Source organism: Sphingomonas sp. P2_B6, from assembly GCF_056404755.1.
The window spans coordinates 1-56232 of sequence record NZ_JBFUDK010000006.1; the positions used below are offsets into that span (position 1 = coordinate 1).

The window sequence follows — 56232 nt, forward strand, 5'->3', positions numbered from 1 at the left end:
GTAGAGCGTTGTTCGGGTCGTAGAGCGTTGTTCGGGTCGACGTACCTTCCCTCCGTTCGACCTGAGCTTGTCGAAGGGCTGTTCTTTCTGCCGTGGAAGAGAAGAGCAGGGCTTCGACGAGCTCAGCCCGAAACGGGGTAGAGGGAAGGTCCTTGGCAAAAAGCCCGGGCGGTCGGGGGCGGACCGCCCGGGCTGGCTGGCACGGCCGGGGCTCAGTTCGGCGACATGCAGCCCCTCCCACAGGATCGCCGGTCGCGCGCTGTCGTCGATCGCCAGCGCCGCATCCTCGGCTGCCGCCAGCTTCTCCCCTCGCCGCGCCCGCTCATCGCCCAGCCGGCGTTCGGCCGCCGCCAGCAACAGCCTTTTGTCGCCATGCCGCGCGTCGGCGGCGACGGTGAAGCGGAAGCCGTCGAGCCGCCCGATCGCATGCTCCTCGACCATCACTTCGCCCTCGGGCCCGATCGTCACCGGCAGGGCGCCCTTGTCGGCACCGATCTGGCGCAGCAGCATCGTCGTGCGCTTGTCCACGAAGCGCTGAGTCAGGCTGAGATGCAGCGCGTCCGACAGCCGCTCCTCGACCGCGGCCGCGCGCGCCGCCCAGTGCGCCGGGTCGGCCAGCCAGTCGGGCCGGTTGGCGATATAGGCCCAGCTCCGCGCCGCCGCGATCCGCCCGGCCAGAGTCTCGACATCGCCCGCGACATTGTCGAGCCGCGCGATCTCCTCGGCGAACCAGGTGTGCGGGATATGGCCGCTGCCTTCGCTGAGATGCCCGAACACCCGCCCGGCGAAGCGGGCATGCGGGTCGACGCCAAGCTTGCGGAAATCGGGCAGGCCCGCCGCCGCCCAGAGCCTTTTGACCATCGCCGGCGAGCGCACCCGGTCGCGCACCCACGCCTCTTCGGCCAGGCGTTTGAGCACCGCGAGGTCGGTCGCCTGCGGCGCCGCGCGCAGCACGCGCTCGGCCGGACGCGCTTCCAGGCTGGCGATCAGCGCATCCACGCTTGCCATGTCGGGGGCGCCGTCGCGCCAGTAGAGGAAGTCGAGCCGCGGGAAGCGGTGCTCCTCGATCGCCAGCACTTCTTCGGGCGTGAACGCGCCCGGCCCTTCCTCGACCAGCGCGCCGAAGGTCCCGTCGCGCTGGTGCCGCCCGGCGCGCCCGGCGATCTGCGCCATCTCGGCCACGGTCAGCCGGCGCTGGCGATGCCCGTCGAACTTGTCGAGGCTGGCAAAGGCGACATGCGACACGTCCATGTTCAGCCCCATGCCGATCGCGTCGGTCGCGACGAGATAATCGACCTCGCCCGCCTGGAACATCGCGACCTGGGCATTGCGCGTGCGCGGGGAAAGCGCGCCCATCACCACGGCGGCGCCGCCGCGCAGCCGGCGCAGCATCTCGGCGACGGCGTAGACTTCCTCGGCCGAGAAGGCGACGATCGCGGAGCGCTTGGGCAGGCGCGAGATCTTGCGCGCGCCGGCATAACTCAAGGTCGAGAAACGCGGCCGGTTGAGGATCTCGATCCCCGGCACCAGCGCCTTGAGCATCGGCCGCAACGCCTCGGAACCAAGGATCATCGTCTCCTCGCGGCCGCGCGCGCGAAGGATACGGTCCGTGAAGACATGCCCGCGCTCGGGGTCGGCGCCCAGTTGCGCCTCGTCGATCCCGACAAAGGCCAGGTCCCGGTCGACCGGCATGCTCTCGACGGTGCAGAGGAACCAGCGCGCGTCCTTCGGGACGATCTTCTCCTCGCCGGTGATCAGCGCGACCTGGTTGGCGCCCTTGATCTTGACCACCCGGTCATAGACCTCGCGGGCGAGCAGCCGCAGCGGAAAGCCGATCATGCCGCTCGAATGGCCGCACAGCCGCTCGACCGCCAAATGGGTCTTGCCGGTATTGGTCGGGCCCAGCACCGCGGTGACCGGAATGTCGGTGTCACGCCTCATCGTGAAACCAACATCGCGTGCCGATCGCGCCGGCGCAACCTGCGACAATCGAAAACTGCCCTAACCATATCGAATGCTTGATGGATTCGGGATGCGCGACCCCTATGGCGAATCGTCGCAGGGCCGCCACGTTTCGCCGCGCCCGCCCTGCCTGGAAACGTTCCTTAATTTGACTTTAGGACAATGCCGCCACAGTCATGCGGCCTCGCGCCGGGGGGTTCAGTCATTTCAGTCGGCGCCGCGACCTTGGGGGCGGACAGCCTTTGTTCTTGCGCAGTGATCATGGCTCGGATCTGACGGGGGGCACCGCAACCCTGTCGTTCGGCCGGGCGATCGTCCCCGTGGCGGAACCACGGACGATCGATCGCCTGCGCGACGCGATCGGCCGGATCGACTGGACGCCCGATCTCGGATCGCGGATCGGCTCGCTCGACTGGTGGCGCGGCGCCGCGACCTGTGCCGCGCTCTGCGCCGCCACCTGGATGTTCGCGCCCGGCTTCGACAGGACGATTCCGGGTATCGCGCCGCCCGCGCTCGACGGCGCCGACTGGGACGAGGCGCGCGCCCAATCGATCGCGCCGCTCGCCTGGGGCGCCGATACCGGGCGGCACATGGCCGCGAACGATCTGGTCGCGCCGCTGTCCGAAACGCCCGAACGCCCGATCATCGACGTCACGACCCTGTTCGGCACCGGCGACAGTTTCACGCGCGTGCTGCGGCGCGCCGGCGTGTCCGAAGGCGAAGCGTCGACCACCGCGCAGCTCGTCTCGGGCGCGGTCGGCACCGCCGAGCTCAAGCCCGGCACGCCGATCGACATGACGCTCGGGCGCCGCCCGAACCGCACCGTCGCCCGCCCGCTCGAGCTCCTGTCCTTCCGCGCGCGCTTCGATCTCAATCTCAGCGTGTCGCGCGTGAACGGCGCGCTTGTCCTGACGCGCCACCCGATCGTGATCGATCACACCCCGGCCCGTTTCCAGGGGCTGGCCGGGCGCAGCCTCTATCGTTCGGCGCGCGCCGCCGGCGTGCCCGCCAAGATCGTCGAGGCCTATATCAAGGCGATGGCGACGCGCCTCTCGGTCGGCCGCGACGTCGGCGCCGGCGACACGTTCGACATCATCGTCGAACAGGCCCGCGCGGCGACCGGCGAAGTCCAGATCGGTGGCCTGATGTTCGCCGGGCTCGACCAGGCCCGCAAGAAGACGCGGCTGATCAAATGGAATGACGGCCAATGGTATGAGGCGTCGGGCCAGTATGAGCGGCGCGGCACCATGGGCATGCCCGTCGCGGGCCATGTCACCTCGACCTTCGGCCTGCGCCGCCATCCGCTGCTCGGCTTCACCCGCATGCACAAGGGGCTCGATATCGGCGCCCCCTATGGCGCGCCGATCCATGCGGCGATGGCCGGTATCGTCGCCTTTGCCGGACGCAATGCGGGATACGGCAATTTCGTGAAGCTGGCGCATGGCGGCGGCATCGGCACCGGATATGGCCATATGAGCCGGATCGCGGTCCGCGCCGGCACCCGCGTCGCCGCGGGGCAGGTGATCGGCTATATCGGCTCGACCGGCCTGTCGACCGGCCCGCACCTCCATTGGGAAGTCTGGAAGAACGGCATCGCGGTCAATCCGCGCTCCATGTCCTTCACCAGTATCGCGCAGCTCTCGGGCGATGCGCTGCGCGCGTTCAAGGCCCGCTATGCCAGCCTGATGGCAGTGAAGCCCGGCGCCCGCTGATACCCCTCCCTTGTCAGGGAGGGGGAGAATGTCAGCGCCCCTGTGAGCGCCAGCGCTTCAAGGTTCGGCCGATGATCAGGTCTTCGTTGCCGACTTCGCGCCACAGCTCGGAGAAGAGCGGGTCCTCGGAGGCCGGGCGCTTGCTCTCTTCCAGCCCGTCGAACGACACCCGGATCGGGATGGCGACGCCTTCGCCGCAGATGATGCATTCGCGGTTGCGCAGTGCCGGGATCGAATCGAGAAAACCGCGCGCGCCCTCCGGCATGGCCGCCCGGACGAATGCCTGGTCGCGATCATTGTTCAGGCGCATCGAGATGATCGTGCCGAGCTGCGACAGCACGCCTTCGGCAAGGTCCGACGGACGCTGGGTGATCAGGCCCAGCGACACGCCATATTTGCGCCCTTCCTTGGCGATCCGGCTCAGGATCCGGCCAACCGAGGAGCTGTCGGCATTGCGCTCGTTCGGGATATAGCGATGCGCTTCCTCGCACACGAGCAGGATCGGGCGTTGCGCCTCGCCGCGTGACCAGATCGCATAGTCGAACACCATGCGGCTCAGCACCGCGACCACGACGGACGTGATCTCCGACGGTACGCCCGACACGTCGATGATCGAGATCGGCTTGCCCCCGCCTGGCAGGCGGAAGATGCGTTCGATGAACCCGGCCATGGTATCGGCGACGAGCATGCCGGAGAACATGAAGCTGTAGCGCGGGTCGGCCTTGATCTCGTCGATCTTGGTCTTCAGCCGCAGATAGGGCGCGGTGTCGCCGGCGCGGTCCATCTTGCCCATTTCGAGCTGGATCAGATTGGTCAGGTCGCTCAGCAGATACGGTACCGGCGCGTCGACCGTCAGCTTGGTGATTTCCTGGCCCAGCCGGCCCTTGGCGCGGGCCATCAACAGGCATTTGGCGAGAATGTCCGCGTCGATCTGATGCTCGGAGCCGCTCGAGGTGACGAACACCTCGCAATGCTCCTCGAAATTCATCAGCCAATAGGGCATCTGCAGGTTGGACACGTCGAACAGCGCGCCATTGTCCTTGAACGCCGCGCTATATTCGCCGTGCGGGTCGACCATCACGATATGGCCCTGCGGCGCGAGATCGCAGATGCGGTGGAGGATCAATGCGGCGCTGGTCGATTTGCCCGTACCGGTCGATCCCAGCAGCGCGAAATGCTTGCCCAGCATCGCATCGACATAGAGCGCGGCGCGGATGTCGCTGGTCGGATAGACCGTGCCGATCTCGATATTGGCGCGGTCGTCCGCGGCGTAGATCTGCTTCAGGTCGGCGGTGGTCACCGGAAAGATACGGCAGCCCGGCGTGGGATAGCGCGTCACGCCGCGGCGGAACTTGTACAGCTTGCCGGTCAGCCTTTCCTCATCGCCCTCTCCCAGGAAATCGACCTGGGCGGCGATGCGGTCGCCCGCGCCATCGGCCAGCTTCAGCGAGCGGATATTGGCGATCAGCCAGGCGGTGCCGACCCGCATCTTGATCTGGCTGCCGACCTGGCCGGCACTGGCCGCAACGGGGTCGCTATGCCGCGCGGCCAGCTCGAGCGCGCGCGCATCCAGCATCACCTGGCTGCTCGATCCGGATATCTCGAACACGAACCCGATGGCGTCACCCGCTGCTTCGGGCAGCGCGACACCGGTACCGGCGGGCGCGGCATTCTCGAAAGCATGGCTGCCCAGTATCTCGGTCATTCCTCGGTTTCCCCCGGTGTCGTTCACCCGAGCTATGCCGAAGACTGGTAAATATTGAGTGTGCCGGCGGCGTGCCGCCGCGCTCCTAGAAGCGCCGGGCAACCCATCCGGCGGTCCAGCCGAACAGGATCGACAGGGCCACGGCCGTCAAGCCGTAGGTGAAGGACCAGCGATCGGCGGAGCGGGCGACGAAGCGCTCGAACCCCGATTTGCGGATGTCGATGTCGCGGGTCGCCGCCGCCAATACGCGGCCGTCGCGGATCAGGAATGTTTCCGCGGTGAAGCGCCCGACCGGCACGCGCGCCGGGATGGTCACGCGGGCGCGGTACAGCACCCCGTCGGTGATCTCGACCGCGCCCGGCGCCTCGAAATACAGGCCGGACCGGCGCTTCAGGTCGACCAGGCCGCGCGCGAACCGGTCCTGCTCGTCGGCCGGCGCGCTGCTTGCCGGGGAAAGCTGCAGGCTGTTCAGGCCAAGCTCGTAGATCGCCTGAGTCCGCTGATCGACCAGTTGGGCAACCGGCCGCGACGAAGCAATGGCGTAGAAGCTCGGCGCGGAGCGATAGCGCAGCCGGGCCGCATTGACCCAGATGCCGGCCACCTTCTCCTTCTCGCGCACCAGGATCGACTGGACCGGCCCCTTCACCACCACGACGATGTCGGTCGGCTTGTCGTCGTCCGGCAGCCGCCCGCCGGGATAGAGGATCGCCCCGAACAGCAGCAGTTCGGCGCCGGTGAAACTATAGGCGATCTCGATGTCGCGCTGCGAGACGTCGGGGACCAGCACTGGCTTGGATTGGCCCATCAGCAGCGGCACGAGCAGCAGGAGGAGCAACCGCTTCACGACAGCTCGACCGAATAGATCTCGTCCGGCCGCCAGCCCAGGCCGAGGCCGATGCGGAAGGCGACGAGTAGCACGATGATCGCGAGCGCGAGGCGGAGATATTCCGGCTTCACCTTGGTCGCGAAGCGCGCGCCGACCTGCGCCCCGGCGACCGATCCCAGCAGCAGCAGCGCGGCCAGCACGATATCGACGGCCTTGGTGGTGGTGGCATGGACCATCGTCGCCATCGCGGTGACGAACAGGGTCTGGAACAGCGAGGTACCGACCACGACCTGCGTGGTCATGCCGAGCAGATACAGCATCGCGGGCACCAGGATGAAGCCGCCGCCGATGCCGAGCAGCATGGTCAGGATGCCGACGAAAAAGCCGAGCAGCAACGGCGCGAGCGGCGAGATGTACAGGCCCGAACGGTAGAAGCGCGTCCTGAGCGGCAGCGCCGCGACCAGCGGATGGTGCCGGCGTTTGCGCGGGCGCGGTGGCGCGCCCGTGCGGCTGGCGCGAATCGCGGTCCAGCTCTCCTGCGCCATCAGCCCGCCGATCGAGCCGAGCATCAGCACATAGACGATGGCGATCACCGTATCGATCTGGCCGCTCGCCTGGAGCAGCTTGAACAGCCAGCCGCCGAACAGCGACCCGACCAGGCCGCCCGCGACCAGCACGCCGCCCATCTTGGTGTCGACCCCGCCGCGCCGGAAATGCGCGAACACGCCCGACACGCTGGCGCCCGTCACCTGGCTCGCGGCCGAGGCGGCGGCGACCGTGGGCGGGATGCCATAGACGATCAGCAGCGGCGTCGTCAGGAATCCGCCGCCGACCCCGAACATGCCCGACAGCAGCCCGACGCCCCCGCCGAGCAGGACGATGACGAGCGCGTTCACCGAGAGGTTGGCGATGGGCAGATAGATGTCCATTGCCCAAGGCGGATATCCTGTTCGGGGCGCCGCGGAAAGCGCGACGCGGAGAATATCGGCCGGCACGGTCGATCGAGGGGTGATCCCGGCAATCGGCGGCAGAATTGTCCGGATATTGCCGTCAGAAGACCGCTAGTTCCGGCTGGACTTGAAGCGGGATCGGGCCTTAGCGTGCGGGCGGCTTTCGGGAGAGTTCGATGAAGCTCGCACTGCGTCTGGCACTCCTCGGACTGGCGCTCGCGCCCATCACCGCGCTTGGCGACAACAGCCCCCAGGTCGTGATGGCGACGCCCGGCGTCGGCGATGGCGGCGCGATCCGGTCCTTCACCGCGCGCTTCAGCCAGCCGATGGTCCCGCTCGGCGATCCGCGCGCGCCGTCGCCATTCGGCGTCACCTGCGCCGTGGAGGGCGAGGGGCGCTGGGTCGATCCGCAAACCTATGTCTATGACTTCAGCAGCGGCCTGCCCGGCGGCACGAGCTGCAGTTTCGCGGTGAAGAGCGGGCTGAAAAGCGTCTCCGGCTATGCCGTGACCGGCCAGCAGGAATTCAAGGTCGATGCCGGCGGTCCGGTCGCGCGCGCCGTGCTGCCCGGACAATATGGCGGGGAGATCGAGGAGGATCAGGTGTTCCTGATCGCCGCCAATATGCCCGCCACCGTCTCCTCGGTCGGCGCCAATGCCTATTGCGCGGTCGACGGCATCGGCGAGAAGATTCCGGTCGACGTGCTCGCGGCAGACCTGCCCGGCAAGCTGCTCGGCGAGATGGGCACGGACAATTGGAATGTCCGCAGCTTCCTGGAAAGCGCCGGCCTGCCCGCGGCGGTGCCGGCCAACGCCGCCGATAGGCAAAGGGCCTATGCGAGCGTCACCGCGCTGAAGTGCCGCCGTCCGCTGCCGCCGGGGCGCGACATGGCGCTGGTCTGGGGCGCGAAGATCGCCGGCGCGGGCGGCAAGCTCGCCGGCACCGAGCAGCGCTTCGACTACACCGTGCGCAAACCCTTCACCGCGCGCTTCGAATGCTCGCGCGTCAATGCCCAGGCCGGGTGCAGCCCGGTGGAGGCAGCGCATGTCCGCTTCACCGCGCCGATCGCGATGAGCCTCGCCGAGCAGATCCGCATCACCACCGCCGACGGCAAGGCGATCGCGCCGGTGTTCGACAAGGACGAAAAGAAGAAGGCGACGATCAGCGACATCACTTTCTCGGCGCCGCTGCCGCCGGCGACCGTCGCGAAGCTGACCCTGCCCGCCGGGGTCAAGGACGAGAGCGGCCGGATATTGGCCAATGCCGAGCGCTTCCCGCTCGAGGTCCGTTTCGACGAGGCGCCGCCGCTGGTGAAGTTCGCCGCACCCTTCGGCATTCTCGAGGCGAAGGAACAGGGCGTTCTGCCCGTCACGGTCCGCAATGTGGAGCCCTCGCTCCGGGGGCTCAGCACCGCGATCGCCGGCACCTCGCTGCGCGTCGACGGCTCCGACGGCAAGGTCGCCGAATGGCTGCGCACCGTCGCGGATGCCGACGATTACGAGAGCCATCAGGAGAAGCGGGGCAAGGAATCGATCACGATCAACGATACCGGCTCGAAATCGATTCTCGCCGATGCCGGCGGGGCGCCGCTCCAGGTCGGCCTGCCCGGCAAGGGCAAGGATTTCGAGGTCGTCGGCATCCCGCTCGGCAAGCCCGGCTTCTACGTCGTCGAACTGGCCAGCCCGGTGCTCGGCCAGGCCCTGCTCGGCCGCAAGGCGCCGCGCTATGTCGCCTCCGCGGCGCTCGTCACCAACATGGCGGTGCATTTCAAATGGGGCCGCGAACGCAGCCTTGCCTGGGTGACGCATCTCGACACTGGCAAGCCGGTCGCGGGCGCCGCGGTGCGCATCACCGACAGCTGTACCGGCGAACTATTCGCGCGCGGTACCACCGATGCGAGCGGCGGCGTGTTCGTGCCGCAGGGCCTGCCCGAGCCGGAAACCTATGGCAGCTGCGAGAATGGCAGTTCGCATCCGCTGATGGTGTCGGCGCGCGAAGGCGATGATTTCAGTTTCACCCTCACCGCCTGGGGCGAGGGCATCCGGCCCTATGATTTCGACCTGCCTTACGGGTATCAGGCCAAGGGCGACATCCTCCACACCGTGTTCGATCGCGCGCTGCTCCGCCAGGGCGAGACGATCAACATGAAGCATATCCTGCGCACCTCGATCGGCGCGGGCTTCGGCATGGCGCCGGCGCTCGACGGGACGCTGCGTCTATCGCATCGCGGATCGGACACGCAGTTCGACCTGCCGCTCAAGATCGACGCCAACGGCATCGGCGAATCGAGCTGGACCGCGCCGCAGGGCGCACCAATGGGCGATTACGACCTGCAGGTGATCGTCGGCGACAAGACGATCTACACGTCGCAGTCGTTCAAGGTCGACGTCTACAAATTGCCGACCATGCGCGCGACGGTGACCGGGCCGAAGGACGCCGCGGTCAGGCCCAGGACGCTGCCGCTCGACCTGTTCGTCGGTTATCTCTCGGGGGGTGGGGCCTCCAACCTGCCGGTCGACCTGCGCGTCGGCTATTTCGGGCGAAGCTCCACGCCCGAGGGCTATGAGGGCTATAGCTTCGGCGGCAACGCCGTGCAGGAAGGGACCAAGCCGCTCGACGGCGACGGCGAGGAGGAGCAGACGCCGCTCCCGCCGACTCAGACCTTGCCCGCCACGCTTGGCGGCGACGGCACGACCAAATCGGTGATCGAGGTGCCGCAGGGCCTCGACGGCGCGACCGACATGCTGGTCGAGATGGATTATCAGGACGCGAACGGCGAAGTGCTGACCGCGTCGCGCCGCATCCCGATCTTCCCCTCCGCGGTGCAGATCGGCATCAAGACCGATGGCTGGCTGATGAAGCAGGACGATCTGCGCCTGCGCTTCGTCGCGCTCGACACCTCGGGCAAGCCGATCGCCAACCAGAAGATCTCGGTCGCGCTCTACAGCCGCAAGATCCTGACCGCGCGGCGCCGGCTGATCGGCGGCTTCTACGCCTATGACAACCAGATGAAGACCGAGAAGCTCGCCGGCACCTGCGCCGCGACGACCGATGCGCAGGGCCTGGCCCAGTGCAAGGCCGATCCCGGCGTCTCGGGCGAAGTCTATGCCGTCGCGACGACGACCGATGCCAATGGCAATGTGGCGCGCGCTACCCGTTCGGTCTGGCTTGCCGGCGACGATGACTGGTGGTTCGGCGGCGACAATGGCGACCGCATGGACGTCGTGCCCGAACAGACCAGCTACAAGGCCGGCGAGACCGCGCGCTTCCAGGTGCGCATGCCGTTCCGCGAGGCGACCGCCCTGGTCACCGTCGAGCGCGAGGGCGTGCTGTCCTCCTATGTGACGACCCTGTCGGGCACTGATCCGGTCGTCGAGGTGAAGATGCCGGGCTCGTACGCGCCCGACGTGTTCGTCTCGGTCATGGCGGTGCGCGGGCGCGTAGAGGGCGGCTTCTGGAGCTGGGTCCACGGCATCGCACAGAGCCTCGGCCTTGCCAGCGGCCCGCCCGCCGCGCCCGAGCCGACCGCGCTGGTCGATCTCGCCAAGCCCGCCTACCGCCTCGGCATGGCCAAGGTGAAGGTCGGCTGGGAAGCGCATCAGCTCCAGGTCGCGGTCAAGGCCGACAGGGAGAAATATGCCGCGCGCGACACCGCGCAGGTCGATGTGCAGGTGAAGACTCCCGACGGCAAGCCGGCGGCCACCGCCGATGTCGCCTTCGCCGCGGTCGACGAGGCGATCCTCCAGCTCGCGCCCAATGAAAGCTGGGACGTGCTGACCGCGATGATGGGCGAACGCTCGCTCTCGGTGCTCACCTCGACCGCGCAGATGCAGGTCGTCGGCAAGCGCCATTACGGCCGCAAGGCGGTCGAGGCGGGCGGCGGTGGCGGCAACGACATGTCGGGTCTCAACCGCGAGAATTTCCAGCCGGTGCTGCTGTGGAAGGGCCGCGTCGCGCTCGATGCCAACGGCCATGCCCGGATTCCGGTGGTGATGAGCGACGCGCTGTCCTCGTTCAAGCTGGTCGCGATCGCGACCGACGGCGCGCAACTCTTCGGCACCGGCATGGCGAGCGTCAGGACCGCGCAGGACCTGTCGATCTTCGCCGGCCTGCCGCCTTTGGTGCGCACCGGCGATTATTTCGCGGCGGGCTTCACGCTGCGGAACGGCTCGGACAAGCCGATGAAAGTCACCGCCACGATCGACGTCACCCCACGCGTCGCGCAGGGCAAACCGCTGACCGTCATCATCCCGGCGGGCGGCGCGACACCCGTTGCCTGGAACCTCACCGCGCCGGGCAATGTCGCCAATCTCCGCTGGCACGTCAGCGCCAGGGCGGAGAATGGCAAGGCGGCCGACCAGCTCACCGTCAACCAGGACGTCGTACCCGCGGTGCCGGTCGAAGTCTGGGCGGCGACGCTCGCCCGGGTCGGGACTGATACGATGATCCCCATCGCCCCGCCCGCCGGCGCGCTGCCGGGTCGCGGTTTGGTCGACATCAAGCTGGACGACACGCTCGCCCCGCCGCTCGCGGGGGTGCGCGCCTTCATGTCGGCCTATCCCTATGATTGTTTCGAACAGCGCCTGTCGCGCATCGTCGCTTTGGGCGATTCGGCGGGCTGGACCGCGCTGGCCGGCGCGATCCCGACCTATCAGGCGCCGGACGGGCTGCTGCGCTTCTGGCCGTCGGACTCGCTGGAAGGATCGGAGATCCTCACCGCCTATGTCCTGTCGCTGACGGCGGATGCCGGCCTGCCCATCCCCGAGGCATCGCGCACGCGCATGATCGAGGGGCTGAAGGCAGTGCTCGACGGCCGGCTGCGGCACGAGACCTATGGCGATGTCCGCCTGGAAAAGGTCGCTGCCTTCACCGCGCTGGCCCGGGCCGGCGCGGCGACGCCGGCGATGCTCGGCCAGATCAGCATCACGCCGAAAGAGATGCCGACCGCCAGCGTCGCGGATTATCTGATGGCGCTCGACAAGATCCCCGGCCTCGCCAACGGCACCGCGCTGAAGGCGGCTGCGGAAGGCGTGATCCGCTCGCGCATCGCCTATGAGGGCACAAGGCTCGATCTGACCGATGCGTCGAGCTCGGCCTGGTGGCTGATGTCGTCGAGCGACGAGGCCTCGATCAAGGCGCTGCTCGCCACGCTCGGCCGGCCCGGCTGGCAGGACGATGCGCCGAAGATGATGGTCGGCGTGTCGCTGCGCCAGATCCGCGGCCATTGGGACACGACCACCGCCAATGCCTGGGGCACCGTCGCCGCACGCAAGTTCGCGACGCTTTACCCGGCCGAGGCGATCGCCGGCACGACCTCGCTCATGTTGGGCAGCCGCACCGTCTCCAGGGCGTGGCCGCTCACGGTCGACCTGCGCCAGGCGAGCTTCCCGCTCCCCGCAACGCAGACCCCGCTCCGCCTCTCGCAATCGGGCGGGGCCGGGCCCTGGGCGAGCGTGTCGGTCTCGGCCGCGGTGCCGCTGACCAAGCCGCTCAACGCGGGCTACCGCCTGTCGCGCAAGGTCGATGTGGTGCAGGCGCGGACCAAGGGCGTGCTGACCCGCGGCGACGTCGTGAAGGTGACGATCACGGTCGAGGCGACGGCCGAACGCAACTGGGTGGTGATCGACGATCCGATCCCGGCGGGCGGCACGATCATCGGCGATCTCGGCGGCCAGTCGAAGATCCTCGCCGATCAGGGCAGCAATGGCGGCGGCGTCGACTTCGTCGCGCAGGACGGGGAAGGCAAGCTGTGGAATGTCGAGGTCGGCGCCCAGCTCGCTTATGTCGAGCGCGGCAATGATTCGTGGCGCGCCTTCTTCTCCTGGCTGCCCAAGGGCAAGCTGACGGTCAGCTATCTGGTCCGCCTCAACGGCGCGGGCCGGTTCAACCTGCCGCCGTCGCGGGTCGAGGCGATGTATTCGCCCGCGATCCGCGCCCAGCTGCCCAATGCGCCGATAACGGTGGCGCAGCGGTGAGATGCGCGCATATTTGACCAGCGCACTGGGACGGATCGAGCGGTTCTTTTCCGGCGAAGGCCAGAGCCCGGCTGCGCGACTGGAGGCGCTCGACCTGCGGATGCGCCATGGGGCGACAAGCTTCTGGGCGGCGTTGCGCACCAAGGCAGGCATGACCTTCGCCGGGATCGGCCTGGTCGCCCTGATCTATGCGGCGATCGATTACGCCACCCTGCCCCCACCCCTCCCCGGCTATGTCCAGGTCCGCACAGCCTGGCATCCGTCCGAAGCCTGGCTCTATGACCGCGACGGCAACCTCATCGACAGCGCGCGGGTCGATTTCGCCGCGCGCCGGCTCGGCTGGACGCCGCTCGACAAGGTCTCGACCGTCACCCGAGAAACACTGATCGCCGCCGAGGACCGGCGCTTCTTCGGCCATGGCGGCGTCGATCTGCTCGCGCTGGCGGGTGTCGCGCGCGACAGGGCCCAGGGTGAGCGCGCCCGCGGCGCCAGCACCATTACCATGCAGCTCGCGGGCTATCTCGCGCCCGGGCTCGCCGCGCCCGGCTCGCGCCGCTGGTGGGACAAGATTCGCCAGATGCGCGCCGCCTGGGCGCTGGAGGGCGCCTGGACCAAGGATCAGATCCTGGAGGCCTATCTCAACCTCGCAGGGTTCCGCGGCGAGGCGCAGGGCATCGGCGCGGCGGCGCTCGGCCTGTTCGGCAAGACGCCCGATGCGCTCGCCCGAGACGATGCGCTGCTACTGGCTGCGCTTCTCCCCGACCCCCAGGCCGATTCGACCCGGGTCGCGCGCCGCGCCTGCGCCCTGTCGCACGAAAAGGATTGCGCCCGCTTCGCCGGCGAGGCCGCCTCGATGCTCGGCCCGACGCGCAGCCTCGCGCTCGACCCCGGCCTCGCCCCGCATCTCGCCGACCGCCTGCTGCGTAAACCCGGCCTGCGCATCAAAACCACGCTCGACCGCCGCATCCAGTTATTCGCCATCACTGCGCTGAAGCGTCAGCTCCAGGGCCTTGGCGGCGCCCGCGCCCGCGACGGCGCGGTGGTGGTGCTCGACAATGCCAGCGGCGACGTGCTCGCTTATGTCGGCGGCATCGGTGGGGCCTCGACCGCGCCGTCGGTCGATGGCGCCAATGCCTATCGCCAGGCCGGATCGACCCTGAAACCCTTTCTCTACGCCCAGGCGATCGAGAAGGGATATCTCACCCCCGCCTCGATCCTCGACGATTCGCCGGTCCAGCTCGACACTGCCTCGGGCCTGTACGTGCCCCAGAATTACGACCGCGGCTTCAAGGGCCAGGTCTCGGCGCGTTCGGCGCTAGCCGGCTCGCTCAACGTGCCCGCAGTGCGCACCCTGCTGCTCGTCGGGGTCGATCCGTTCCGCGACCGGCTGTGGGATTCGGGCTATCGCGGCATGACCGAGGATGGCCAATATTACGGCTTCTCGCTCGCGCTCGGCTCAGCCGAGGTCACCCTGCTCGAACAGGCCGATGCCTATCGCAGCCTCGCCAATGGCGGCCGCTGGTCGCCGCTGCGCCTCACCGCCGATGCCCCGCATGAAGCGCCGCGCAAGGTCACCACGCCCCAGGCCGCCTGGATCGTCGCCGACATGATGGCCGATCCCAATGCCCGCGCCGCGACCTTCGGCCTCGATTCGGCGCTGCGCCTGCCTTTCTGGGCGGCGGTGAAGACAGGTACGTCCAAGGCGATGCGCGACAATTGGTGCATCGGCTTTTCGGACAAATACACCGTCGCGGTCTGGGTCGGGAATCTGGAGGGCGATCCGATGCGCGCCGTCTCGGGCACCAGCGGCGCCGCGCCGGTGTGGCGCGATCTGATGCTGGCGCTGAACGCCGATCGCAAGATGGTCGCGCCGCCGCGCCCCGCCGGCATCGAGCAGCGCGCGATCCGCTTCGCCAACCATGTCGAACAGCCGCGCCTCGAATATTTCCTGGCCGGCACCGCGCAGAGCGAGATCGCCGCCGCGCCCCAGGCCGCGCGCCGCCCGCGCATCGTCAATCCGGTCGCGGGCAGCGTCTATGCGATCGACCCCGACATTCCGCCCGACCGCCAGCGCCTTGCGGTCGGCGTCTCGGGCGACGTCACCGCGCACCGCCTGCTGCTCGACCGGCGCGATCTCGGCGCGGCCGATTCGCAGCCCCAGATCCTCGCCGCGCCCGGCCAGCACCGGCTGCGCCTGATCGATGCCAGCGGCCGGGTGGTGGACCAGACACTCTTCACCATCAGATAAAAGGCCGCGCCCACCCGAGGGCGGACGCGGCCATATCCGGGCGGCGATGCCGCCCGGGGGGTGACGAGGATCTTACCAGTAGAAGTTGCGGATCACGTCGATCACGATGCCGCGGCGGGTGTCGACCAGCAGCACGTCGTTATAGTGCCGCACCCAGCGCTGGTTGTAGCCGACCGGCGCGAGGCGATAGCGCCACGGATCGTTGATGAAATAGCGCGGGCCGTAATAGCTGGACCGGATGCGCACGCCCGGGCGGAACGCGTTGTACCCGAACGGCGCGCGCCAGTTGCCGCGCGAATAAAGCGCGCGATTCTGGTTGCGATAGCTGTTCCAGTCGTTGCGGCCCCAGCGGCGGTTGCGGTCGCGAACGTCCTCGCGCAGCTCCTGCCGGGCCTCGCGCACGTCGCGGCGCTGGTCGCGAATGTCGCCGCGGTCGCCACGACGATGGGCATCGTTCAGCTCGCGCTGTTCCTGGCGAAGGTCACGCCGGTCCTGGCGCACTTCGCGGTTCGACTGCGCCATTGCGGTCGTCGGCAACACCGTCGCCGCCATCAGCGTCAGCATGATGAATTTACGCATGATATTCTCCATTCTCTCCCGGAAACACCCGAAAAGGGGTGCCGCCGCGCGACCCTTCTGGTCGAGTCGCGCTGAACGGGGTGCGAACCACCCAGTCAGGCGATAGAAAGGATGAAGGCGCGTTGGGTTCCGCCCGGAATGGCTGTTTACGGCGTGTCGCGGCCGCCATTGTCGCCACCCGCCGGGCCCATGCCGGCGGCGCCGACGGTGCCGATATTGCCGAACAGCTCGTCGAAGATGCTGCGCTTGCGGCCGAGCGTCGGCGTCTTTTCGCCCGACGGGCTGATCTTTGCGATCTGCTCGGCGCCGGTCCGGGTCACGGCGGTCACATTGCCCTTGGCGTCGAAGCTGACGCGCAGGGTCGTCTGGCTGGTCACCTTGGGGTTGTTGTACGCGAAATTGCGCGTGTCGCGGGAGACATAATACCATTCGCCCTGGTTGAACTGGCTGGCGAAGCTCGGCTTGCCCAGCACCTGGAGCACCGACTGGCGATTGTCGACGCCCGGCTGCACCGAATTGACCAGGTCGGCGTCGACCACATAGCCCTGGTGCATGCGCAGCGGCGTGCAGCCACCGGCGGCGATCGTCGCGAGGCCCAGGGCGGCGCCCATCATCAAGCGGGCGGAAATCACACTCATCATACTCTCCAGGCACGCCGGCGCGGCAACGCGAGTGCATTGCATCATGCGCCGCCAGCCTCAATATGCGGATGAACGCGGCCAAACAAGGGCACGCGCGGGAGACCTTGAGACGTGCAATGGATCGCGAAGCTGTTCGGTAGCCGGGATGACGAGGCGCTGCCGCTCTATAATGCGGTCATCACGCGCGCGCGCCTGCCCCATTGGTACGAAAAGGGCGGGGTCCCCGACTCGATCGACGGCCGGTTCGACATGGTCGCGACCATCCTTTCCTTCGTGCTGCTGCGGCTCGAGGGCGATCCTGTCGCCGCCGGCCCCAGCGCGAAGCTGACGGAGCGCTTCGTCGACGACATGGACGGGCAACTGCGCGAGATCGGCATCGGTGACATCGTCGTCGGCAAGCATATCGGCAAGATGATGAGCATGCTCGGCGGCCGGCTCGGTGCCTATCGCGACGCAGCGACCGTGGCCGATCTGGACGCCGCGCTGGTCCGCAACCTGTATCGCGGCGCGGCGCCCGAAACGACGGCGCTGGTTCATGCGCGCGAATCGCTGCTTGCGCTGCGCGAGTCGCTGACGGCGACGCCGACCGGCGTTCTGCTCGCCGGCGAACTGCCATGACCGTACCCGAATTCTCCCGGCTCGAGCGGATCGACACGATCGGCGAGGGCGAACGCGAGATCGAAGTGTCCGCCAATGCCGAGGAGCGGGCGGCGCTGGCGGCGCGTTTCGGGCTGAAGGCAATCGAGCGGCTTGACGGCATTTTCCGTCTCCGCCGCGATGCGGCCGGAGTGGTCGCGCACGGAAAAGTGGTGGCCGCGGTGGTTCAGGCCTGTGTCGTCACCGACGATCCGATTCCCGTCTCGGTCGACGAACCCGTCGCGCTTCGCTTCGTCGCCGGGAACGAGCCTGAAAGCGACGAGGTCGAGCTCAGCGAGGATGCGCTCGACACGATGAGCTTCGATGGCGCCGCGATCGATTTGGGCGAAGCGGCGGCGGAGACCATGGCGCTCGCGCTCGACCCCTTTCCGCGCGGGCCGAACGCGGCGGCGGTACTGAAGGAAGCCGGCGTGATCAGCGAGGAAGAGGCAAAGCCGCTCGGCGCGCTTGCCGGGCTGGCCGATCTGAAGGCCAGGCTGGAAAAGCGGTAAGCGAACCGAAACCTCCAGCGCGTTTTCGAGCTGGATTGATCCACCACCCCCGTTCGGGCTGAGCTTGTCGAAGCCCTGCTCTTCGCTTGCTCGGAAGAAAGAACAGCCGTTGAGCTTGGCTCGCTTTCGGCTCGACAAGCTCAGGGCGAACGGGAAGATGTGACGCCAGCCAGCTAAGTTTGCTCTAGGTCCGCATCGCCTGCTCGCCCTCGATCATATAGTCGCGCGTAATCGGCAAGGCGTGGCGATTCTTGGCATATTGCAGCTGGTAATTGACCATGCCGCCATAGCGGAACGCACAGGAAGCACCGGCCAGGTAGAATTGCCACATGCGATAGAAGGGCTCGTCATACAGCGCGACGATGGCGTCGCGCGCCGCGACGGTGCGTTCGTACCAGTGGTCGATCGTGTAGGAATAATGCAGCCGCAGCACCTCGACGTCGGTGAGGAAGAACCGCAGCCCCTCATGCGCCCGCACGATCTCCGACAAGGCCGGGTTGTAGCCGCCCGGGAAGATATATTTCGCGGTCCAGTCGTCGGTCACGCCCGGCCCACCTGCGCGGCCGATCGTGTGGAGCAGCATCACGCCGTCATCGGTCAGCAGGTTGCGGCACTGCCTGAAGAAGGTCCGGTAGTGCGCCGGGCCGACATGTTCGAACATGCCGACCGAGACGATGCGGTCGAACTTGCCCGTCACATGCCGATAATCGATCAGCTCGAACGTCACCTTGTCGGCGACGCCGGCTTCCTCGGCACGGCGCCGGGCAACCTTGAGTTGCTCCTCCGACAGGGTAACGCCGAGCACGCTGGCACCGGTCTTCTCGTGCAGATAGAGCGCCATGCCGCCCCAGCCGCAGCCGATATCGAGCACCGTCATGCCCGGCTTCAGCGCGAGCTTGGCAGCGATATGCGCCTTTTTGTCCGCCTGGGCCTGTTCAAGGCTATTGGCCGGATCCGTGAAATAGGCGCAGCTGTACTGGCGGTCGGCATCGAGGAAGAGATCGTACAGCCGGTCGCTGAGATCATAATGGTGCGCGACGTTCTTCTTCGAGCGGCGCGCCATGTTGATTCGGCTGATGCGGTGGGTGACCGCACCGACCGCTCGGCGGGCCCGGCTGGGATGGAGGCCGCCAAGGCCATGTTCCCACAGGTCATTGGCGGTCATCAGCTTGACCAGGCCCATGATGTCTTCGCCATCCACCGCCATCCGGCCCTGCATATAGGCCTCCCCCGCCCCCAGGCTGGGATGACGCGTGATGAAATTGGCCGCGCCATTGTCGGTGAAGCGGATCGTCACGTTCGGGAAATCCGGATCGGGATCCGGCTTGCCGAACACCCTGACGGTGCCGTTGGCGTGATGGACGGTAAGCTGTCCGCGCTTGACGCGAGCGGCGAGGAATCGATCGATCAGAGCCATATAAAATGGGCTCCTAACAATCAGATGCCAGCATACCAATCGTAATCGACATTGTCCTCCCAATAGCCGCCCTTGCCCTTGCCGATTCCGGCCAGCGAAGCGACCGCATCGATGCGCATGACATATTTGGCGTGCTTGTAGCCAAGCTGGCGCTCCACCCTCAGGCGAATCGGCGCGCCGTGCCCGACATCGAGCACCGCATCGTTCATCGCCCAGGCGAGGATGGTCTGGGGATGGAAGGCATCGATCACGTCGATCGATTCGTAATAATTCTTGCCCCTGAACAGGTCGGCGCAGGTGAACACGATATAGCGCGCATCGGACCTGAGCCCCGCTGCCTTCAGGATCGTGCCGAGCATCGGCCCATGCCATTTGCCGATCGCGCTCCACCCTTCGACACAATCGTGCCGGGTGATCTGGGTTCGGGCCGGAATCGCGCGGATCTGCGCCAGCGACAGGCTGAGCGGGCGCGCGACCAGCCCGCCGACCTGGAGCCGCCACTGCGCGAAACGCTCCGCTAGCATCGCGGTATAATCGGGCGTATTGGGGTTGCGCGTCCCATTGGTGCGGAAGCGCGGCGACATCTGGTCGGGGCGGAATTCAGGGGCGAGCGCGTCGCGATTCATCAGCGCGCGCTGCAGCCCCAGGTTCATCTTCTCGCCCGCGAACAGGATCTTGCGAAATCCCGGGTCGTTCGCGACCTTGTCGCAACCCGTCAGCAGGCCGGCGCCGCCGACGGCCGCGCTGGTGATCAGGGCGCGGCGGGTGATGATGCGGCTCATGCCTCATCCTCCGGGATGGTCCAGCGACCGGTGATCATCGATCGCACTTCGTTCCAGGCCCCGGCGATGATCACGAGCGCGAGATGGACGATGATGAACCCGGTCAGCGCGGCCGCGACGATGAAATGGATCGACCGCGCCGATTGCCGCCCGCCGAACAGGTCGAGCAGCCAGGGCCAGGCCGCGTTCATGCCCGGCGACATGGTCAGGCCGGTCAGGATCATCAGCGGGATCAGCACGAAGATCACCAGCACATAGGACAGCTTCTGGAAGATGTTGAACGCGCCCGGATTTTCCGGATCGTGGAAGCGCAGCGCGACATGCTCGCGCAGGTCATGGAACAGGCTGCGCGGCGTCAACTCGGTGGCCCGGACGCGCAGGTCGCGCTGGAAATGCCGGTTGATCAGGCTCGCCACCATGAAGAACAACAGGCCGAAGCCGAACAGCAGCGCGAACAGCAAATGCCAGCGCCGGGCGATGGCGAGATTGTAGTTCGCCGGGATGGTCAGCCAGCCGGGCCATTGCGGCAGGGTCAGCCAGGCATGATCGTAATTCGCGCCGTAGAGACCCCAATAGAGATGCGGATGCGCGTTGAAGATCATCAGCCCGCTGCCGAGCAGGATGAAGATCGTGACGGCGTTGACCCAGTGCCACAGCCGCGTCGCCAGCCCATGGCGGTAGATCACCCCTGTTGGCCGCGCGGCCTCGGTCTCGGGGGATAAGGGCGCATCATCCATGGCGGTTGCATATCCTTATTTCGGGCCCGTTGTAGAGCCGCAATCGGGCCCGGGTCGATTCAATCGCGTCACTCTTTGTGCAACGGGGGCACCGCGCGAGCTCTTCGGCCCGCGCTGCTGTTTCTCATCGTCAAACGCGTTCAGGGCTTAACGCTGTTCCGGAATTTTCCCTGTTCCCGCATCGGATTTCGCTGTTCCGCACATCAGGGAAGTGTAGCATATCCCGTTGTTTTAGCAGAATAATATCGTGAAAAATGACGGTTTTCGTGCCCGAAAAACAAGAAAATAAAATATTTCCCTGTTCTTTCGCTGTTATCGCTCGATAGCAGGTAAAAACCGGCGTTCCCCGCGGTCGGCAAATCTGCCATGCCATGGCCATGCTGCCGTCGCTGATGGTCATCGATGATTTCCTGCGCGATCCCCTGAGCTTTCGCGCCCAGGCGCTGGCGCTCGATTATGATCCGGCCTTCAAGAAGGGCAATTATCCGGGGCTTCTCTCCACCCGGCCGCTGCCGATCGCCGGCCTCGACGATGCTGTTTCGTCGCGGACGGGCGTTCGGTTACAACCCGCTGCCGGGACGACGCACCAGCATTGCCGCCTGACCCTGAAAGGCGACAAGGGCGCGAGCGGCGTCCATATCGATCCGTGTTTCTATTCGGGCATCCTCTATCTCTCGCTGCCCGAGCATTGCCGCGGCGGCACCGATTTCTTCAGCCACCGCCCGACCGGGCTCGAACGCGTGCCCCAGACCGAGGCCGGTCTGTTCGCCGCGGGCTATACCGACATCAACCGGCTGATCGAGGAAGTGGTCAACCAGGACACGCTGAAGCCGTCGCGCTGGGAAAAGACCATGACGGTGCCGATGCGCTTCAACCGGCTGATCCTGTTCAGCCCGTGGATGTTCCATAATTCGGGCGCCGCCTTCGGCGACCGGCCGGACAATGGCCGGCTGGTCCATCTGATGTTCTTCGCCGCCGCGCCCGCCGCTCAGGCGTAGGCGCGCCAGAAGAACACCGCCGTCGTCACCGCGGTGATCAGCAGGGTCCAGATCCTGATGACCAGCGGCGGCAGGATCTGCCCGAGCCGCGCGCCGAGATAGCCGCCGACGATCGCGCCGATCAGCATCGGGATGCAGTAGATCCAGCGCACCATGCCGGCGACGATGAAGATCAGCGCCGCCGCCGCATTGGCGGTCGCCACCATCAGGGTGCGCGCGCCTGCCATCTTGTGCGGTTCCTGATGCGCGAGCAGCCCGAACGCCGCGGTCATCATCAACCCCACCCCACCGCCGAAATAACCGCCATAGATGCCGAGCAGGACCTGCGCGATGACCAGCGTCTTCGGGCCGATCGTGACGCGCCGGTGCAGCGCCACCGCCGCGCGCTGGCCAAAGGCGAGCACGATCGTGGCGAGCAGGAGCAGCCAGGGCACGACCATGTCGAACAGCCGCGCGGGCGTCGCAACGAGCAACAGGCTGCCGGCCAGGCCCCCGGCAAAGGTGATCGCGGCGAGCACCGGCATGGAGAAACCGGCGAGCGGCCCCAGATCCTTGCGATAGGCCCAGGCGCTGGCGCCGAGTCCGGGCTGAAGCGCGACGTTGCTCGTCGCATTGGCGACGGGGGAGGGCAGGCCGAGGGCGATCAGGGTCGGCATGGTGGCGAAGGTGCCCCCGCCGGCCAGCGCGTTCATCGCGCCGGCGAGCAGCCCGGCACCGGCGGCGAGGGCCAGAGAGGTTAGCGCAGGCACCATCACCCTCCGTTCGCCCTGAGCTTGTCGAAGGCCTGCTCTTCTTTTCCGCGGCCGGCAAAGGAAGAGCAGTGGTTGGCCTCCGGCCGCCTTCGGCCCGACAAGCTCAGCACGAACGGAAGATATTGACGCAAAAGGTCAGCCAAGCGCCGCGAGCTTTTCCTCGGCCTGGCGATCGAGCTCGGCGCGGCTCTTCTTCTCCGACGCGGTCTTGAGCTGGCCGCAGGCGGCGTCGATGTCGCGCCCGCGCGGCGTGCGCACCGGGGCCGAGATGCCGGCTTCGAAGATGATGCTCGAGAAGCTGCGGATCCGCTCGGGCGTCGAGCATTCATAGGGCGCGCCGGGCCAGGGGTTGAACGGAATCAAATTCACCTTGGCGGGCAGGCGGTAATGGCGGATCAGCCGGACCAGCTCATGCGCATCGGCATCGCTGTCGTTCTTGTCGCGCAGCATCACATATTCGAAGGTGATGCGCCGGGCATTGTTGGCACCGGGATAATCGGCGCAGGCCTGGAGCAATTCCTCGATGCCGTATTTGCGGTTGATCGGGACGATCTCGTCGCGGACTTCCTTGGTCACGGCGTGGAGCGAGACGGCGAGGTTCACCCCAATCTCGGCGCCGGCACGCGCCATCATCGGCACCACGCCCGAGGTGGAGAGGGTGATGCGACGCTTCGACAGGGCAAGCCCGTCGCCGTCCATCACCAGCTTCAGCGCGTCGCGCACCGCATCGAAATTATACAATGGCTCGCCCATGCCCATCATCACGATGTTGGTGAGCATGCGCCCCTCGGGCTGGCTCGGCCATTCGCCCAGGCCGTCGCGCGCGAGCATGACCTGGCCGACGATCTCGCCCGCGGTCAGGTTGCGCACCAGCCGCATCGTGCCGGTGTGGCAGAAGCGGCAGTTGAGCGTGCAGCCGACCTGGCTCGACACGCAGAGCGTCCCCCGATCCGCATCGGGGATGAACACCATCTCGTAATCCTGCCCGTCGGGCGAGCGCAGCAGCCATTTGCGCGTGCCGTCGGTCGAGACCTGTGCCTCGACCACCTCGGGCCGGCCGATCACGAAGCGTTCGGCGAACCAGGGATGCTGAGTCTTGGAGATGTCGGTCATCGTCGTGAACTCGGTCACGCCGCGATTGTACATCCAGTGCCACAGCTGCTTGGCGCGCAGCTTGGCCTGTTTCGGTTCCATGCCCGCTTCTTCCAGCGCGGCACGAATCGCCTCGCGCGGCAGGCCGATCAGGTCGACCTTGCCGTCCTCGCGCAGGGTCGGCGCGCGGGGGACGGGCACGGGGTCGATGTGCCCGGGGATGGGCATGGAGTGCGTCGGGATATCAAGCATGGCGGCGCACATAGGCGATTTCGTCGGGTTTTTCTACTCCACCCCGCATTCCAGTGCCCGAAGGGTCGTCGTCATTGCCTCGGCCAGCGGCGTGTGCGGCTCCTCGCCCAGCATCTCGACCAGCGCCCGATTGTCGAGTTCGACCGGGTGTTGCCAATAGGGCCGCATCTCGATCATCTCGCGCATCGTGGCGTTGAACGGCGCGATCAGTGGCAGCAGCGCCCAGGGAAAGCCGCCCTGTTTGATGCCGGGATTGCCCGTGGCGGCGCGGATCGCGTCGACGATGACGGTGCCGTCGCCATCCCAGACACCGCGGAAATGATAGCGGGCAAAGGCCGGCAGATCGGCATCGCGATCGAGCAGCCGCGCAAAGGTCTCCGCGACATCGGGCAGATAGGCCCAGGCATGGCCGACGCCGCGCGACCCGGGATACATCACCCGCTTCACCGGCTTGCCCGGCGTGACCAGCCCCTGCGACAGCCAGCTATTGCCCGGCCGCGGCCCGAAGAAGTCGCCGGCGCGCAGGATCACCGCGCGCATGCCGCGATCGCACGCCTGCTCGATCGCGCGCTCCATCTCGACGCGCCACGCGCCCTTTTTCGTGTTCGGCCGCTGCGGCGAATCTTCCCGTGCGACAGGCACCGAGCGCGGATCGTAATTATAGATGGTGCCCGGCAACGCCAGCCGGGCGCCGACGCTTTCGGCCGCCGCGATGCTGTTGTGGAGCATCGGCATCACCAGCTTTTCCCAGTCGCGATAGCCCGGCGGGTTCACCGCATGGACGATCGCCGAGACGCCCTCGGCCGCCCGTACTACCGCGTCGCGGTCGAGCGCGTCGCCGGTGATCCAGGCGATGCCGTCGTCGCTCGAGCGCGGCGTGCGGGTCAGGCCACGCACCGTCCAGCCATGCGCGATCAGCGCGCGTGCCGTCTCACCGCCCACGCCGCCCGTTGCGCCGAGCACCAGGGCCGTCTTTCCGTTCGTCATTGCTGCCTCCATCACGTTGATGGCGGTGATATGCGGCGACTCGACCTCATTGAAAATTGTCAGGGAGATAGAGTCGGCCTATACATTTTTGATGAACATCGATTGGGAGCGCCAGCGCGCTTTTCTCGCCGTGCTGCGCGAGGGCAGCCTTTCCGCCGCGGCGCGGGCATTGTCGGTCGCGCAGCCGACGGTGCGGCGGCGAATCGAGGAGCTGGAGGCGTCGCTCGGCGTGCCGCTGTTCACCCGCTCGTCCGGCGGCTTACAGCCGACCGAGGCAGCGATGGCGCTACGCGATCATGCCGAAGCGATGGCGATGGCCGCCGATGCCTTTGTGCGTGCCGGATCGGCGGGCGCGCAGGAGATCGGGGGCACGGTGCGCATCTCGGCCAGCGAAATCATCGCGGTCGAGGTGCTGCCGCCGATCCTCGCATCGCTGCGCCGCATGCATCCCGCGCTGGTGTTCGAACTGTCGCCGAGCAACCGCAACGAGGACATGCTGCGCCGCGAGGCCGATATCGCGATCCGCATGGTCCGCCCGACCCAGAATGCGCTGGTCGCAAGGCGGATCGGCGCGGTGCCGCTGGGGCTGCACGCCCGCGCCGACTATCTCGCGGCGCATGGCACGCCGCGGACATTCGACGAGCTCCGGGCGATCGGCATCATCGGGGTCGAGCATGACAACACCACGCTGCGCGCCCTACAGGCCCGGTACCGGATCGGCCGCGAGGACTTCATCTTCCGCAGCGACAGCGACCTCGCCCAGCTTGCCGCGATTCGCGCCGGGATCGGCATCGGCATCTGCCAGATCCCGCTCGCCGCACGCGATCCCGCGCTGGTCCGGGTGATGCCCGACGCGTTCGACCTCGATCTCGATACCTGGGTGGTGATGCATGAGGACATGCGCGGCGTGGCGCGGATCAGGGCGACCTTCGACCATCTGGCCGAGGGGCTGATCGATTATCTGCGCGCGCAGCCCAGGGTCGCGGCGTCGATCGCGGTCGCGGCGCCGCGCAAGGGATAGACATCGGCAAAGGGCTGGCCGCCCTTGCCCAGGGTCTCGACGCTCATGCTCCGGCCCGATCGGATCGCTGCGACGACCGCCGCGTCAGTGCGCGAATCCGGCGCCCAGGCATCGGCATTGCCGGCGATCAGCTCGAAGCGGCGCTCACCGACCGACAGGGTCACCCGGGCGCGCGGGTCGCGTTCGCGGCTGAGGCGGATATGGAGCTGGTTGCGCGCGGCCCGGCTCGGCCAGGTCGCGATGCTGGCAAAAGGTCGCCAGCCGGCCACGTGGCCCCGCGCCATCGGCTCGGCGATCGCGAAGCAGCGCCGGGGCGAGGCATCGGAAAAGGCGCCCCAATGGTCGAAAATGCCGAGCGACTCGCGCGCGGCGGCGGGCGCAGCCACCAGCAGGAGCAGGAACAGCGCCCGTTTCACGCCGGCGAATAGCCCGTGCCGGTATGGACGACCGTCTCGACGCCGCCTTCGATCATCACCACCGATCCCTGCGGCAGACCGGGCGCGGCGGGGGCACCGAGGGCGGGAATATCCGGCGCGTCGGTCATCACGCCGCGCATCACCCGGCTGGAGATGCCGTGCATGATCACCAGCCGGTCGCCCGGATCCTGGTCGGTATCGGCCAGCCAGCCCGAGACGCGCTCGACGATCTGATGATAGACTTCGCCGTCCGGCGAGGGCGCCAGCATCTGGTGCACCGGATCGAACACCGGCCCGACCTCGGCCACCACATCGGTGTAATAGCGCCCGCCCCAGCTGCCCATGCCGATCTCGACGAGGCGCGCATCGGTCCTTGCCTGATGCCAGTCGAGCTCGAGATGCTCGCAAATCACCGCAAGGGTCTGCAGGGCCCGGCCGGTCGACGAGGCCCACAGAGTGAGCGCGGGTTTCGGGCCGAGTTCGGCGCGCAAGGCCCGGCCCATTTCGTCGGCCTGAGCGAATCCGGCGCGCGTCAGCGGCGTATGAAGGTGATCGCCCTGCAATCTTCCCGCGATGTTGAACACGGTTTCGCCGTGCCGCGCGATAAAGTCCCTGCCCCGTCGTCTCGGAGCGCCCGCTGCCTTGGAATCCATGGGCCGCATTTCAACCCCGTGTGGCGCAAAAGCAACGGATTTCCTTGTTTATCTGAGGTTCATGCAAGCTCGGTTGCGCCCCCCTATTTGACGCTTCCCGGCTCAACATCGCCGGCTGTCCAATGGAGTCATCGTATGCGTAAGCTTGTTCTCACCGCCGCCACCGCCGCTCTCGGTCTTGGCCTGGCAGCCCCCGCCTTCGCCCAGGATTCGGAAAAGGCCCCCTTCACCGGCGTGCGTGTCGAAGCGCTCGGCGGCTACGACAATCTCAGCGGCGGTGGCGACGATTCGACCGGCAAGGACGGCTTCGTCTATGGCGGCGCGCTCGGTTATGACGCGCAGGTCGGCGGTGTCGTGCTCGGTGTCGAGGGTGAGATCACCGGTTCGACCACCAAGGTCCGTGCCACCGATATCCTGACCGCGGGCGACCGGATCCGCATCGGTGCCGGTCGCGACCTTTATGCCGGCGGCCGCATCGGCTTCGTCGCGTCGCCCCGTGCGCTGATCTACGCCAAGGCCGGTTACACCAACGCCCGGATCAACACCGACTATACCGTCGGCACGGCGCGCATCGAGGATCACACCAACCTCGACGGCTACCGTCTCGGCGCCGGCGTCGAATATAATGTCACCCCGCGGGCCTATGTGAAGGCGGAATACCGCTACTCGCATTACAGCGAAGCCAAGGACTATGACATCGACGCCAACCGCAATCAGGTGCTGGCCGGTATCGGCTATCGTTTCTGACCTTTCCGACTCAATCCGTCTGTTTACAGGCGTAAAACAAGGGGTCGGGGCGCTTGCCCCGGCCCCTTTTATCGTTAAGGAAAGGAGACGGCGAATTGCCCCCGGTGCGCATGCTCGGAGGGAAAGAAACATGGGCGGCGGCCCGGGGGAATGAGATGAAGGCGACGATCGAACGCGCGACATTGTTGAAGGGCCTCAGCCACGTCCAGTCGGTGGTGGAGCGCCGGAATACCATCCCGATCCTGTCCAACGTGCTGATCGAGGCGACGTCGGACGGCGGCCTCAAGCTGATGGCGACCGACCTCGACCTGCAGATCAACGAGACCGTTTCCGCTGCGGTCGACCAGCCCGGCGCGACCACCGTTTCCGCCCACACCTTGTTCGACATCGCGCGCAAGCTGCCCGAAGGCAGCCAGGTCAGCCTTGCCGCCGCCGACGGCAAGATGACGATCATGGCGGGCCGCGCCAAATTCCAGCTCGGCACCCTGCCGCGCGACGATTTCCCGGTGATCGCGGAAGGCGAGCTGCCCGTCTCGTTCGAGCTGCCCGCCGAAACGCTCAAGCAGATCATCGACAAGACCCGCTTCGCCATCTCGACCGAAGAGACGCGTTATTACCTCAACGGCATCTTCTGGCACGTCTCGGACGACCCGCTGCCAGTGCTGAAGGCAGCCGCGACCGACGGCCACCGCCTCGCCCGCGTGACCATGCCGCGCCCTGACGGCGCCGAGGGCATGCCCGACGTGATCATCCCGCGGAAATGCGTCGCCGAGCTGCGCAAGCTGCTCGACGAGATCGACGGATCGGTCGGCGTATCGCTGTCGCCGACCAAGATCCGTTTCGACCTGGGCCAGGCGCTGCTGACGTCGAAGCTGATCGACGGCACCTTCCCGGATTACAGCCGCGTCATCCCGACCGGCAACGACAAGATCCTGAAGATCGATCCGCGCAGCTTCGAGGAAGGCGTCGACCGCGTGTCGACCATCGCGACCGAGAAGACGCGTGCGGTGAAGATGGCGCTCGACCGCGACAAGATCACCTTGTCGGTGACGAGCCCCGAAAACGGCACCGCCGCCGAGGAAGTGCCGGGCGATTACGCCGCGATGCCGTTCGAGATCGGCTTCAACAGCCGGTACCTGCTCGACATTCTCGGCCAGCTCGACGGCGACACGATCGAGGTCCACCTCGCCGACGCCGCCGCGCCGACCCTGATCCGCGAGAACGACAAGTCGTCCGCGCTGTACGTATTGATGCCGATGCGGGTGTGACCGCGGGCATCTGCGCTATAGCGTAATCTCTGCTTCGTCGTCGCCCCTGACCGATTCCGGGGCCGATGATGCTGTGACATTCTCGCTGGCCGGGTAGGTGTTGGAACTCAATCCGTCCTGACTGGCCGCGTCGTGTCAGATACGTTCGGAATGGATCACGCGACGGCATGAAGATGAGTCGTTTCATGGCGGCCCATCCGCTCACAATGTCCCTTTGCGTCTTCGTGCACATCGACTCGGGGGCAGCTTGACCCGTCGGCTCCGGCGAGCTATTGACACTCTTGTCAGTAAGGATCGAGTCGATGGCTAAGCTTCCTCCCTTTCCCGGTACCACCGGACGTCGCGACTGGCGGACGGCGTTCGACGCGATCCGCAAGTTGCTGGCCAATGGCGATGACACGACTCAGGTGTTCCGCATCATGCGCGCCCTGAATGTCGGCAGCACCGCGAACAATTACGGACGTTTCATCGCCACCGAAGAAGGCGGGCGCATGGCCTATGAGCGGGTCGAACTGGCCGAGCGTTTCATCGACAAGGCCTTTGTCGCGTCGTTCGCGCCGGGCACGGTCGGCGCGGCCTATCGCACCTTCCTCGAGACGACCGGTTACTCCGCCGATGGCCTTGCCGATATCAGCAAGATCAATCGCGAAGAGGACATGCGCCACCCCTATGCCTGGTTCGGGCGGCGGACGCGCGACACCCACGACATCTGGCATGTGCTGACCGGCTACAAGGCCGACGAAAGCATGGGCGAGGCGGCATTGGTCGCGTTCAGCTATGCCCAGGTCGGCGGGCTAGGCTGGGCATTCATCGGCGGCGCGGCGGCGCTGAAGAGCCTGCGCGTCACCGGCGGCACGCTGTTCGCCAAGGCGGTGATCGAGGGCTATCGCAACGGCCGCAAGGCCAAGTGGATCTCCGGCGAGGATTATCTGAAGCTGATGCACGAACCGCTCGATGCGGCGCGGGCCCGGCTCGGCATCGTGACGCCGACCGCCTATCTGCATGCGCAGCGCCAGCTGGGTGCGGAAATGGCGTCCTATCTCAGCGCGCGCAAGGAAAAGGCCGCCGCTGAGCAACTCGCCGCCTGATCCGCGGCACTCGCTAGCTGGCTACGAACTGGGCTAAGGCGCTGGCAATGCTGTCGCGCCTGGTCCTCACCGATTTCCGCAATCACGCCGACACCGCGATCGAGCCCGGGCGGGGCTTCGTCGTGCTGACCGGCGAGAATGGCGCGGGCAAGACCAATATCCTGGAAGCCGTGTCGCTGCTTGCCCCCGGGCGCGGGCTGCGGCGCGCGGCGCTGGGCGAGATGGCGCGGCAGGGGGGTAGCGGCGGGTTTGGCGTAGCGGCAACGCTTCTATCGGTTTCTCCGTCCCCCTCCCGCTTGCGGGAGGGGCTAGGGGAGGGGCTAGGGGAGGGCATGTCAACAGACGTCGTCTTAACTGGACAGGCCCTCCCCCGACCCCTCCCGCAAGCGGGAGGGGAGGTCAGTATCGCCACCGGCGCCCAGCCCTCCGCACCCGAGCGCCGCATCGTCCGAATCCAGGGCGCGCCAGTTGCCGCGACCGCGCTCGCCGAATGGCTGACCATCCTGTGGCTGACCCCGGCGATGGACCGCTTGTTCGTCGAACCAGCGAGCGAACGTCGGCGTTTCCTCGACCGGCTGACTCTCGCGTTGAACCCCGGCCATGCGGTCCATTCCAACCGCTACGAAGCGGCGATGCGGGCGCGCAACCGGCTGCTTGCCGAAGCGAACGAAGGCGCGCGCGCGGCCGACCCGGAATGGCTGAACGCGCTCGAGGCGCAGATGGGCGAGCATGGCGTGGCGATCGATTCGGCACGCCGCGATGCGGTCGCTGCGCTGGCCGAAAGGCTGGCGGATCAGCCGGAGGGCCCGTTCGCCCGCGCAGGCCTCGCGCTGGAAGGATGGACCGGCGCGGGCGATACGCTCGCCGTCGATCTCGCCCAGGGCCGCCGCCGCGACACTGCTGCCGGGCGCACGCTGGTCGGCCCGCATCGCACCGACCTCGCGGTCACCCATCTCGGCAAGGGCCAGGCAGCGGCCCTGTGTTCGACCGGCGAGCAAAAGGCGCTGCTGCTCGGCGTGGTGCTCGCCCATGCCGATCTGGTCGCGGAGCGCACCGGCCAGGCGCCGATCCTGTTGCTCGACGAAGTCGCCGCGCACCTCGATCCGTTCCGCCGCGCCGCCCTGTTTGAGCGGCTCGCGGGCAAGGGCCAGATATGGATGACGGGCACTGAATCCGCCTTGTTCGACGAGGTCGGGCCTGACGCGTTCCGCATGACGATCGGCCAGGGCGCACGCTGAACCTCGCCTGTCGGGTCGGCTCACACCGCGTTCAAGCGACGGGTGGCAGAAACCTCTTCATGGCGGGGGCCATGGAGAAGAACAGTGAAGAACCCAATGATAGCCATAGCCATCGCCGCGACCGCGCTTACCGCGGGCTCCAGCCCCGCCCTTGCCCAGGATCGCTGGGACTGGGGTGGCGGACGCCCGGGCGACCGCGACTACGGCCTGGTCGGCGCCGGCGTGCCGATCCTATACCGCGAATTGCGCGCGACCAATCGCGGCCGCGCCTTCGTGATGCGCAATTTCGACTTCAACCATGACGGACGGGTCAGCCCGCGCGAGGCCAACGCCGCCAATCGCGCTTTCGCTCAGGTCGCCGGCGCTCGCCGCGACCGGTTCGACTGGAGCTCGCGCGACCGCACCGTCGTGGTCGAGGAACGTGGCGGCGGATGGGATCGCGGCGCGATGCGCGGCTATGGCTTCCGCCAGACGTCGCGCGGCGCCACGCTTCGGCTGCAGGAAGACGTGCTGTTCAAGACCGACAGCGCGGTGCTGCGCCCCGGCGCGATCGAGAAGCTGCGGCCGCTCGCTTCCTATCTGCGCGCCGAACCGGGTGTGCGCGTCGCGATCGACGGCTATACCGACAGCCGCGGCACCGATGCGCACAATCAGGACCTGTCGGAGCGTCGCGCGACCAGCGTGCGCACCGCCTTTGACGAGCTTGGCGTAACGCGGGCGCGTTTCGCGGTGGTCGGGCATGGCGAGGCGGATCCGGTCGCGACCAATGCGACGCCGGCCGGCATGCGCCAGAATCGCCGGGTCGAAGTCACGCTGCTCGGCCAGCGTGCGGACCGCTTCGCGCGCGCCGACTAAGCATCTGAAAATCAGGCGTTTCGGGACGGTCGTCCGCTGCGTGCGGGCGGCCGTCCAACCACGGCATTTTGCTTCCGTTTCCGCGCCTCAATCCCTATATGCTTGGCATGGCAGAAGATCCCAACACGAACGATTACGGCGCTGATTCAATCAAGGTGCTGAAGGGCCTCGACGCGGTCCGCAAACGTCCCGGCATGTATATCGGCGATACCGACGATGGTTCGGGCCTCCACCACATGGTGTTCGAGGTTTCCGACAACGCGATCGACGAGGCGCTGGCCGGGCATTGCGACCGCATCGACATAACGCTCAACCCCGACGGCTCAGTCTCGGTGACCGACAATGGCCGCGGCATCCCAACTGGCATCCACTCCGAAGAGGGCGTGTCGGCGGCCGAGGTCATCATGACTCAGCTCCATGCCGGCGGCAAGTTCGAGAACACTTCCGACGACAATGCCTATAAGGTTTCCGGCGGCCTGCACGGCGTCGGCGTCTCGGTGGTCAATGCGCTCAGCGAATGGCTCGACCTGACGATCTGGCGCGACGAGACCGAGCATTATATGCGCTTTGCGTTCGGCGACGCGGTGGCGCCGCTTAAGATCGTCGGCCCGGCGCCGGGCCGTAAGGGCACGCGGGTGACCTTCCTGCCCAGCCCCGCCACTTTCAAGATCGTCGAATTCGATTTCGAGAAGCTCGAACATCGCTACCGCGAGCTCGCCTTTCTCAATTCGGGCGTGCGGCTGTTCCTGAACGACGCGCGGCATGAAGAGCTGAAGACGATCGAACTGTTCTACGAGGGCGGTATCGCGGCGTTCGTGAAATATCTCGACCGCAACAAGGTTCCGCTGATGCCGGACCCGGTGGCGATCTCGGGCACCCGCGACGATGTGACGATCGACGTCGCGCTGGAGTGGAACGACAGCTATTACGAGAATGTCCTCTGCTTCACCAACAACATCCCGCAGCGCGACGGCGGCACCCACCTCGCCGCGTTCCGCGCCGCGATGACACGCACGCTCAACAATTATGCCGAGAAGTCCGGGCTCCTGAAGAAGGAGAAGGTTACGCTGACCGGCGACGACATGCGCGAGGGCCTTACCGCGATCGTCTCGGTCAAGCTGCCCGATCCCAAGTTCAGTTCGCAGACCAAGGACAAGCTGGTCTCGTCCGAAGTGCGCCAGCCGCTGGAAAGCCTGATGGCGGACAAGCTGGCCGAGTGGCTCGAGGAAAATCCTGGGCATGGCCGGTCGATCGTCGCCAAGATCATCGATGCCGCCGCTGCCCGCGAGGCCGCCAAGAAGGCGCGCGAACTGACCCGGCGCAAGGGCGTGATGGACATCGCCTCGCTGCCCGGCAAGCTCGCCGATTGCCAGGAGCGCGATCCGGCCAAGTCCGAGCTGTTCCTGGTCGAGGGCGATTCGGCCGGCGGATCGGCGAAGCAGGGCCGCGACCGGCATTTCCAGGCGATCCTGCCGTTGCGCGGCAAGATCCTGAACGTCGAACGCGCGCGCTTCGATCGGATGCTGTCGAGCCGCGAGATCGGCACGCTGATCCAGGCGATGGGCACCGGCATCGGCCGCGACGACTTCAACGTCGAGAAGCTGCGCTACCACAAGATCGTCATCATGACCGACGCCGACGTGGACGGTGCGCATATCCGCACCCTGTTGCTGACCTTCTTCTACCGGCAGATGCCCGAGATCATCACCAATGGGCACCTCTTCATCGCCCAGCCGCCACTGTACAAGGCGACGCGCGGTCGATCCGAAGTCTATCTGAAGGACGACAACGCGCTCGACGAATATCTGGTCGAGAACGGCGTTGCGTCGAGCGTGCTCGAAGGCGCGGGCGGTGCGCGCAGCGGGGCCGATCTGCGGTCGCTGGTCGATCATGCCCGGCGGATGCGCACGCTGATGCGCTATGTCCCGCGCCGCTACGACCCGACCATGGTCGAGGCGCTGGCGATGAGCGGCGTGCTCGATACGACCCTGTCCAATCAGGCGCGTGGCGTGCTGCTCGAAACGGTGGTGCGCGGGCTCGACGCAGCGGATGCGGACGCGCGCTGGTCGGCCTCGGTCACTGAGGAAGGCAGCATCCAGTTCAAGCGTATCTGGCGCGGCGTCACCGATCATCACATCATCGAGGCAGCATTCCTCGGTTCGGCCGAAGCGCGCAAGCTGCACGCCCTTGCCACCGAACAGGGCGATGCGTTCGTACAGACCGCCAAGCTCGTCTCGACCAAGGCCGCTGCGGCGGCGCAGGCCGAAGTGGATGCGGCCGAGGAAGAGGATGACGCCCCCGCCGCGCTCGGCAAGGGTGAGACGATGGTTGCGCGGCCGAGCCAGTTGCTTGACGCGATCCTGCTCGCCGGCCGCAAGGGCCTAGCGATCTCGCGCTACAAGGGCCTGGGCGAGATGAATGCCGAGCAGCTTTGGGAAACCACGCTCGATCCGCAGAACCGGTCGATGCTCCGCGTCGAGATCGAACAGGCCGATGTGGCCGACGAGATCTTCACCCGGCTGATGGGCGATGTCGTTGAGCCCCGCAGGGAGTTCATTCAGGACAATGCGCTGAGCGTGGTGAATCTGGACGTGTAGAAGATCCAAATCTAGGGAGACGGGCATGAGGGTAGCATTGACGGGCGCCGCGATCGTGGCGCTGATGGCGACGGCGGCAATCGCGAAGGACCATCCGGCGGCCGAGACCAGAAAGGCCGTCACCGCCGCCCTCGCCGATCCGGCACGGACCGACCAGGCCGTCGACGATGCCCGGCGCAAGGCAGCCGAGACGCTGATCTTCGCCGGCGTCGGGCCGGGCGACACGGTGATCGATTATCTGCCGGGCCGGGGATATTGGACTCGCATCCTGACCGGCGTGGTCGGCCCCAAGGGCCATGTCTATCCGATGTGGCCGGCAGTGTCGGGCGCGCGGGCAACCGCGACGATCGACGCGCTGAAGGCGAAGAACCTGGCGAACGTCACGCCGGTGGTCGGCCCCACCGACATCCCGAGCAGCGACACGCCGGTCGACCTGTTCATGACGGTAGAGAATTATCACGACGTCGCCAATTCGGGTGGCGAGGCCGCGCTCGCGGCAGTGAACAACGGTGTGTTCAGGCTGCTGAAGCCGGGCGGCACCTATCTCGTGATCGACCACGCCAGTGCGGCCGGCGCCGGCCTGACCACCACCAAGACGCTCCATCGCATCGACGCCACTACAGTGAAGCTCCAGGTGATCGCGGCCGGCTTCAAGTTCGTCGGCGAGAGCAAGGTGTTGAACAATCCGGCCGACGACCACAGCCTGCCGGTGTTCGACGAGAAGATCCGCGGCCACACCGACCAGTTCATCTACAAGTTCCGCAAGCCGGGCTGATCCGGCGCGGAGACGGGGGTGCTGGGCGATCGCTCGCCTGTGCCGACGCGATGCGCGACCGCCGCAACCATACGGCGCCGCCAGACCGTCGACGGCGTGCTCACGGCAGGCGCAGGCGGCCGTCGATGATCTCGATTAGGGTTGGATTGCGACACTCGAACCAGCGGAGATCCCGATGACCAACGACACGATGGACCTGCAAGCGTTTCTGCGGAAGAGCCCGGATGCGGACTTTCTGCGCGAGATGACTTCGCCTCCTGGAAGGACCGCAAGGGCCGGGCGACAGCGCTCAAGCAGATTTACGCCAAGCTTGCGGACGTAGAACGATTGATAACTCATATCGCGTCCTTTATCGATATCGGGTCGATCTACAGCAGGCTTTTCCGATCCCTATACCGACGGATTCATCGATTTTCGAAATGTTAGCTGGCGGAGGGCTTGCTGCTTTAGGAGCGCGGATACATGGTAGAAATGGTGTGAAGTTGGGTTTGCTGCGGCGATTGCGTAGCACTGTCCCGTCAAACAAAAAGACACCTCAAATGGAGAATGCCACGATGGGCACGCCTGGAATGTCTGGTCTCGGGATAGGGAACAGGTCGGATCAAGTGCGGGTGTTTGGACTTATAAGGCTGGTGGGCCACGTCTGGGAAGCCAGCTCCGATCCAGTGCGCATCAATGTTTCGGTAGGTGGTTCCGAAGCTTCGTTCGGAGGAGCAGAGTGCGTTGTCTCTTCCTCGCCGAGCGATTTGCGCATCGAAGTCAATCTGATGACGCATCTACTGCCGAACGGCCCTGCGAACGCTATAGTGTCGGTTGATTTCGCGGACGGCAGCAGGGCGGCATTTCCCGCAAAGCCGCTCATTGTGAACAACAATACTCCGCTGGGTGCCCAGGTTGCGGAAGATCTGCGCGCTCACGGCACCGGCGCGATCCAACCGCGCGTGATCGATAGCAAGATCTTCCCTTACGAGAAGGGCAGGGCCAGGGCGTGGTTTGACGAAATTGAGCCTATCGAGGTTCCCTTGAGCTTCGATCCACCCGCCGACATGGAAAGGGCGCACCGCCATTTAGAGAGGTGGGGCTTTTGCATTCTGCCCGAACAGCTGCCACCGGATCTGATCGAGGAGTTCACGATCGAGCTTGACGAAGCAATCGAAAGTGGCCGCCTGCATTACGAGAAAGGGACCAGCCAGCGCATCCACGAAGCACACCGACTTGAAGCTGGCAGAAAGATATGGCTTTATCCGGAAGTTATGGCGTTTCTTAAGTCGCACTTTCGCGACACGCCTAGTGCTTGCCAGACTTTAACCTATGTAAATGGTTCGGAGCAGAACGCTCATCAGGACACGATTCATCTCACGCCCTATCCTGCCGGCTTTATGTGCGGTGTCTGGATCGCGTTGGAAGACGTTCAGCCGGACTCGGGCGAGTTGTTCGTTTATCCTGGTAGCCACAAATCCCAGAGGTTACGGGCCGGCGACCTAGGCTTGGAGAAGGTGGATCAAGATTACTCCTCTTATGTAATCTTTGACGCGGAGGTACGCCGACTGTTGGAGGAAGGCGGCTACGAACGTGCGGCCTATCGACCCAAAGCTGGACAGATACTTGTCTGGCATGAGAATCTTGTACACGGTGGCAGTCCGCGCATCGACCGGGAGAAAACACGCCTCTCGATCGTGAGTCATTATTTCGCGAAAGGCGCTGTCGCTTATTACGACAGCCGCGGTGAGGCGGGAGCCCTTGAGCTGTTGCCTGAAAACGCATGAAAACGGTTGTTCTGTCCGGAGTAAATCGAGGCATTGGGGAGGCTGTCGCACGCGCTTTTCTGCGCGCTGGATGGTTTGTGGTGGGCATTGGGCGTTCCCCCCCACCATGGGCAACGGAGGAACATGAGCGCCTATCCTTCCATCATTGCGACATGGCCGATCACAAAGCTGTGGAGACGGCCTGCGCCAGCATCCAACGGCCTGTTGACGTCCTCATCTGCAACGCGGCGAGTTTCGGACCACGCGCCTTCCACACACGTGAGTTCGATCCCGACGATTTTGTAGCGACTTTGTCTGTCAACGTCGTAGCGCCGATGGTCTTGGCGAAATCCTTGCGGCATCAGTTGCTAGCTGCCGAGGGGAAGCTGATAGTCATGATGAGCACCGGCAACGCCTCCCTGTCTGGAAACACCGACGGATCAATGCTGGCGTATCGGGCAAGCAAAAGCGCGCTCAACCAGATTGTCCGCAACCTCGCGGCCGAGTGGGGTCCAGAGGGTTTCGTGGCGACAGCTCTAAATCCCGGCTGGGTCAGGACCGATATGGGAGGCGAGCAGGCGCCTCTGAGCCCCGATGAAGCGGCGGTGGAGATTGTGAACTTCGTGGAAGAGGTGGCGACGCCCGCGCTCAATGGCTGCTTCGTCAATACAGACGGTTCCCCGCTGCCCTGGTAGATTGGACTGTCAGGATTTCGGTGCGCGCGCGAGCATAATGAAAAACGGGGCCAGTACGGCCCGACGCGCGGCGGACTTCGGGGCTGGTCGCGACGCGAGCGCCTCGATCAGCGTCGTCTTGCCCGAACCCGGACCGCCTGTGAGAACATGGAGGCGATCGCTATCCATGACCGAGTCTTATCGGGCCAGCGACGCGGGAGTAAATCCCGCGTCTCGTCGGTCGCGGCCACAGCCGCGCCGGCCGGCCTTCAGCGTGCGAGCCGGCTTCGCGACTCGCACCGGCACGCAGCTTGCGCTGCGTGCCTCGCTTCAGGCGAGCTTCTCCGTCAGCTCCGGCACGATCTTGAACAGATCGCCGACCAGGCCGATGTCGGCCACCTGGAAGATCGGGGCGTCCTCGTCCTTGTTGATCGCGATGATCGTCTTGGAGTCCTTCATGCCCGCCAGATGCTGGATCGCGCCGGAGATCCCGATCGCGATATAGACTTCGGGCGCGACGATCTTGCCGGTCTGGCCGACCTGATAGTCGTTGGGCACGTAACCCGCGTCCACCGCGGCGCGCGAGGCGCCGACGCCGGCACCGAGCTTGTCGGCGAGCGGCTCGATGATCGAGTGGAAATTCTCCGAGTTCTGCAGCGCGCGGCCGCCCGACACGATGATCTTCGCGCTGGTCAGTTCGGGACGCTCGGACTTGGCGATCTCGGCGCCGGCAAAGGTCGACAGACCCTTATCGCCCGTCGAAGCGACGGCCTCGATCGTGCCCGAACCGCCCTCGGTCGCTGCCTTTTCGAACGCCGTGCCGCGCACGGTGATGACCAGCTTGGCGTCCTTCGTCTGCACCGTGGCGATGGCGTTGCCGGCGTAGATCGGACGCGTGAACGTGTCTGGCCCCTCGACCGACAGGATGTCGCTGATCTGCATCACGTCGAGCAGCGCAGCGACGCGCGGGGCGATGTTCTTGCCGTTCGAGGTGGCCGGGAACAGCACGGCATCGTGATCGCCCATCAGTGCGACGACGAGCGGCGCGACATTCTCGGCGAGCGCATGCGCATAGGCGGCGTCATCGGCGACATGGACCTTGCCGACGCCGGCGATCTTCGCGGCTTCGGCGGCGACGCTATCGACGCCCTGGCCCGCGACGAGCAGATGGACCTCGCCGAGCTTCGACGCGGCGGTGACCACGGCGAGCGTGGCGTCCTTGACGGCCTTGCCGTCATGTTCGACCCAGACGAGCGTCTTCATTTCGCGACTCCCATCGCCTTCAATTTGGCCACCAGTTCATCGACATCGGCGACCTTGACGCCGGCCGAGCGCTTGGCGGGCTCGACCACCTTGAGCGTGGTCAGGCGCGGCGCGACGTCGACGCCGTAATCGGCGGGCGTCTTCTGCGCGAGCGGCTTGGACTTGGCCTTCATGATGTTGGGCAGCGAGGCATAACGCGGCTCGTTGAGGCGAAGATCGGTAGTGATGATCGCGGGAAGCTTCAGCGTCTCGGTCTCCGAGCCGCCATCGACTTCGCGCGTCACCGTGACCGAGTCGCTGGTCAGCTCGACCTTCGAGGCGAAGGTCGCCTGGCCGACGCCGAGCAGGCCGGCGAGCATCTGGCCGGTCTGGTTGTTGTCGTCGTCGATCGCCTGCTTGCCGAGGATGACCAGATCGGGCTTTTCCTCCTCGACGATCTTCGCGAGCAGCTTGGCCACGCCGAGCGGCTCGACCTTCTCTTCCGAGACGACCAGGATCGCGCGGTCAGCGCCCATGGCGAGCGCGGTGCGCAGCGTTTCCTGCGCCTTCTGCTCGCCGATCGAGACGACCACGATCTCCGTGACACCCTTGTCCTTGAGGCGGATCGCCTCTTCTACCGCGATCTCGTCGAACGGGTTCATGCTCATCTTGACGTTGGCGAGGTCGACCCCCGTCCCGTCGGCCTTCACCCGGGGCTTTACGTTATAGTCAAGCACGCGCTTGACCGGGACCAGCACCTTCATTGCAATCCACTCCTGTGACCGAACGCTTCCCGGGGAGGGAAAAGGTTCAGGCGGCCGCTTTCACCTCGGCGACGATCTTGCGGGCGGCATCGCCCAGATCATTGGCGGGGACGATCGCGAGACCGGACGTCGAAAGGATCTTCTTGCCCTCCTCGACATTGGTGCCTTCGAGCCGAACGACCAGTGGCACCGAGAGGTTCACTTCCTTCGCCGCGGCGACGATGCCCTCGGCGATGATGTCGCACTTCATGATGCCGCCGAAGATGTTGACCAGGATGCCCTTCACCGCCGGATCGGCGAGGATGATCTTGAACGCCGCCGTCACCTTCTCCTTGTTGGCGCCGCCGCCGACATCGAGGAAGTTGGCCGGGAACATGCCGTTCAATTTGATGATGTCCATCGTCGCCATGGCGAGGCCGGCACCGTTGACCATGCAGCCGATATCGCCGTCGAGCTTGATATAGGCGAGGTCGTACTTGGACGCTTCGAGCTCCGAAGGATCCTCCTCGGTCTCGTCGCGCAGCTCCATCAGGTCCTTGTGGCGGAACAGCGCATTGGTGTCGAAACCGACCTTGGCGTCGAGCACCAGCAGCTTGTTGTCGTCGGTGACGGCAAGCGGGTTGATCTCGATCTGCGAGGCATCGGTGCCGATAAAGGCGTCGTACAGCTTCGACGCGACATTAGCGGCTTGCTTGGCGAGATCGCCCTTGAGCCCGAGCGCATTCGCCACGGCGCGGCCGTGATGCGGCATGAAGCCGGTCGCGGGATCGACGTCGAAGGTCTGGATCTTTTCCGGCGTGTCATGCGCGACGGTCTCGATGTCCATGCCGCCCTCGGTCGACACCACGAAAGCGACTCGGCCGGTGGCGCGATCGACGAGGAGCGCGAGGTAGAATTCCTTGGCGATGTCGACGCCGTCGGTGACGTAGAGGCGGTTGACCTGCTTGCCGTGCTCGCCGGTCTGGATCGTCACCAGCGTGTTGCCGAGCATGTCGGTCGCCGCCGCGCGGACTTCGTCGGCAGTGCGGGCGAGCCGGACGCCGCCCTTGGCGTCGGGGCCGAGTTCCTTGAACTTGCCCTTGCCGCGGCCGCCGGCGTGAATCTGCGCCTTCACCACATAGAGCGGCCCGGGCAGCTTGCCCGCCGCGGCCACTGCTTCATCCACGCTGAGCGCCGCAAAGCCTGCCGGGACGGGCACGCCGAATTTCGCGAGAAGCTCTTTGGCCTGGTATTCGTGGATGTTCATGGGGCTCACATGCCTTTCGAAGATCGGGGATGCTGGAGCCTTAAGCACAGGGTGGACGGCGAATCCACCCCCGCAAGCATCAGCGGGCCAGACCAGTGACGCAAAGCGCGGCCGAGCTGGCCGACACGCCCACGATCTCCGGGTCCCGGAGCGAGCGCACCCGGTAGAGAAACTGGTCGAGATCGCGTGCGCGCTCCGCCTTGCCCAGCCCGGCGAGGCGGCGAAGCTGCAGCAGCGACAGGCGGTCGACCATGCGCGCGGCCATGCAGGCGGCGACCGGCTTCGAGATGCCGGCACTGACGAGGCCCTCGCGCGTCATCGCCTCGGGCGTCGAGCAGCCCGACATCAGCAGCGGCAGCATCAAGACGCTGATCGGCAAGAAGCGCATTTCATCCATCCTGTCGTGCAACTCGGGCCAGGCACGGCTATATCGTACCGGATGCATTGGACAATCGGCCTGATCCTGTTCCTCGCCACCGTTCTTGGGATGGAGGGCTTCGCTTATGTCGCGCACCGCTGGATCATGCACGGACCGGGCTGGTTCCTGCACAGGAGCCATCATCGCCCGCGCACCGGCGCCTGGGAGCTGAACGATCTCTACGCGGCGATCTTCGCCGTGCCCTCCTTCGTGCTGCTGCTCGGCGGTGTGCGGCTCGGCTGGTGGCCGGGCTTCACCTGGATCGGCGCGGGGATCGCGGCCTATGGCGCGATCTATTTCGGCTTTCACGACGTCATCGTCCACAAGAGGCTGAACCACCGCTATCTGCCGAAATCGACCTATATGAAGCGGATCATCCAGGCGCACCGGCTGCACCATGTGGTGGAGACCAAGGCCGGCACGGTCAGCTTCGGCTTCCTCTGGGCGCCGAAGCCCGAAGCGCTCAAGGCGGAGCTGAAGCGCCGCGGCCATGCTGGAATGCGCGCGCCGGCGGGTGAGGGAGCAGAGCGCTAGATGTTCGACTGGATCGGCCGCACCCTGTTGCTGGTCCTGAGCGGGCTTGCCACCTTCGCGATCCTGGCCTCGCTCGAATCCGCCTCGCGCGGCAACGGCACCCTGCGCAGCGGCATGCCGCCGGCCGAAAGCACGCCCGACCCCCGCACGCCACCGCCCGAAGCCGTGCGGGAAGCGCCGGCGCCGGGCGGTGCGGAGCCCGGAACGCCGGTCCCCGCCGGCCAGCCGCTCCAGCGCGTCGCGGTACCGGGCGCCGCGGCGCAGGATGCCGGCGCGCAGTTGCTCGAGGCGCTGACCTATGCCGTGCTGGCGCTCGCCGGCTTCGCCGCGGCGATCCTGATCGTGCTGCTGCGCATCACCGCACATCTCGCCCGCATCGCCGAGCGGAGCTGAACCATTCCCGACTGGTATTTCTACGCGCTCGCGGTGCCGGCGGTGACGCTGATCGGTCTGTCCAAGGGCGGGTTCGTCGGCATGGGCGCCTTGTCGCTGCCGATCCTGGCGCTGGCGATCTCCCCGGTCAGGGCGGCGGCGATCCTGTTGCCGATCCTGATCGTGCAGGACGTGGTCGGCGTGTGGGCGTTCCGCAAGCAATGGGACGGGCATGTGCTGGGCTGGATGCTGCCGGGATCGCTGATCGGCATTGCGCTCGGCTGGTTCTTCGCGGCACGGGTGTCGGAAAGCGCGGTGCTGGGCGTGGTCGGCGCGATCTCGATCCTGTTCGGGACCTATCGGCTATGGGTCGACCGGCGCGGGGCGATCGCGGCACCGGCACGATCGCCCGGCTGGGTCGGCACCCTGTTCGGCATTGCCTCGGGCTTCACCAGCCAGATCGCCCATGCCGGACAGCCGCCCTTCCAGATCTGGGTGATGCCGAAACGGCTCGAGCGCGACGTGCTGGTCGGCACCACCGCGATCTTCTTCGCGGTCACCAACTGGCTGAAGGTGCCGGCCTATTGGGCGCTCGGCCAGTTCAGCCGCGAGAATCTGCTGGCGGCGGCGACCTTGCTGCCGGTGGCGATCGCCTCGACCCTGGCGGGCGTGTGGCTGGTGCGACGCGTGTCCCCGACGCGCTTCTACACCGCGATCTATCTGCTGATGGTGCTGGTCGGCGTAAAACTCGTCTGGGACGGCCTCGCCTGAAGCAACGGCGCCTCTATCCGACAGTCACACGAGCCTCTTCCGCGCCTCGTTATTGGGAGACCGCCCAATATCCGTCGAATTTCGCGACCCACTTGCGCGGGGGCTGAATCGGGGCTGATCTTGCGTGCTGTCGACCGGTCCAACAGCGTTACAGTGCGACGTCATGGCGGGCGGCGGCCGAGTTCCCGGGCGTCGAATCGCACCCACTTGCAGTCGATCCGCGAATAGTCGCGGAATTACGCGACCCCTATCGGCATTACTGTGCGCTTTATTTGACGCGGATTCCGCCCGTCATCGCCCGACCGGGCGTCGCTTTCTTCACCTAGTCAAAGAGCGACGAGACCGAGGTCTCGTCCGCGATCCGCTTGATCGCCTCGGCCAGCAGCGGCGCGATGGTCAAGTGGCGGATGCGCTTCGCGTTCATCACCACATCATGGCCGCCGATTGAATCAGTGATGACCAGTTCCTCGAGGGACGACCCTTCGACCCGCGCCACCGCGCCGCCCGACAGGACCCCGTGCGTGACATAGGCGACCACGCCCTCGGCACCCGCTTCCTTCAGCGCGGCGGCGGCGTTGCACAAGGTGCCGGCCGAATCGACGATGTCGTCGATCAGGATGCAGAAACGCCCCTCCACTTCGCCGATGATGTTCATCACCTCGGATTCGCCGGCGCGTTCGCGGCGCTTGTCGACGATCGCGAGCGGGGCGTTGTCGAGCCGCTTGGCCAGCGCGCGGGCGCGGACCACGCCGCCCACGTCAGGCGACACGACCATCAGGTTGCGGTCGCCGAAACGCGTCAGGATGTCGGCCGACATGACCGGTGCGCCGTAGAGATTGTCGGTCGGGATATCGAAGAAACCCTGGATCTGTCCGGCATGGAGATCGACCGAGAGCACGCGGTCGGCCCCCGCGACGGTGATCAGATTGGCGACCAGCTTGGCCGAGATCGGGGTGCGCGGCCCGGGTTTGCGGTCCTGCCGGGCATAGCCGAAATAGGGGATCACGGCAGTGATGCGCTTGGCCGAGGCGCGGCGGAGCGCGTCGATGCAGATCAGCAGCTCCATGAGATTGTCGTTGGCCGGATAGCCGGTCGACTGGAGCACGAACACGTCCTCGCCGCGGACATTCTCCTGGATCTCGACGAACACTTCCTCATCGGCGAAGCGGCGGACGCTCGCATTGGTGAGGGGAATTTCGAGATAGTCCGAGATCGCCCGCGCCAGCGGCAGGTTCGAATTGCCCGTCATCAGTTTCATACGCATATCCTCACCGGCGGACCTGGCCGTTGCCGGGCGCTCTTAGCCAGCACTTCGCCGAGGGGAAAGGCCCGTTGCGCGCCGAGTCGCGCCCGGACGCTCATGGCCATAGCCCGATGACCAGCCCGAACAGCGCGAATTGCACGGCATGATAGCCGGCATTGATCGCCCAAAAGGCCAGGCTGCGGCCCTCGAAGACATATTGAATCGCGAAAGCGGCGCCGATCAGGCCGCCACAGGCCAGGCCGAGCGGCAGCGCGTGGCAGAGGCCGGGCGCGGGTCCGGCGATCAGCGCGAAGACGATCGCGGCGACGATCGAGGTCGCGACCCCGATCGCGATCTTCAGGCCATGGTTCCCCTTGCCGGCGGGAGGGTTGTCGATGTCGATGCCCATCTCGCGCGCCCAGCGGCGCAGGAACAGGACCTTCGAATACCAGAGCGCGCCGGGGAAATAGCCGACGATGCCGGCGGCGACCGCGGCGGCGATGTTGATCTGGTGCACCGCGTCCTCCCCCTTTGCGCCTTTAATATCACGATCGACGCCGGGCGTCGCCGGTTGTTGCCGCCCGGCGGGGCGTCTACAGCCGCACCCATGACCGTTCTCACCCGTTTCGCGCCGAGCCCGACCGGCCGGCTGCATGTCGGCAATATCCGCACCGCGCTCCACAACTGGCTATGGGCGCAAAAGCAGGGCGGGCGCTTCATGCTGCGCATCGACGATACCGATGCCGAGCGCAGCCAGGAGCATTTTGTCGACTCGATCCGTGCCGATCTTGCCTGGCTCGGGCTGGATCCGGTCGGGGAGGAGCGGCAGTCGGCGCGCTTTTCGCTGTACGAGGCGCGGTTCGCGGCGCTGCGCGAGGCCGGCCATGTCTATCCCGCCTATGAAACGGCGCAGGAGCTGGACCTGAAGCGCAAGATCGCGGCGGGACGCGGTCTGCCGCCGGTCTATGACCGCGCCGCGCTGGCGCTGAGCGACGCCCAGCACGCGGCGTTCGAGGCCGAGGGAATCGCGCCGCACTGGCGCTTCAAGCTCGACCATGGCGCCGCGATCGAATGGGACGACCTGATCCGCGGGCACCAGCGGTTCGATCCGGCGACGATGAGCGACCCGGTGATCCGCCGCGCCGATGGGTCCTGGCTCTATATGCTGCCCTCGGCGATCGACGATGCCGAGATGGGCGTGACTCATGTCGTGCGCGGCGAGGATCATGTCTCCAATACCGCGTTGCAGCTGCAGATGTTCGCCGCGATGGGCAGCGCGCCGCCTGCCTTTGCGCATGAGGCATTGCTGGTCGGGAGCGAGGGCAAATTGTCCAAGCGACTCGGATCGGTCGGGGTCGACCAGTTCCGCGACGCCGGGATCGAGCCCGAAGCGGTGCGCGCGCTGCTCGCGCGGATCGGCACGAGCGATCCGGTCGAGCCGCTGGTCGAGACGGCCAGGCTGATCGAGACGTTCGATTTCGGGCGCTTCGGGCGCGCGCCGGCGCGGTTCGACGAAGCGGAGTTGAGCGCGGTCAATACGCGGATCGTGCATCAGCTCGATTTCGACTCGGTCGTCGGGCGGCTGCCCGCCGGCATGGGGCGGATCGAGTGGGAAGCAGTGCGGCCCAATCTGACCGTGATTGCCGAGGCAGCGGGCTGGTGGTGCGTGATCGAGGGGCCGGTCGAGTCAGTGGCCGACCCGGCGGACGCGGATTTCCTGGCCGAGGCGGCGCGGGTGGCGGGCTCGATCGACTGGGCCGCCGACCCCTGGCATGCGCTGACCGGGGCGCTGAAACAGTCGAGCGGTCGGAGCGGCAAGGCGCTGTTCCTGCCGTTGCGGCGCGCGCTGACCGGGCTCGATCATGGGCCGGACATGAAGGCGTTGCTGCCGCTGATCGGGCGCGAGCGGGCGGTCGAGCGGCTGACGGGCTGAGTTCGCCGCGACGCTTTGGCAGGTCCCTTCCTGCTTCCCCTTGCGAAGACCGGGGTCCAGTCGGACAGGTTGTTGTAACGGCGCGCAGCGCCTCGCCATGATCGTCCCCCGACTGGGCCCCGGCCTTCGCCGGGGAAGGCGACATGGTGTTGGCCACCGGCGTGAAATGATATCTTGTATCTAGATAGTAATGTTGTATCATCGCCGTCGAGATCGAGCGACAGACTCGACCGCCCACCAAGGAGACGATGGAGGCAGGCGATGTACGCAGACCGTTATACCAAACAGAAGAAACTGGACCCGGCCAGCCTTGGCCTCTCGGCGCTGCTGGTCGGCGGGATCATGACCGGGATGATCTTTTCGGCGCCGGATTTCGTGAAGAAAATCCAGGACGGAGGCATCGACGTGGTGAATATCGCTTTGCCGCCGGAGCCGCCGCTCAACCCGCCGCCGCCGAAAACGCCCGAGGTGGTGAAGGCCGATCCACTTACGCGGATCACCCCGACGGATACCATCGTGAAAATAGACGCTCCGCCGGTGTTCACTGTCGACTCATCCCCGCTGAGATCCGACCTTACCGAAGGCACGACCAGCGGCACCGCCGGCGAGATACTCACTGTCCCGCCCAAGCCGCCGGTGGTCGTCGGGCCCGGGATCAACCCGCGCTTCAACTATCAGCCCGACTATCCCAGCGACGAGCGACGCCTCGGCCGCGAGGGCCGGGTGGTGGTCCGCGTGCTGGTCGGCACCGACGGCCGGGTGAAGCAGGTCGAGAAGGTCAGCGCCGCGAGCGACTCCTTCTTCGAGGCGACGCGGCGTCGCGCGCTCGAGAAATGGCGCCTGACCCCGGGCACGCGCGACGGCGTCGCGGTCGAGGCCTGGCGTACCATGGCCGTCAGCTTCGTCATGAACGACGAATGACCCCCTTCCGATCGCGTCGGGCATAACCTTGGACGTCCGGCACGATCGGGAGACCTTGCAGGGCTGGCATCCCGCCGGCCCTGCGCCTATCTTGTCGCGATGAGTTTCCTGCGCACCATCTCGCCCCTGCGCGCCTATCGCGACCTTCGCCAGTATCTGGCGTCACGCAAGACCTATGAGCTGGTCTTCCTGGTCCTGGCCATCATCGTGACCTGGACCATCATGTTCGCCATCGCGAACAATTCCGAGGTCCAGAAGGAATATCGCCCGAACATCGTCTATGCGGAGCAATGGCCCGCCAACCGCAGCGACGAGCAGATCATCGCGCAGCAGAAGATCGACGGCCCGAAGGAAAAGGCCGAAGCCGACGAGATGAAGAAGCAGCAGGCCGAGACCCAGGCTGCCTATAAGCGCCTCGACGACAAGCTGAAGAAGTACGGATTCTGACGATTGCCGACGCGCGCTGGATGGGGGCGGCGCTCGCGCTGAGCGAGCGCGGCAAGGGGCTGACCGCGCCCAACCCCAATGTCGGCTGTCTGATCGTGCGGGACGGGCGCGTCGTCGGGCGCGGCTGGACTCAGCCGGGGGGGCGTCCGCATGCCGAGGCGATGGCGCTGGCCGAAGCCGGCGACAGAGCGCGCGGCGCGACCTGCTACGTCACGCTGGAACCCTGCGCGCATCAATCGCCGCGCGGCCCGGCCTGTTCGGACCTGCTGATCGCGGCCGGGGTGGCGCGTGTGATCATCGCGCTCGGCGATCCCGACCCCCGCACCGACGGCGACGGCATCGAGCGGCTGCGCGGCGCGGGGATCGAGGTCACGACCGATCTTCGCGACGGCGATGCGCGCCGCGCGATGGCCGGATTCCTCATCCGCCAGGCGCTGGGCCGGCCGCAGGTGACGCTGAAGCTCGCTTTGTCGCTCGACGGCGCGGTGGCGATGGGCGACGGCACCAGCAAATGGATCACCGGCGCGGAGGCGCGAGCGCATGCCCATGTCGAGCGGGCCCGGCACGAAGCGATCCTGGTCGGGCACGCGACCCTGACGGCGGATGCGCCGACGCTCGATGTCCGCCTGGCGGGGCTGGAGGGGCGGAGCCCGCGGCGGCTGCTGCTGCTGTCGCATGGCAATGCGCCCGACGGCTGGGAAGTGCTGCACGATCCCGCCGATATTCACCAGTTGAAGGGCATCGACCATCTGCTGGTCGAGGGCGGCGTGGCGACGGCGGCGGCGTTCCTTTCCGCCGACCTGGTCGACCGGCTGTTATTGTACCGCGCGCCGATCCTGATCGGGGCGGGCCGCACCTTGCCCGATATCGGCCTGGCCGATCTCGCCGCGGCGCATGGCCGCTGGACGCTGCACGACGCGCGGCGGCTTGGCAGCGACCGAGTCGAGGTCTACGAGCGCGCCAAAGGACAGGTTTGATGTTCACTGGAATCGTCACCGATATCGGCACCGTGGAGCGCGTCGAGGCGCTGGCCGACACGCGCGTCGTGATCGGCACCAGCTATGACACCGCGACGATCGATCTCGGTGCCTCGATCTCCTGCTCGGGCGTGTGCCTGACGGTGATCGACAAATCCGCGGGTGGCGGCCCGAACTGGTTCGCGGTGGACGTGTCGGGCGAAACCATCAGCCGCACGGCGCAGGGGCAATGGACCGAGGGGCGCAAGCTCAACCTGGAGCGCGCGCTGAAGCTGGGCGAGGAACTGGGCGGCCATATCGTCACCGGCCATGTCGACGGCATCGGCGAAGTCGCCTCCATCGTCGAGGAAGGCGGATCGCACCGCGTGCGGATCACGGCCGGCGCCGAGATCGCCCCGTTCATTGCGCCCAAGGGATCGGTCACGCTCGACGGCGTCTCGCTGACCGTCAACGACGTGGAGGATTCGCCCGCCGGCGTGACCTTCGGCGTCAACATCATCCCGCATACCGCGGCCGTCACCACTTTCGGCAGCCTCGCGGCCGGCGATCCGATCAATATCGAGATCGACGTGCTCGCCCGCTACCTGCAACGCATGGAGCATTATCGTGCAAAAGCCTGAGCTGGCCCGCCTGCGCCACGGCTTCCTCTCCAGCCCTGAGGAAATCATCGACGAAGCGCGCAACGGCCGGATGTTCATCCTGGTCGATGACGAGGATCGCGAGAATGAGGGCGACCTGGTCATCCCCGCCCAGATGGCGACGCCGGAGAAGATCAACTTCATGGCGCGGCATGGCCGCGGCCTGATCTGCCTGGCCTTGTCCAAGAAGCGCGTCGACGAGCTCGGGCTCGACCTGATGAGCCGCCACAACGGCACGCGCCACGAGACCGCCTTCACCGTCTCGATCGAGGCACGCGACGGCGTGACCACCGGCATTTCCGCCGCCGACCGCGCCCGCACCGTCGCGGTGGCGATCGATTCGTCGAAGAGCCGCGAGGAGATCGTGACGCCCGGCCATGTCTTCCCGCTGGTCGCGCGCGAGGGCGGCGTGCTGGTCCGCGCCGGCCATACCGAGGCCGCGGTCGACGTGTCGCGGCTGGCCGGCCTCAACCCCTCGGGCGTGATCTGCGAGATCATGAACGAGGACGGGACGATGTCGCGCCTCGACGATCTCGTTTCCTTCGCGCAGCTCCACAATCTCAAGATCGGCACGATCCGCGACCTGATCGCCTATCGCCGCCGCCACGACCATCTCGTCGAGAAGCGCGCCGAGATGGTGTTCCACAGCAAATGGGGCGGCGACTGGAAGGCGATGACCTTCTTCAACAAGGCGACCGGCGACGAGCAGATCGCGCTGGTCAAGGGCAAGATCGACCCGGACAAGCCGACCCTGGTGCGCATGCACAGCCTGTCGATGTTCGCCGATGCGTTCGGCGAGGAATCCGAGCGCTCCGGCCTGCTCGCGCAGTCGATGGAGACCATCGCCGAGGAAGGTGCCGGCGTCATCGTCGTGATCAACCGGCCGATGAAGGATTCGCTCACCCGCGTGATCAGGCTGCGCGCCGAGGGCAAGACGATCGGCACGCCGGAGGCCGCCGAGCTGCGCGATTACGGCGTCGGCGCGCAGATCCTCGCCGAACTGGGCGTGCAGGACATGGTGCTGCTGACCAATACCCACCACACCCTGGTCGGGCTTGACGGGTACGGCCTGTCGATCGTCGGCGAACGGGCAATCCCCGGCACCGGAGGCGAATGATGGCGAAAATCCTGATCGTGGAAGCACGCTTCTACGACCATCTCAACGACCTGCTGCTCGAGGGCGCGCGTGCCGCGATCGAGGAAGCCGGGCATCGCCACGAGACGATCACCGTCCCGGGCGCGCTGGAGATTCCGGGTGCGATCGCACTCGCGTCCGAGACCGACGATTATGACGCGTTCGTCGCGCTGGGCGTGGTGATCCGCGGCGAGACCTATCATTTCGAGATCGTCGCCGGCGAAAGCGCGCGCGGCCTGATGGCGCTGTCGATGGACGGCGTGGCGATCGGCAACGGCATCTTGACCGTCGAGAACGAAGCCCAGGCGCTGGCCCGGGCGCGGCGCACCGAGAAGGACAAGGGCGGCGAAGCGGCCAAGGCGGCGCTGGCGATGCTGGCGCTGAAGGACCGGTTCGGCTGATCCGCCGATGAGCCAGGTTCCGCCCCCACGCTATCGCATCGTGGAGCGGGACCGGCGGCTGATCGTCATCGACAATTGGGCGCGCGACAAGACGCCTTCGCCGTCGCCGATTCTCCCGTCGGCCTCGGGGCGCGACCTGTTGCCGCCCAAGGCAGGCGATTCGGCCAACCCGATCGTGCGCGCGGGCGAGGACGGCGGCACCCTGCTTCGCCGGCTCGCCCTGCTCGCCTGTGTCGGGGCGGAGGACGCGGAAGGCCGCCCGATCTTCACCAGCGCCGCCTGGTTCGACACCAGGGCCAAGCGTGAATTCAGCCTGGGGCGTTCCGGCGTCGAGCGGGTGGGTGGCACGGTGCTGGTCCTGCTGATGGCGGTCGCCGCGTTCGTCCTGCTCGCCGCGGTCATCGGCTTCGAAACGCTGTTCATCCCCGTCATCCTGCTTGTGGTGATCGGCAAGAATATCCCGGCGATCGGCACGCGCTGGGTCGACAGGTTGCAGAAGCTGCCGATTGACTGACCCGGTCCAGGCCTTACTTATACGAGTGTAAGTAAGGAGAATCTCCGATGGCGCTGGCGCACACCTTCAAGGCGAACCCGCACTGGCTGCCGCGGCAGAAACCGGAGGCCATCGCCGCGATTCCGGGCGAGAATGGGCTGCCCTTCATCGGCAACACGCTGAAGCTGCTGCGCGATCCGGTGGGATTCGGCCATCGCATGGTGGCGCAGTACGGCACCGTCTATCGCAACCATGCCTTTGGCGGCCCTTCCGTCACGCTGATGGGCGCCGACGCCAACGAACTGGTGCTGTTCGACCGCGACAAGGTGTTCTCGTCCGAACAGGGCTGGGGCCCGATGCTCAACCTGCTCTTCCCGCGCGGGCTGATGCTGATGGATTTCGAGAAACACCGCGCCGACCGCAAGGTGATGTCGGTCGCGTTCAAGCCCGAGCCGATGCGCCATTATGCCGAGGCGCTGAACGCCGGCATCACGCGCACCGTTACCGGCTGGGCGAACCGGCCGCTGCGATTCTACGACGCGATCAAGGCACTGACGCTCGACCTCGCCGCCGACAGTTTTCTCGGCATGCCGCTCGGGCCGGAAGCCGACCGGATCAACCAGGCGTTCGTCGACGAGGTCCAGGCATCGGTCGCGCCGATCCGCGTGCCGCTGCCCGGCACGATCATGAGCAGGGGTGTGAAGGCGCGCGCCTATCTGGTCGAGCTGTTCCGGCGCGAGATCCCCAACAGGCGCAGCGGGGAGGGCCATGATTTCTTCTCGCAATTCTGCCGCGCGACCGACGAGGCGGGCCAGCCGCTGTCGGACGACGCGATCGCCGACCATATGAACTTCCTGATGATGGCGGCGCACGACACGATCACCTCGTCAGCGACGAGCCTGGTCATGCTGCTCGGCCGCCACCCCGAATGGCAGGACCGCCTGCGCGAGGAGATTGCCGGGCTGGGGCTCAACGACGCGGAAGGGCTGCCGTACGGCCAGCTCGACCGGCTGGTGCTGACGGACTATGCCTTCAAGGAAGCGCTGCGGCTGGTGCCGCCGGTTCCGTCGATCCCGCGGCGCGCGGTGAAGGCCTTCGACTTTGGCGGCTATCATATCCCGGCCGGGACGATGGTCGGCATCAGCCCTGCCTTCACCCACAAGATGGCCGAGCATTGGCCCGACCCGCAGACATTCGATCCGATGCGCTTCTCGCCGGAGGTCAGCAAGGGCCGGCACAAATATGCCTGGGTGCCGTTCGGCGGCGGCGCGCATATGTGCATCGGCCTGCATTTCGCGACGATGCAGATCCGCATCCTGATGGCGCAGCTATTGAGCCGCTACCGGATCGAGCTGGACGAGGGGGCGGGCGCCGAGTGGCAGGCCTGGCCGATTCCGCGGCCGAAGGATGGGCTGCCGGTGCGGTTCGTGCCGCTGGGGTGACCACCCACCACCGTTCGCCCTGAGCCTGTCGAAGGGCTGCTCTTCTCTCCACCGTCGGAACGAAGAGCAGTGCTTCTACAAGCTCAGCACGAACGGAGGGAAATTTTACTCCGCCGCGACGTCCTCGAGCGCCGGATAGTCGGTATAGCCCTCCGGCCCCTGGCTGTACCAGGTCGCCATATTGTCCGGATTGAGCGGCGCACCCTGTTGCAGGCGGACCGGCAGGTCGGGATTGGCGAGGAAGGTGCGGCCGAAGCTGATCGCATCCGCCAGGCCCGAATCGAGCGCTGCCTGGGCATCGTCGCCGAGATAATCCGAGTTGAGCACCAGCGGACCGGAAAAGGCCTGGCGAATCTCGGGCGAGAGCTTGGGCTGGTCCGACCGGCCGAACGTGCCGTCGGGGCCGGGCTCGCGCAGTTCGAGAAAGGCGATGCCGATCTCGGACAGCATCTTCGCGGCGGGCACGAACACGGCCTCCGGATTGCTGTCCTTCGCGCCCTGCGAATTGCCGTTGGGCGAGAGGCGCACGCCCGTGCGGTCGGCCCCGGCGACGCTTGCGACACGCTCGGTCACTTCGCGCAGCAGGCGCACGCGATTTTCGGGATGGCCGCCATAATGATCGTCGCGGAAGTTGGAATTGTCGCGCAGGAACTGGTCGATCAGATAGCCGTTCGCGGCGTGGATCTGCACGCCGTCGAAGCCCGCCACCAGCGCGTTGCGCGTTGCGCGCTCGTAATCGTCGAGCAGGCCGGGGAATTCGTCGAGCCGGAGCGGCCGCGCCTCCTCATAATCCTGCTTGCCATCATAGGTATGCGCCTGGCCCGGCCCGGTCGTCGCCGAAGCGGAGACCGGCTGCGCGCCGATCAGGCTCGAATGGACGATGCGGCCCATGTGCCAGAGTTGGGCGACGATCCGCCCGCCCGCGGCATGGACCTGGGCGACGACCGGCTTCCAGGCTTCGGTCTGCTCGTCGGTCCACAGGCCCGGCGCGAAGGGCCAGCCAAGGCCCTGGCGCGAAATGCCGGTCGCTTCGGAAATGATCAGCCCCGCACCGGCGCGCTGGGCGTAGTATTCGCCCATCAGCGGCTGCGGCACATGCTCGCGGGTCGAGCGGCCGCGAGTGAGCGGGGCCATCAGCACGCGGTTGGGCGCGTGGATTGCGCCGAGCTGAATCGAATCGAAGAGGCTGGGCATGAAACTGAGTTTCCTTTTGCTACCTGACGCGCCAGACATAGAACGCTAAGGGGCCGCATGCACCAGCCCGCCTCTCCAAGAAAAACTGTCGCAGCACAAAGTCCGGGCTCTCCGCGGCTGGCGTTTGCCGCGCTGATTGCTGCGAATATCATGCTCGCCTTCGGCTCCTGGTTCGTGCGCATGGCGGATACCGGGCCGGTCGCCTCGGCCTTCTGGCGCATCACGCTGGCGACGCCGATCCTGCTCGCCGCCGCCGTCGCGGGCGGCTGGCGGCCGCACCGCATCGGCAGGGGGCTGGGCCTGTTGTTCGTGCTGGCCGGAATCTGCTTCGCCGCCGATCTCGGCGCCTGGCATATCGGCATCCTCAAGACGACCCTGGCCAATGCGACCCTGTTCGGCAATTCCGCGACGCTGTTCTTCCCGGTCTATGGCTTTCTCGCGGCACGCGCGCTGCCGACCCGGATGCAGGGGATCGCGCTCGCCCTTGCGACGATCGGCGCGGCGCTGCTGATGGGACGATCCTATCAGCTCGATCCGAGGAATCTGGTCGGCGACCTGCTCTGCCTGTTCGCCGGCCTGCTCTACACCGTCTATCTGGTCTTCATGCTGCGTATCCGCGACGGCATGGCGTCATTGCCGGCCCTGGGCCTGGCGACGGGCGCCAGCATCCTGCCGCTGCTGGCCATCGCGCTGGCGATGGGCGAGCGCATCTGGCCGCATCACTGGGCGCCGCTGATCGCGATGGCGCTGGTCAGCCAGGTGCTGGGGCAGGGGCTGCTGATCTATGCGCTGGGCAGGATGTCGCCGCTGATCGTCGGCATCGCGCTGCTGGTGCAGCCCGCCGTCGCTGCCACGGTCGGCTGGGTCGTCTATCAGGAGCGGCTCGGCCTGCCCGACCTGTTCGGGGCGGTGCTGGTCGCGGTCGCGCTGGTGCTGGTGCGCGACAGGCCGGCGGCGCTTGCGCCGGCAGAAGCCGGGTCTAGATAGAGAGCGAGGAGACGCATGATGGCTGCCCTGCCCGAGGACCCGACGCTCGACGAGATTCGCGCGGCGCTGGCGCCGCTGATCGCGGCCAATGCCGCGTTCGACGGCTGGAACGGCGCCGCGCGCGACGCCGCCGCGGAGTCGGCCGGCGTCGACCGCGACGTCGCCAAGATCGCCTTTCCCGGCGGCGCGGTCGACATGATCGACGCCTGGTTCGCCGATATCGACGCGGCGATGGCGGCCCCGCTGCCGCCCGAGCGCCTCGCCACGATGAAGATCCGCGCGAAGATCACCGCGCTGGTCGAGGCGCGCCTCGCCGAGGCCGCGCCCAATCGCGAAGCATTGCGCCGGGCGCTGGCGATCCTCGCCATGCCGCAGAATCTCGTGCGCGGCGCGGCGCTGGGCTGGCGCGCGGCCGACCTGATGTGGCGCGCGGCGGGCGATACCGCGACCGACTATAATCACTATACCAAGCGCACCATCCTGGCCGGCGTCTACGCCGCGACGCTGACCGTGTTCCTCGACGACGACAGCGACGGCTGGGCCGATACCCGCGCCTTTCTCGGTCGGCGGATCGAGGGCATCATGCGCTTCGAAAAGGCCAAGGCCGGTTTCCTGGCGCGCACCGAGCACCGGCCGAGCCTGTCGCGCTTCATCGGCCGCCTCCGTTACCCGGTCGTGTGAATCGCCATTAGCGAATCGCCCGACTGGTTATTGATAATCAATCGCAACGGCCTTATTGCGGACTGGTGTCAACGCCCCTCAGCCTCGAATCATTGCCGCATCGGCAACGCGCGACCGTCGCCGCGATCGCCTGGACCGAGTTGAGCGTGCCCGAGGCACGGCGCCTGCGCGAGCTTGGCTTCGACGAAGGCGTCGGCGTCGAGGTGCTGCACCGCGCGACCCTGGGCAAGGGCCCGATCGCCTGTCGCATCGGCCGGATGACCGTTGCGCTCCGCCGCGCCGTGGCGGGCGCGATCCATGTTTCCCCCATCGCCGGCTAGATTGAGCATCCCATGAACGCTGCGCCATTGGTGGCGCTGGTCGGCAATCCCAATGCCGGCAAGAGTGCCCTGTTCAACGCGCTGACCGGTGCGCGCCAGAAGGTCGGCAATTATCCCGGCGTGACGGTAGAGCGGCATTCGGGCCGCCTCGCCCTACCCGACGGCCGTCCGGTCGAGCTGGTCGACCTGCCCGGCGCCTATAGCCTCGATCCGTCGAGCCCCGACGAACGCGT

55 protein-coding genes (1 of these 55 only partly in view) are annotated in these 56232 nt (G+C 66.6%); 32 read left to right on the forward strand and 23 right to left on the reverse strand.

Annotated elements, in window-relative coordinates; genetic code table 11:
- Positions 1-1941 (reverse strand): helicase-related protein (locus tag AC1DX5_RS10135; RefSeq protein WP_478015228.1); only part of this gene is annotated, 1941 nt, incomplete at its 3' end.
- 263 nt (positions 1942-2204) lie between these two features.
- On the opposite strand from AC1DX5_RS10135, the gene AC1DX5_RS10140 reads away from it, so the two are divergent.
- Positions 2205-3674 carry a peptidoglycan DD-metalloendopeptidase family protein gene (locus tag AC1DX5_RS10140; RefSeq protein ID WP_478015229.1) on the forward strand — a complete coding sequence of 490 codons (1470 nt, stop codon included), beginning with the start codon at positions 2205-2207 and terminating at the stop codon, positions 3672-3674.
- Between the two features lie 31 nt (positions 3675-3705).
- Here AC1DX5_RS10140 and AC1DX5_RS10145 read toward each other — a convergent pair whose 3' ends face one another.
- The 3 genes from AC1DX5_RS10145 to AC1DX5_RS10155 all read right to left on the reverse strand — a co-directional run bounded on the left by AC1DX5_RS10145 (position 3706) and on the right by AC1DX5_RS10155 (position 7134).
- Complete coding sequence (locus AC1DX5_RS10145) at positions 3706-5379, reverse strand: ATP-binding protein (RefSeq protein ID WP_465175207.1); 1674 nt, start codon at positions 5377-5379, stop codon at positions 3706-3708.
- An 85-nt stretch (positions 5380-5464) separates the two neighbouring features.
- A complete protein-coding gene (locus AC1DX5_RS10150) occupies positions 5465-6184 on the reverse strand; it encodes a TIGR02186 family protein (protein WP_465174015.1) in 720 nt (239 codons plus the stop codon).
- 35 nt (positions 6185-6219) lie between these two features.
- On the reverse strand, positions 6220-7134 hold the full coding sequence (locus AC1DX5_RS10155) for a sulfite exporter TauE/SafE family protein (RefSeq protein WP_478015231.1): 915 nt from the start codon (positions 7132-7134) through the stop codon (positions 6220-6222).
- A gap of 197 nt (positions 7135-7331) precedes the next feature.
- Between AC1DX5_RS10155 and AC1DX5_RS10160 the strand changes: the two genes are divergently transcribed.
- Both AC1DX5_RS10160 and pbpC read left to right on the forward strand, forming a co-directional pair.
- Positions 7332-13130, forward strand: a complete 5799-nt coding sequence (locus tag AC1DX5_RS10160) for an alpha-2-macroglobulin family protein (RefSeq protein WP_478015232.1) — start codon at positions 7332-7334, stop codon at positions 13128-13130.
- 151 nt (positions 13131-13281) lie between these two features.
- Positions 13282-15378: a penicillin-binding protein 1C gene (pbpC, locus tag AC1DX5_RS10165; RefSeq protein WP_478015508.1), complete on the forward strand. Its 2097-nt coding sequence runs from the start codon at positions 13282-13284 to the stop codon at positions 15376-15378.
- Between the two features lie 72 nt (positions 15379-15450).
- On the opposite strand, the gene AC1DX5_RS10170 is transcribed toward pbpC, so the two are convergent.
- Positions 15451-15957 carry an RcnB family protein gene (locus AC1DX5_RS10170; protein WP_465171121.1) on the reverse strand — a complete coding sequence of 169 codons (507 nt, stop codon included), beginning with the start codon at positions 15955-15957 and terminating at the stop codon, positions 15451-15453.
- 146 nt (positions 15958-16103) lie between these two features.
- Entirely contained in the window at positions 16104-16595 is a 492-nt protein-coding gene (locus AC1DX5_RS10175; protein ID WP_465171122.1) for an outer membrane protein assembly factor BamE, read from the reverse strand.
- A 114-nt stretch (positions 16596-16709) separates the two neighbouring features.
- Between AC1DX5_RS10175 and AC1DX5_RS10180 the strand changes: the two genes are divergently transcribed.
- The gene (locus AC1DX5_RS10180) at positions 16710-17216 is read left to right on the forward strand and encodes a ubiquinol-cytochrome C chaperone family protein (RefSeq protein WP_465171123.1); all 507 of its coding nucleotides are present in this window, start codon (positions 16710-16712) and stop codon (positions 17214-17216) included.
- Positions 17213-17746 (forward strand): YceD family protein, encoded by a 534-nt coding sequence (locus AC1DX5_RS10185; RefSeq protein ID WP_478015234.1) that lies wholly within the window; start codon positions 17213-17215, stop codon positions 17744-17746. Before AC1DX5_RS10180 ends, AC1DX5_RS10185 begins: the two co-directional genes overlap by 4 nt.
- Before the next feature lie 184 nt (positions 17747-17930).
- On the opposite strand, the gene AC1DX5_RS10190 is transcribed toward AC1DX5_RS10185, so the two are convergent.
- The 4 genes from AC1DX5_RS10190 to AC1DX5_RS10205 form a co-directional block, all read right to left on the reverse strand.
- Positions 17931-19163: a class I SAM-dependent methyltransferase gene (locus AC1DX5_RS10190; RefSeq protein ID WP_465171125.1), complete on the reverse strand. Its 1233-nt coding sequence runs from the start codon at positions 19161-19163 to the stop codon at positions 17931-17933.
- 20 nt (positions 19164-19183) lie between these two features.
- Positions 19184-19945, reverse strand: a complete 762-nt coding sequence (locus tag AC1DX5_RS10195) for a molybdopterin-dependent oxidoreductase (RefSeq protein ID WP_465171126.1) — start codon at positions 19943-19945, stop codon at positions 19184-19186.
- Positions 19942-20682: a cytochrome b/b6 domain-containing protein gene (locus tag AC1DX5_RS10200; protein ID WP_478015235.1), complete on the reverse strand. Its 741-nt coding sequence runs from the start codon at positions 20680-20682 to the stop codon at positions 19942-19944. The genes AC1DX5_RS10195 and AC1DX5_RS10200 overlap by 4 nt, the downstream gene beginning before the upstream one ends.
- 130 nt (positions 20683-20812) lie before the next feature.
- Positions 20813-21082 (reverse strand): hypothetical protein, encoded by a 270-nt coding sequence (locus AC1DX5_RS10205; protein ID WP_478015237.1) that lies wholly within the window; start codon positions 21080-21082, stop codon positions 20813-20815.
- Here AC1DX5_RS10205 and AC1DX5_RS10210 point away from each other — a divergent pair.
- Positions 21075-21680: a DUF6445 family protein gene (locus AC1DX5_RS10210; RefSeq protein WP_478015238.1), complete on the forward strand. Its 606-nt coding sequence runs from the start codon at positions 21075-21077 to the stop codon at positions 21678-21680. The two genes, AC1DX5_RS10205 and AC1DX5_RS10210, sit on opposite strands and share 8 nt — an antisense overlap.
- Here AC1DX5_RS10210 and AC1DX5_RS10215 read toward each other — a convergent pair.
- The 3 genes from AC1DX5_RS10215 to AC1DX5_RS10225 form a co-directional block, all read right to left on the reverse strand.
- Positions 21671-22432 (reverse strand): sulfite exporter TauE/SafE family protein, encoded by a 762-nt coding sequence (locus AC1DX5_RS10215; RefSeq protein WP_478015239.1) that lies wholly within the window; start codon positions 22430-22432, stop codon positions 21671-21673. The two genes, AC1DX5_RS10210 and AC1DX5_RS10215, sit on opposite strands and share 10 nt — an antisense overlap.
- Positions 22433-22567: 135 nt before the next feature.
- Positions 22568-23776 carry a dual-specificity RNA methyltransferase RlmN gene (rlmN, locus tag AC1DX5_RS10220; RefSeq protein WP_465175214.1) on the reverse strand — a complete coding sequence of 403 codons (1209 nt, stop codon included), beginning with the start codon at positions 23774-23776 and terminating at the stop codon, positions 22568-22570.
- Positions 23777-23809: 33 nt separating this feature from the next.
- Entirely contained in the window at positions 23810-24763 is a 954-nt protein-coding gene (locus AC1DX5_RS10225) for an NAD-dependent epimerase/dehydratase family protein (RefSeq protein ID WP_478015241.1), read from the reverse strand.
- 91 nt (positions 24764-24854) lie between these two features.
- On the opposite strand from AC1DX5_RS10225, the gene AC1DX5_RS10230 reads away from it, so the two are divergent.
- Positions 24855-25784 (forward strand): LysR family transcriptional regulator, encoded by a 930-nt coding sequence (locus AC1DX5_RS10230; protein WP_478015243.1) that lies wholly within the window; start codon positions 24855-24857, stop codon positions 25782-25784.
- Here the strand turns inward: AC1DX5_RS10230 and AC1DX5_RS10235 are convergent.
- Entirely contained in the window at positions 25721-26200 is a 480-nt protein-coding gene (locus AC1DX5_RS10235) for a hypothetical protein (protein WP_478015244.1), read from the reverse strand. The genes AC1DX5_RS10230 and AC1DX5_RS10235 overlap by 64 nt on opposite strands.
- Positions 26197-26853 carry a histidine phosphatase family protein gene (locus AC1DX5_RS10240; RefSeq protein WP_478015510.1) on the reverse strand — a complete coding sequence of 219 codons (657 nt, stop codon included), beginning with the start codon at positions 26851-26853 and terminating at the stop codon, positions 26197-26199. Before AC1DX5_RS10240 ends, AC1DX5_RS10235 begins: the two co-directional genes overlap by 4 nt.
- A 135-nt stretch (positions 26854-26988) precedes the next feature.
- Between AC1DX5_RS10240 and AC1DX5_RS10245 the strand changes: the two genes are divergently transcribed.
- The 9 genes from AC1DX5_RS10245 to AC1DX5_RS10285 all read left to right on the forward strand — a co-directional run bounded on the left by AC1DX5_RS10245 (position 26989) and on the right by AC1DX5_RS10285 (position 37861).
- The gene (locus AC1DX5_RS10245; protein ID WP_465171136.1) at positions 26989-27600 is read left to right on the forward strand and encodes an outer membrane protein; all 612 of its coding nucleotides are present in this window, start codon (positions 26989-26991) and stop codon (positions 27598-27600) included.
- Between the two features lie 155 nt (positions 27601-27755).
- The gene (dnaN, locus tag AC1DX5_RS10250; protein ID WP_465175218.1) at positions 27756-28868 is read left to right on the forward strand and encodes a DNA polymerase III subunit beta; all 1113 of its coding nucleotides are present in this window, start codon (positions 27756-27758) and stop codon (positions 28866-28868) included.
- Positions 28869-29170: 302 nt separating this feature from the next.
- A complete protein-coding gene (locus tag AC1DX5_RS10255; protein ID WP_465171138.1) occupies positions 29171-29956 on the forward strand; it encodes a Coq4 family protein in 786 nt (261 codons plus the stop codon).
- Positions 29957-30003: 47 nt separating this feature from the next.
- Positions 30004-31194, forward strand: a complete 1191-nt coding sequence (locus AC1DX5_RS10260; protein ID WP_478015246.1) for a DNA replication/repair protein RecF — start codon at positions 30004-30006, stop codon at positions 31192-31194.
- A 96-nt stretch (positions 31195-31290) separates the two neighbouring features.
- Positions 31291-32049 (forward strand): OmpA family protein, encoded by a 759-nt coding sequence (locus AC1DX5_RS10265; protein WP_478015247.1) that lies wholly within the window; start codon positions 31291-31293, stop codon positions 32047-32049.
- Between the two features lie 107 nt (positions 32050-32156).
- On the forward strand, positions 32157-34646 hold the full coding sequence (gene gyrB / locus AC1DX5_RS10270; protein ID WP_478015248.1) for a DNA topoisomerase (ATP-hydrolyzing) subunit B: 2490 nt from the start codon (positions 32157-32159) through the stop codon (positions 34644-34646).
- 25 nt (positions 34647-34671) lie between these two features.
- Positions 34672-35421 (forward strand): class I SAM-dependent methyltransferase, encoded by a 750-nt coding sequence (locus AC1DX5_RS10275; protein WP_478015250.1) that lies wholly within the window; start codon positions 34672-34674, stop codon positions 35419-35421.
- Between the two features lie 539 nt (positions 35422-35960).
- Positions 35961-37187 (forward strand): phytanoyl-CoA dioxygenase family protein, encoded by a 1227-nt coding sequence (locus AC1DX5_RS10280; protein ID WP_478015251.1) that lies wholly within the window; start codon positions 35961-35963, stop codon positions 37185-37187.
- The gene (locus AC1DX5_RS10285; RefSeq protein WP_465171144.1) at positions 37184-37861 is read left to right on the forward strand and encodes an SDR family NAD(P)-dependent oxidoreductase; all 678 of its coding nucleotides are present in this window, start codon (positions 37184-37186) and stop codon (positions 37859-37861) included. Before AC1DX5_RS10280 ends, AC1DX5_RS10285 begins: the two co-directional genes overlap by 4 nt.
- A 9-nt stretch (positions 37862-37870) precedes the next feature.
- On the opposite strand, the gene AC1DX5_RS10290 is transcribed toward AC1DX5_RS10285, so the two are convergent.
- The 5 genes from AC1DX5_RS10290 to AC1DX5_RS10310 form a co-directional block, all read right to left on the reverse strand.
- Positions 37871-38029 carry an AAA family ATPase gene (locus AC1DX5_RS10290; protein ID WP_478015253.1) on the reverse strand — a complete coding sequence of 53 codons (159 nt, stop codon included), beginning with the start codon at positions 38027-38029 and terminating at the stop codon, positions 37871-37873.
- A 141-nt stretch (positions 38030-38170) separates the two neighbouring features.
- Positions 38171-39103 carry an electron transfer flavoprotein subunit alpha/FixB family protein gene (locus AC1DX5_RS10295; protein ID WP_478015255.1) on the reverse strand — a complete coding sequence of 311 codons (933 nt, stop codon included), beginning with the start codon at positions 39101-39103 and terminating at the stop codon, positions 38171-38173.
- Complete coding sequence (locus AC1DX5_RS10300; RefSeq protein ID WP_478015257.1) at positions 39100-39846, reverse strand: electron transfer flavoprotein subunit beta/FixA family protein; 747 nt, start codon at positions 39844-39846, stop codon at positions 39100-39102. Before AC1DX5_RS10300 ends, AC1DX5_RS10295 begins: the two co-directional genes overlap by 4 nt.
- Before the next feature lie 46 nt (positions 39847-39892).
- On the reverse strand, positions 39893-41092 hold the full coding sequence (gene sucC, locus AC1DX5_RS10305; RefSeq protein WP_465171147.1) for an ADP-forming succinate--CoA ligase subunit beta: 1200 nt from the start codon (positions 41090-41092) through the stop codon (positions 39893-39895).
- A 79-nt stretch (positions 41093-41171) separates the two neighbouring features.
- A complete protein-coding gene (locus AC1DX5_RS10310; RefSeq protein WP_478015259.1) occupies positions 41172-41480 on the reverse strand; it encodes a hypothetical protein in 309 nt (102 codons plus the stop codon).
- Between the two features lie 51 nt (positions 41481-41531).
- Here AC1DX5_RS10310 and AC1DX5_RS10315 point away from each other — a divergent pair, with 51 nt between their 5' ends.
- Genes AC1DX5_RS10315 through AC1DX5_RS10325 form a run of 3 tightly spaced genes read left to right on the forward strand, consistent with a single transcriptional unit; the run spans position 41532 to position 43187 of the window.
- A complete protein-coding gene (locus AC1DX5_RS10315; RefSeq protein WP_478015260.1) occupies positions 41532-42044 on the forward strand; it encodes a sterol desaturase family protein in 513 nt (170 codons plus the stop codon).
- Positions 42045-42437: a hypothetical protein gene (locus AC1DX5_RS10320; RefSeq protein WP_478015262.1), complete on the forward strand. Its 393-nt coding sequence runs from the start codon at positions 42045-42047 to the stop codon at positions 42435-42437.
- 42 nt (positions 42438-42479) lie between these two features.
- The gene (locus AC1DX5_RS10325) at positions 42480-43187 is read left to right on the forward strand and encodes a sulfite exporter TauE/SafE family protein (RefSeq protein WP_478015264.1); all 708 of its coding nucleotides are present in this window, start codon (positions 42480-42482) and stop codon (positions 43185-43187) included.
- Between the two features lie 322 nt (positions 43188-43509).
- Here AC1DX5_RS10325 and AC1DX5_RS10330 read toward each other — a convergent pair whose 3' ends face one another.
- The gene (locus AC1DX5_RS10330; RefSeq protein WP_465171152.1) at positions 43510-44445 is read right to left on the reverse strand and encodes a ribose-phosphate pyrophosphokinase; all 936 of its coding nucleotides are present in this window, start codon (positions 44443-44445) and stop codon (positions 43510-43512) included.
- 100 nt (positions 44446-44545) lie between these two features.
- On the reverse strand, positions 44546-44947 hold the full coding sequence (locus AC1DX5_RS10335; RefSeq protein WP_478015265.1) for a DUF1761 domain-containing protein: 402 nt from the start codon (positions 44945-44947) through the stop codon (positions 44546-44548).
- Positions 44948-45037: 90 nt separating this feature from the next.
- On the opposite strand from AC1DX5_RS10335, the gene gltX reads away from it, so the two are divergent.
- The 9 genes from gltX to AC1DX5_RS10380 all read left to right on the forward strand — a co-directional run bounded on the left by gltX (position 45038) and on the right by AC1DX5_RS10380 (position 52817).
- A complete protein-coding gene (gene gltX, locus AC1DX5_RS10340; protein WP_478015267.1) occupies positions 45038-46363 on the forward strand; it encodes a glutamate--tRNA ligase in 1326 nt (441 codons plus the stop codon).
- A 261-nt stretch (positions 46364-46624) separates the two neighbouring features.
- Positions 46625-47284, forward strand: coding sequence for a TonB family protein (locus AC1DX5_RS10345; protein ID WP_478015269.1), 660 nt, complete (start codon positions 46625-46627; stop codon positions 47282-47284).
- Between the two features lie 99 nt (positions 47285-47383).
- Positions 47384-47731: a hypothetical protein gene (locus tag AC1DX5_RS10350; RefSeq protein ID WP_478015271.1), complete on the forward strand. Its 348-nt coding sequence runs from the start codon at positions 47384-47386 to the stop codon at positions 47729-47731.
- 20 nt (positions 47732-47751) lie between these two features.
- On the forward strand, positions 47752-48708 hold the full coding sequence (gene ribD / locus AC1DX5_RS10355; protein WP_465175230.1) for a bifunctional diaminohydroxyphosphoribosylaminopyrimidine deaminase/5-amino-6-(5-phosphoribosylamino)uracil reductase RibD: 957 nt from the start codon (positions 47752-47754) through the stop codon (positions 48706-48708).
- Entirely contained in the window at positions 48708-49328 is a 621-nt protein-coding gene (locus tag AC1DX5_RS10360; RefSeq protein WP_478015272.1) for a riboflavin synthase, read from the forward strand. The genes ribD and AC1DX5_RS10360 overlap by 1 nt, the downstream gene beginning before the upstream one ends.
- The gene (ribB, locus tag AC1DX5_RS10365; RefSeq protein WP_465175232.1) at positions 49315-50463 is read left to right on the forward strand and encodes a 3,4-dihydroxy-2-butanone-4-phosphate synthase; all 1149 of its coding nucleotides are present in this window, start codon (positions 49315-49317) and stop codon (positions 50461-50463) included. The genes AC1DX5_RS10360 and ribB overlap by 14 nt, the downstream gene beginning before the upstream one ends.
- Positions 50463-50882, forward strand: coding sequence for a 6,7-dimethyl-8-ribityllumazine synthase (gene ribH / locus AC1DX5_RS10370; protein ID WP_465171159.1), 420 nt, complete (start codon positions 50463-50465; stop codon positions 50880-50882). The genes ribB and ribH overlap by 1 nt, the downstream gene beginning before the upstream one ends.
- A gap of 7 nt (positions 50883-50889) precedes the next feature.
- Positions 50890-51396, forward strand: a complete 507-nt coding sequence (locus AC1DX5_RS10375) for a hypothetical protein (RefSeq protein WP_478015274.1) — start codon at positions 50890-50892, stop codon at positions 51394-51396.
- 47 nt (positions 51397-51443) lie between these two features.
- Positions 51444-52817 carry a cytochrome P450 gene (locus AC1DX5_RS10380; protein WP_478015276.1) on the forward strand — a complete coding sequence of 458 codons (1374 nt, stop codon included), beginning with the start codon at positions 51444-51446 and terminating at the stop codon, positions 52815-52817.
- Positions 52818-52922: 105 nt separating this feature from the next.
- On the opposite strand, the gene AC1DX5_RS10385 is transcribed toward AC1DX5_RS10380, so the two are convergent.
- Positions 52923-54011, reverse strand: coding sequence for an alkene reductase (locus AC1DX5_RS10385; protein ID WP_478015278.1), 1089 nt, complete (start codon positions 54009-54011; stop codon positions 52923-52925).
- Positions 54012-54068: 57 nt separating this feature from the next.
- On the opposite strand from AC1DX5_RS10385, the gene AC1DX5_RS10390 reads away from it, so the two are divergent.
- The 4 genes from AC1DX5_RS10390 to feoB all read left to right on the forward strand — a co-directional run.
- A complete protein-coding gene (locus AC1DX5_RS10390; protein ID WP_478015280.1) occupies positions 54069-54998 on the forward strand; it encodes a DMT family transporter in 930 nt (309 codons plus the stop codon).
- An 18-nt stretch (positions 54999-55016) separates the two neighbouring features.
- Positions 55017-55679, forward strand: a complete 663-nt coding sequence (locus tag AC1DX5_RS10395; protein WP_478015512.1) for a COQ9 family protein — start codon at positions 55017-55019, stop codon at positions 55677-55679.
- A 65-nt stretch (positions 55680-55744) separates the two neighbouring features.
- A complete protein-coding gene (locus AC1DX5_RS10400; protein WP_465171165.1) occupies positions 55745-55999 on the forward strand; it encodes a FeoA family protein in 255 nt (84 codons plus the stop codon).
- A gap of 12 nt (positions 56000-56011) precedes the next feature.
- Positions 56012-56232 carry the beginning of a ferrous iron transporter B gene (gene feoB, locus AC1DX5_RS10405; protein ID WP_465171166.1) on the forward strand. Its footprint extends 1639 nt past the window's final position, so 221 of the gene's 1860 nt are visible here — the first part of the coding sequence; it begins with the start codon at positions 56012-56014; the stop codon falls past the right edge of the window.

Excerpts from the sequence above, each read along its gene's own strand:
- AC1DX5_RS10145 (WP_465175207.1), bottom strand. The coding sequence starts at position 5,379 with ATGACCGAGATACTGGGCAGCCATGCTTTCGAGAATGCCGCGCCCGCC.
- AC1DX5_RS10150 (WP_465174015.1), bottom strand. The coding sequence starts at position 6,184 with ATGGGCCAATCCAAGCCAGTGCTGGTCCCCGACGTCTCGCAGCGCGAC.
- AC1DX5_RS10155 (WP_478015231.1), bottom strand. The coding sequence starts at position 7,134 with ATGGACATCTATCTGCCCATCGCCAACCTCTCGGTGAACGCGCTCGTC.
- AC1DX5_RS10160 (WP_478015232.1), top strand. The coding sequence starts at position 7,332 with ATGAAGCTCGCACTGCGTCTGGCACTCCTCGGACTGGCGCTCGCGCCC.
- pbpC (WP_478015508.1), top strand. The coding sequence starts at position 13,282 with ATGACCTTCGCCGGGATCGGCCTGGTCGCCCTGATCTATGCGGCGATC.
- AC1DX5_RS10170 (WP_465171121.1), bottom strand. The coding sequence starts at position 15,957 with ATGCGTAAATTCATCATGCTGACGCTGATGGCGGCGACGGTGTTGCCG.
- AC1DX5_RS10175 (WP_465171122.1), bottom strand. The coding sequence starts at position 16,595 with ATGAGTGTGATTTCCGCCCGCTTGATGATGGGCGCCGCCCTGGGCCTC.
- AC1DX5_RS10185 (WP_478015234.1), top strand. The coding sequence starts at position 17,213 with ATGACCGTACCCGAATTCTCCCGGCTCGAGCGGATCGACACGATCGGC.
- AC1DX5_RS10190 (WP_465171125.1), bottom strand. The coding sequence starts at position 19,163 with ATGGCTCTGATCGATCGATTCCTCGCCGCTCGCGTCAAGCGCGGACAG.
- AC1DX5_RS10195 (WP_465171126.1), bottom strand. The coding sequence starts at position 19,945 with ATGAGCCGCATCATCACCCGCCGCGCCCTGATCACCAGCGCGGCCGTC.
- AC1DX5_RS10200 (WP_478015235.1), bottom strand. The coding sequence starts at position 20,682 with ATGGATGATGCGCCCTTATCCCCCGAGACCGAGGCCGCGCGGCCAACA.
- AC1DX5_RS10210 (WP_478015238.1), top strand. The coding sequence starts at position 21,075 with ATGGTCATCGATGATTTCCTGCGCGATCCCCTGAGCTTTCGCGCCCAG.
- AC1DX5_RS10205 (WP_478015237.1), bottom strand. The coding sequence starts at position 21,082 with ATGACCATCAGCGACGGCAGCATGGCCATGGCATGGCAGATTTGCCGA.
- AC1DX5_RS10215 (WP_478015239.1), bottom strand. The coding sequence starts at position 22,432 with ATGGTGCCTGCGCTAACCTCTCTGGCCCTCGCCGCCGGTGCCGGGCTG.
- rlmN (WP_465175214.1), bottom strand. The coding sequence starts at position 23,776 with ATGCTTGATATCCCGACGCACTCCATGCCCATCCCCGGGCACATCGAC.
- AC1DX5_RS10225 (WP_478015241.1), bottom strand. The coding sequence starts at position 24,763 with ATGACGAACGGAAAGACGGCCCTGGTGCTCGGCGCAACGGGCGGCGTG.
- AC1DX5_RS10230 (WP_478015243.1), top strand. The coding sequence starts at position 24,855 with ATGAACATCGATTGGGAGCGCCAGCGCGCTTTTCTCGCCGTGCTGCGC.
- AC1DX5_RS10240 (WP_478015510.1), bottom strand. The coding sequence starts at position 26,853 with ATGGATTCCAAGGCAGCGGGCGCTCCGAGACGACGGGGCAGGGACTTT.
- AC1DX5_RS10245 (WP_465171136.1), top strand. The coding sequence starts at position 26,989 with ATGCGTAAGCTTGTTCTCACCGCCGCCACCGCCGCTCTCGGTCTTGGC.
- dnaN (WP_465175218.1), top strand. The coding sequence starts at position 27,756 with ATGAAGGCGACGATCGAACGCGCGACATTGTTGAAGGGCCTCAGCCAC.
- AC1DX5_RS10255 (WP_465171138.1), top strand. The coding sequence starts at position 29,171 with ATGGCTAAGCTTCCTCCCTTTCCCGGTACCACCGGACGTCGCGACTGG.
- AC1DX5_RS10260 (WP_478015246.1), top strand. The coding sequence starts at position 30,004 with ATGCTGTCGCGCCTGGTCCTCACCGATTTCCGCAATCACGCCGACACC.
- AC1DX5_RS10265 (WP_478015247.1), top strand. The coding sequence starts at position 31,291 with ATGATAGCCATAGCCATCGCCGCGACCGCGCTTACCGCGGGCTCCAGC.
- gyrB (WP_478015248.1), top strand. The coding sequence starts at position 32,157 with ATGGCAGAAGATCCCAACACGAACGATTACGGCGCTGATTCAATCAAG.
- AC1DX5_RS10275 (WP_478015250.1), top strand. The coding sequence starts at position 34,672 with ATGAGGGTAGCATTGACGGGCGCCGCGATCGTGGCGCTGATGGCGACG.
- AC1DX5_RS10280 (WP_478015251.1), top strand. The coding sequence starts at position 35,961 with ATGGAGAATGCCACGATGGGCACGCCTGGAATGTCTGGTCTCGGGATA.
- AC1DX5_RS10285 (WP_465171144.1), top strand. The coding sequence starts at position 37,184 with ATGAAAACGGTTGTTCTGTCCGGAGTAAATCGAGGCATTGGGGAGGCT.
- AC1DX5_RS10290 (WP_478015253.1), bottom strand. The coding sequence starts at position 38,029 with ATGGATAGCGATCGCCTCCATGTTCTCACAGGCGGTCCGGGTTCGGGC.
- AC1DX5_RS10295 (WP_478015255.1), bottom strand. The coding sequence starts at position 39,103 with ATGAAGACGCTCGTCTGGGTCGAACATGACGGCAAGGCCGTCAAGGAC.
- AC1DX5_RS10300 (WP_478015257.1), bottom strand. The coding sequence starts at position 39,846 with ATGAAGGTGCTGGTCCCGGTCAAGCGCGTGCTTGACTATAACGTAAAG.
- sucC (WP_465171147.1), bottom strand. The coding sequence starts at position 41,092 with ATGAACATCCACGAATACCAGGCCAAAGAGCTTCTCGCGAAATTCGGC.
- AC1DX5_RS10310 (WP_478015259.1), bottom strand. The coding sequence starts at position 41,480 with ATGCGCTTCTTGCCGATCAGCGTCTTGATGCTGCCGCTGCTGATGTCG.
- AC1DX5_RS10315 (WP_478015260.1), top strand. The coding sequence starts at position 41,532 with ATGCATTGGACAATCGGCCTGATCCTGTTCCTCGCCACCGTTCTTGGG.
- AC1DX5_RS10320 (WP_478015262.1), top strand. The coding sequence starts at position 42,045 with ATGTTCGACTGGATCGGCCGCACCCTGTTGCTGGTCCTGAGCGGGCTT.
- AC1DX5_RS10330 (WP_465171152.1), bottom strand. The coding sequence starts at position 44,445 with ATGAAACTGATGACGGGCAATTCGAACCTGCCGCTGGCGCGGGCGATC.
- gltX (WP_478015267.1), top strand. The coding sequence starts at position 45,038 with ATGACCGTTCTCACCCGTTTCGCGCCGAGCCCGACCGGCCGGCTGCAT.
- AC1DX5_RS10345 (WP_478015269.1), top strand. The coding sequence starts at position 46,625 with ATGTACGCAGACCGTTATACCAAACAGAAGAAACTGGACCCGGCCAGC.
- AC1DX5_RS10350 (WP_478015271.1), top strand. The coding sequence starts at position 47,384 with ATGAGTTTCCTGCGCACCATCTCGCCCCTGCGCGCCTATCGCGACCTT.
- ribD (WP_465175230.1), top strand. The coding sequence starts at position 47,752 with ATGGGGGCGGCGCTCGCGCTGAGCGAGCGCGGCAAGGGGCTGACCGCG.
- AC1DX5_RS10360 (WP_478015272.1), top strand. The coding sequence starts at position 48,708 with ATGTTCACTGGAATCGTCACCGATATCGGCACCGTGGAGCGCGTCGAG.
- ribH (WP_465171159.1), top strand. The coding sequence starts at position 50,463 with ATGGCGAAAATCCTGATCGTGGAAGCACGCTTCTACGACCATCTCAAC.
- AC1DX5_RS10375 (WP_478015274.1), top strand. The coding sequence starts at position 50,890 with ATGAGCCAGGTTCCGCCCCCACGCTATCGCATCGTGGAGCGGGACCGG.
- AC1DX5_RS10380 (WP_478015276.1), top strand. The coding sequence starts at position 51,444 with ATGGCGCTGGCGCACACCTTCAAGGCGAACCCGCACTGGCTGCCGCGG.
- AC1DX5_RS10385 (WP_478015278.1), bottom strand. The coding sequence starts at position 54,011 with ATGCCCAGCCTCTTCGATTCGATTCAGCTCGGCGCAATCCACGCGCCC.
- AC1DX5_RS10390 (WP_478015280.1), top strand. The coding sequence starts at position 54,069 with ATGCACCAGCCCGCCTCTCCAAGAAAAACTGTCGCAGCACAAAGTCCG.
- AC1DX5_RS10395 (WP_478015512.1), top strand. The coding sequence starts at position 55,017 with ATGGCTGCCCTGCCCGAGGACCCGACGCTCGACGAGATTCGCGCGGCG.